Origin of the sequence: Exiguobacterium antarcticum DSM 14480 (assembly GCF_000685865.1) — a bacterium.
GTDB classification, from domain to species: Bacteria; Bacillota; Bacilli; order Exiguobacteriales; family Exiguobacteriaceae; genus Exiguobacterium_A; species Exiguobacterium_A antarcticum.
The window spans coordinates 576,714-634,384 of the sequence record NZ_JMKS01000005.1; the positions used below are offsets into that span (position 1 = coordinate 576,714).

Here is a 57,671-nt window from a genome sequence, read left to right on the forward strand (position 1 = left end):
GGCAATTGCGTCGGCGAAAGTAGCACAAGTGGAATGGGCGAAGGTTCCAGCCAATAAACGGGCGGAATTGCTGCATGCTTGGGCAACGGAGCTCGAGAAGCGTGCGGAAGAAATCGGCGAAGTCATCATGCGCGAAGTCGGTAAGGGACGTGCGGATGGGATTAAGGAAGTCAAACGGACGGCAGAAATCATTCGTTATACAGCGGAAGAGGGTCTTCGGTTTGACGGTCAGATGATGCAAGGGGATTCGTTCCCAGGCGGAAGTGCAAACAAGATTGCCATCATCAAAAAAGCACCACTCGGTGTCGTCCTTGCGATTTCACCGTTTAACTACCCAGTCAATTTAGCGGCAGCGAAACTCGCACCCGCCTTGATGACAGGGAACGCTGTTGTCTTCAAACCGGCGACACAAGGTTCGATCAGCGGCATCTTGATGGTCGAAGCGCTCGTCGCGGCAGGTCTTCCGGCCGGCCTCGTCAATCTTGTGACAGGACGCGGTTCTGTCATCGGGGATTATTTAACGGCACATGCGGGCATTGATATGATCACCTTTACAGGTGGTACAGGAACGGGACAACACTTATCACGTCAATCGGCGATGATTCCACTTGTTTTGGAACTGGGTGGCAAAGACCCGGCGCTCGTCTTAGAAGATGCGAATCTTTCCCTTGCAGCGGATCAGATCATCAGCGGTGCGTTTTCATACTCCGGTCAACGGTGTACGGCCATCAAACGTGTATTCGTTCTTGAACCTCAGGCAGATGCGCTCGTCGCAGAATTGTCTGCTCGAATCGCGAAATTGACAGTCGGTTCACCGGAAGATGAAAGTGTTGTTGTGCCTTTGATCGATGCGAAGTCAGCTGATTTCGTCGAAGGACTGATCACGGATGCGACGGAAAAAGGGGCAACACTCGTCACAGGCGGTAAACGAACAGCCAACTTGATTGAGCCAACGTTGTTTGATCATGTGACACGCGACATGCGGATTGCATGGGAAGAACCGTTCGGACCTGTCCTACCGGTCATTCGTGTCAGCTCGGTCGAAGAGATGATCGCCTATGCGAACGAATCGGAATACGGTCTTCAGGCGAGTGTCTTTACGGAAAACATCGACGCGGCGTTCCATGTCGCGGATGCGCTCGAAACCGGCTCGGTTCAAATCAACGGACGGACGGAACGTGGTCCTGACCACTTCCCATTCATCGGCGTGAAGTCTTCTGGTCTTGGGGTACAAGGTGTCGGACGAAGTCTTGCTTCGATGACTCGCGATAAATTAACAGTGCTCAATTTAAAATAATTTTTTTACGGAAGCGACCTTTCAATCTGCGGAAGGGTCGCTTTTTTTTGCATCCAACGGGCATCCACCGACGTATGCTTCTTATCTAATATAGGAGAGAGTCGTCCCACGTCCAGGCTTAGCGCAGGTGGGGGGGAATTCATTAATTTGTCTTGCGGACGTAGACAAAGTTTGCCGCTGTCGCTTCTTTCTCTCTATAATGAAGGAAACCATCTAGAGAAAAGAGGGGCTTATCGATGCAACGAGAAGATGAAATCTTCACCTTACCGATTCCGACACCATTTCCTGTCGGAGACGTCAACTGTTATGTGTTACGAACGGAAACAGAAACGATCTTGATTGATTGTGGTCCGGATACGGAAGAAGCATGGCAAGCGATGCAGCACGGACTTCTTAATATTGGGCTAACGGTCTCGATGCTCGATAAAGTAATCGTCACCCATCACCACGCGGACCATGCAGGGCTCGCCTACCGGTTTTCTGAGCAGGGCATCCCGGTTTATGGACACGCCCGGCTACGCCCTTACTTAGAACAAGATCAATCCTTTTTGAGTCAAGGCGATGCGTTTTTACAGCGGCTCGCCCTCTCGTTTGGTGTACCGGAAGAAATCCGAGCCCTTTTGCCGAGTTATATATCGGCGTTGAAGTGGCTTGGGAAAGGGCAACTCGACCATCTTTTACAAGAAGGCGATTCGATTTCCGCGTCCGGCCGGTATCGGGTAATCGAACTACCGGGGCATGCGAGCGACCAAATCGGAATTCTTAGCCAGTCGGGTGTTTTATTTGCGGCGGATCATCTGTTAGCGCGAGTCGAACCGAATCCGTTACTGGAACAACCGCAGCCGGGAGATACGTCGGATACGAAACGACCGGTCCTCGCCTATATGCGTTCCCTTCGTAAACTCCAAGGGGAACAGATCCAGATAGCGTATACAGGTCACGGAGAGGCCATTCGTGACGTCCCCTCTTTGATTGAAGAACGACTCTTACAACGAAAAGCACGGGGCGAACAATTATTGAAACACATCACGGGGGAGCAAACGTTGTTTGAACTCGCACAACTGACGTATGGCAACCGCTTAAAAAAATCCTTCCCGCTCGTCATGAGCGAGATGAAGGCACGACTCGATTATCTGGTCGCGAGTGGACAGATCACAGTCATCAAACGTGACAATGTCTTGCGCTATACGAGAAAAGGAGCGTTGACATGAATCTGATCAATAAAACGGTTGTTTTGACTGGTGCGTCAAGTGGTCTTGGAGAAGCGCTTGCCCGAGAATTAAATCGCCATGGTGCGCTCTTGATCTTAGTCGCACGACGGGAAGACCGGTTACGCCAAGTAGCGGAGCACTTACATGCTGAATACCTGGTCTACGACTTAGAACATTCACCGGAGCGTCTAGTAGACCAAATCGAAGAACAATATGGCATGATTGATGTATTAATCAACAATGCGGGGTTCGGAGAGTTTAGTTTTTTGGAAGACACGACGATTGAGACGATTGAATCGATGAACCGGGTTAACGTCCTCAGTCCAATCCGCTTGACGAAAGCCTGTTTACGTCTGCTTCGTCCGCAGGGGATGATCATCAACGTGGCCAGTCAAGCAGGAAAGTTACCGACACCGAAGTCGACAATCTATTGTATGACCAAAGCAGCCTTGTATCAATTTTCGAATGCGTTACGTCTCGAACTGAAGCCAAAAGGCATTCATGTGATGACCGTCAATCCGGGACCAATCGCAACGGAATTCTTCATTCGGGCTGATCTGAGTCGGAAATATGAAAAAAATGTCGCGAACATCGTCTTGTCAAAAGACAAGTTGGCACAAACGATCGTCCGCGCGATCATCAAGGAGAAACGGGAAGTCAATGCGCCGTTTTGGATGGAAGGTTCTGCTAAAGCCTATGCCGTATTTCCGAGAGTGATCGAATGGTTCGGCAAGTCAGGATTTGATAAAAAATAAAGGGGAATTTTACGGATGATGAAACCAATGATTGGACTCGCAGCAATGGGCATGCTCCTTGCAGGATGTGCTTCTCCGGCAGCGCCGGTACAGGAAAAAGTGCTGGGTTCTTCCTACACGTCGATTGAAAAAGAAGCGAACGCGACAACCGTTCGGATGTATATGTGGGGAGGCGACGAGGGCATCAACGCCTATATCGATGAGTATGTGACACCGAAGTTAAAAAAAGAACATCAGATTACGTTGGAACGTGTCCCGATCGAAACGGCGGACCTTATCCAAAAGCTCCGGGCTGAAAAAAAGGCAGGTAAAAAGACCGGTGTCATCGATGTCGTCTGGATCAACGGCGATAATTTCCGGAATGCTAAAAAAGATGGCTTGTTGTATGGCGAGATCACCAAAGTCTTACCGAACATGAAGTATGTGGACCCGCAAGCACAGGGGTCAGACAGCGGGACAGCGACAGACGAGCTGGAAGCCGCGTGGGGGAAAGTCCAGTATACGTTCCACTACGATCAGGGAAGTGTCGCGAATCCACCAAAAGATCTCCAGGCGTTAAAAAGCTGGGTCAAACAAAATCCGGGGAAATTCACTTATCCGGAAGTGACCGACTTCACGGGAAATGCGTTTGTCCGTCACGTCATGTATGGTGTCGAGTCGAAAGAAACGTTAAAGAACCCGAAAGCCGACTTTAAGAAAACATGGGCTTATCTGAATGAATTGAAGCCTTATTTATGGAAAGAAGGCAAGACGTATCCGAAGACATTGGCACAACTCGATCAGTTGTACGCAAAAGGGACCGTCTCGTTTACGATGGGTTTCAACGAGCGTCGGGCAGAACAAGAAGTGAAATCAGGAACGTTCCCGAAAGAGACACGCCCGTTGATTTTAGACGATGGTTCGATCGCATCGACTCATTTTTTATCGATTCCGTTTAATGCCCCGAATCCCAATGGGGCACTCGTCACGATCAATACGTTGTTATCAGCTGAGGCACAGCTGAAGAAATTTGATGCGACCTATTGGGGCGATGGAACAAGTCTCGATCTCGCGACCTTAGGTTCTGACGCGCAAATGGCGTTCGAAAATGTCCCGGCCGCGGATTCGACACCTAAACCAACCGAATTCAAAGGGAAAGTCCGGGCAGAACTCGATCCGGAACTGTTTGATGTCATTCGGAAGGAATGGCCGGAACGTGTGGCGAGGTAACGCCTGGCCCGCCACGTTGTTGATTGCTGGTATGGTCGGCTACGGTCTGTTCGTCAGTCTGTCGATGACGACATGGACCGATTATCGTCAGCTGCTGTCTGACTCCGTGTTTTTAGAAAGTGTCGGACTGAGCTTATATGTCGCCGTCAGCAGTACCGGATTATCGGTAATGATTGGTGCATTGTTGGCCGCATTTTTTGCCAAACAAACGGGTTGGACAGCGCAACTCCTGGCAATTCCTTTATTCATCCCGCACCTCGGTGCTGCCTACTTGTCGTTGCTCTATTTAAGTGACCTGCCCGTCATCGGTCCGCATGAAGGGAATCACTTCAGCATCATCTTGACGTATCTCTATAAAGAAATCCCGTTTGTCTTCTTTTATCTGTTGCCGGTTTACCGGCGTCTTGATCATCGGTATGAAGAACTTGGTTTGATGTTAGGTTTATCCCATCTGCGGCGTTTTTGGCATGGGAAAGGTGTTTTTTTACTGTTTCCCGTCCTGGAAGCGGCGTTCATCGTCTTTGCCTTTACGTTGTTTGCCTATGAGGTTCCTGCGCTACTCGGAGTGACGTATCCGAAGATGATCGGCGTCTACGCGTTTGATTTATATACGCAAGGTGATTTATCAAGCCAACCGACGGCTTTTGCGATCAGTGTCGTCTTGACCGGGATGTTGTTTGTCTTGTTACTGCTATTTACACGATTGATCCGACCGTTGACGGACCGAATCAGTAAGGGGCGATCAGAATGAAGCCGATATTCGTGAAAGGACTAGTAGGTCTTGTTGTCCTCCTTCCTTTGATCGGGCTCCTTCCGTCGACGTCCGCATTTAATCCGCGTCTGCTCGATACGTTGACGACGACGATCACGATGATTGTCGCGGCGACGTTCCTCAATCATCTGATTGGTTATGGAGCGGGTAAAGCGATTGCTTTTAAAACAGGACGAACGACTCGACTGATGGAATTACTGATCAGCTTACCGCTCTTTTTGCCGGTCTTGTTGCTGTCGTTTGGATTGTATCTGACGTGGATCCGGCTAGGACTCGCTGATCAATTCCTCGGCGTCTTGCTTGTGTTGTTATTGCCGACACTGCCGTATACGATCCGGATTTACACAAATGGATTTCAGACATTAGGCGAGCAGATGATGGAACAGATGGTCTTAATTGAGCCGAATCGCTTCAAACGGTTCTTTTTCTTGACGGGACCGATGATGCGTTCGTCTTTACAATCGGTCACGTTACTTGTGACGGTGATTGCCTTGAGCCAGTATGCACTCGTCACCTTGATTGGCGGGGGTGTCGTCCGGATGATCGCGCTCGAAGCGTTTCCGCTGTATAGCGGGAATTCGTTGGCAGCAGCAAAAGAAGCGACGCTCTGGCTGATTGCCTTACCTTTTTTGATTTATTTTGTTCAACTCATTCTTTTTTTTATATGGGTTCAACTAGTTCGGAGGCTGTTAGATGGACGTTACGATCCAGCACGTAAATAAAACATTTGGTCAAAAAAAAGTCTTACATGAGATTGATTTAACGATTCCATCGGGCCGTTGTGTAGCACTCGTCGGTCCTAGTGGGAGCGGGAAAACGACCTTATTACGACTGATTGCCGGATTGGAGAAGGTCTCGAGTGGGGCGATCCATTTCGGAGCGACAGAGATGACACGGGTCGCACCGAACCAGCGGGGGGTGACGATGCTGTTTCAGCGTCCGTTATTGTTTCCGCATCTGACGGTCGGACAAAACGTCCGGCTTGGAATGAAAGCTGGTCACAAGCAGGAGGTAGAGCAGTGGTTGGACCGGGTCGGGTTAAGCGGACGAGCGGACGCCTTTGTCCATGAATTGTCCGGTGGTGAACAGCAACGGGCGAGCTTGGCCCGTGCGTTGGCAAGCCGACCGAATTTTTTATTGCTCGACGAACCGTTCTCAAGTCTCGATTTACCACGGCGACGTGAACTGCGGACATTGATCCGACGTTTGACAGAGGCGCAAGGCGTGACGACCTTGCTCGTGACACATGACCGGGAAGAAGCGATGGCAATGGCGGATTATGTCTACGTCATGGAACAGGGGCATATCATCGATCAGGGAAATCCGGTTCAACTGGCAGAAAAAAGTCCGTTTTTTGGAGACGGTGTTCATTTGAGCGGCGAATGGTATCCCTTGTCGGGAGTAAAGTTAGCCTTAAGACCGACGAATGACTTACAAGAACGTGTTACGATTACGAAAGAGCTGATCCAGTATGGCGTTCGTTTTTATGAAGTCGAACGCGACACGGGAGAACGTCTTGTCGTGCAGACGATGGAGACGTTCCAGGAAACGACGACAGCTTATATCGTCAGGAAGGAGGGGTAGTATGTTAGATACACGGGCCAGAAAATTCGTCCAGCCCCTTTTTGAGCAAATTGCGACATTATTGAAGAAGATGGGACTTTCGGCGAATCAAGTGACCATCATTTCCGGAATCATTGGCGCCTCGACCGGTTTTTTTGTTTATAACGATATGATGGGAATTGCAATCTTACTATTATGGATTTCCGGGATGCTTGACGTCGTGGACGGAACAATGGCACGGCGTGAAAAGACGACACCGATCGGGACGATCCTTGATTTAGTCCTGGATCGTATCGTCGAATTGTCCGTTTTGATTGGGATTGCCCTTCGTTTTCCGGAGACACAGGTCGTCATCTTGTTTTTGATTGCTTCGTTTGTGATCGGTATGACGATGTTTCTTGCCATCGGTGCAGTCAGTGACAATTATGGATTTAAATCGTTCCAGTACCAACCGGGTCTTGTCGAACGGACGGAAGGTTTCCTTTTTCTAACCGCGATGTTATTGTTTCCGAGTGCCATCATTTGGATTGCGATCGTCTTCTTGATTGCTGAACTGTATACGGTCGGAGAACGGTTTTATCAAGCTTCGAAGGTATTACGATGAGTGAATCGGAACAACTGATGGTGGTCGATGTATCCGGTCGTCCGCTTTACCGGGCTACCCGACAAACGGTGCATACGAAAGGGCTGTGGCACGAGACGTTTCACTGTTTTGTCGTTGATCTTGAAAAGGGATATGTTCTTTTACAGCAACGGGCAAAACAGAAAAAAGATTTTCCCGAGTTACTCGATATCACGGCAGCAGGACATCTGCTGGCAGGCGAGACACCGGCAGAGGGGGTCCGAGAACTCGAAGAAGAGATCGGTCTCGTCCGGGCGTTCGAAGACTTGTATCCGATCGGCGTCTTTTTGGAAGAGTTGATTTTCCCTGATTTGCTGGATCGTGAACGGGTTCATTTGTTCATCACGGATTCATCGGAGCCGTTGCATCGTTATGTCTTGCAGTCGACGGAAGTCAGTCGATTGGTAGCTTTTTCTTTTTCTGAATTCGCCCGACTAACAGAAGACGGGACGGACGAATTGGTCACGGTCGGTCAAGAAATCATCCGCCGGGAACAATTTGTGCCCCACCCGGTGCGTTACTGGAGAAAAGTCAACGAAGGGATTCGCGCCTATCGTGCACGAAAAACTTAACATGAGGGCTGCGGCGCAAATCAATGCGGCAGTCCTTTTTTCTTTTTAGAGGCAAAGCTAGGCAGAAAGTAGCATATTGGTCTATTCTTTGAGATAATTAACAATATATATATGATGAAAGAAGGTGCAGCCAGTGGCGTTACGATTTGCATTGCTCGGACTGCTAACTCAAGGAGAAGCGACCGGATATGATTTAAGTACGACGTTCAAAAAACAGATGACTCATTTTTGGACGGCACATCATACACAAATTTACCGAGAATTACTGAAAATGGAAGAAGATCAACTCGTGACGAGTGTCTATATCGTGCAAGAAGACCTACCGGATAAAAAGGTATATTCCATCACAGAAGACGGACAAACGGCACTCGTCGCCTGGCTTCGCGCACCGAGTGAATTCAAACCGAAAATGAAAGATGAAAACTTGATGCGGGTGTCCTTGTTACACCTCTTACCACCGGATGAGGCGATTTTGTACCTAGCCGAGTCCAAACGGCACCATCAGTTTGCCGTCGATATGATGCAAATCTGGCGGAAAGACCATCTGGAAAACGGGGCGACCCTGGGTGAAACGTTGACGAGTGAATACGGGTTACGGATGATGTTGAATTATCTCGATTGGTGTGACTGGGCGATGGAAGAAATCAAAAAAAGTCAGACGAATGTCTAAGCAATGTATCGATTGGATCAATCCTTCTGTTAGAACAGGGGATTGATTTTTTTGCGTCGTCAACATCGCATTCGAAGGAGACGTTGTGGTACAGTAAATGAATTGTATTGGCATTAGAGGAGGCATACAGAACGTGAGTGTATTTACAGATTATGAAGAGTGGTTGGATGAAGTGACGGACGAGATGATTGAACATCAAGTGCATTATGCCGTCGCGGAATTAAAATTAGGTGGAGAAATCAGTGACTATTATGAAGAGTCCGGACTGATTGACCGGTTCGTCACGCAACAGATGGTCTGGTTATCGTTTGAAGAAATGGAGCAGATCTTAGACGAAGCAGGAGATCTTGATCTTGAGATCGTAGCGGACGAAGCGGAATCAGATGTGCAACGGTCACAAGTCAAACAAATTCTGAAGCAGTCGATCAAACAGCAGCTGGTGCTGAAGTCGCAACCGTTCGTCGCGATTCGTCTCGAACAATTGCGTCAGGAGCATCCGTCTGTCAAAGATCAGTTTGAAGAAGTCCAGGCGGCGTATGAGCAAGTCGACCATCTCTTGAAGTCGGGTCCGGAACCGACGATTATTCCGAAACGGTGGTACCGGCGGGAAAGGGTTGTTCCCCGTGCCTTTACCCCGGCAGAACAAACGAGTTTGGAGCAGCAACATCTCCACCTGACACCGCACTATGAAACACAAAAACAGAAGTTAGAGGAACTGAGTCGTGAAATCGCAGCGTATGAGCGGGTTTTGTCGTAAATCGGACCTTTCAGCATGACAACACAAAAATCCCCTTTTCGATGTGGACATCGGAAAGGGGATTTGGTTTCTGGTATTTGTTTAGACAGTTGCAAGTTTAGCAAGAACGAGTTTAGCGACAGCTTCGCTTGAAGCAGGGTTTTGACCCGTGATGACATTGCCGTCGATGACAGCAAATTCTTTTCCGGCATCTGACGTCAGGAAGGTTGCGCCTTCACCACGTAATGTCGTTTCAAGCAAGAACGGGACTTTGTCTTCAAGACCTGTTGATTTTTCTTCTTCGTCTGTGAAGCCGTTGATTTGGCGACCTGAGACGAATGGTTTGCCGTCAATCGTGACATGCGCAAAAGCAGCTGGCCCGTGACAAACTGAAGCCACGATGCCGTCTTTTTTGACCATCGCTTCGATTGCACCAGCGACAAGCGGATTGTTCGGGAAATCGACGACCGCTCCGTGACCACCTGGGAAGTAGACGGCATCAAACGACGCCGGATCAACTTCAGAAAGGGGTGTCGTATCATGAAGGGCACGGCGTGCATCTTGGAATTTCGGTAAGATTTCTTTGACCATCGAAGCTTTATCGATCGGCACGTCGCCACCTTTGACCGAAACGACCGTCACGTCATGACCTGCTTCGTGGAACAAGTTAAACGGGGCAGCAAACTCCTCGAACCATAATCCAGTTTTGTGACCATTCATTTCGTCAGCACTTGTTGAAACGATTAAAATTTTTGACATGATAAAAACTCCTCCTCTGTAATAACGTTACAAAGAAGAAGTTTCCCTTGTCTGAAAAAATTCAAACCTTAGCGATGGTCCGTGTAGGTGTGGACGGGAAGGAGAGACAGGACGTGAGTAATCTGTTCTGCGGTCAACGGTTCCCGCATGGCTTGAAGGTTGGATTGTAATTGGGACACGCTGGAGGCGCCGGGCAAGACGATTTCTGCTTGCTGATCAATTGCTTGAAGAGCCATCGCCGGAAGCGGATAATCCTGTAGTGTCGCGAGAATCTGTTCAAGCTGCTCCTTGTCATACTGTTCGAAACGTTCGACCGACTGCAGACGAGACATACTTTCCGTCGTCAAGAGACCTTTCGCGAGTGGTCCCCGGGCGACAAGTTTAATGTTGCGCTCTTGAAGACGAGGCAATAATTCTTCGATCCGGCGATCGAGTAAAGAGTAAGGTGTCATCAAATAACTAAAGTCACTGTTGTCGAGCCAGTAGTTGATGACGTTCGGACGAAGGGAGGATAATCCGTATTCCTTGATCCGTCCTTCCTGCTGAAGATCCTTCATCGCGCGGATCGAGGCATCGAGATCGTCGTCCATCGTTCCGCCGTGGACGTAATACAAATCGAGATACGGTGTCTCGAGTCGGTTCAGGCTTTCGAAACAAGCTTGCTTCAAGTAGTCGTAACTTGGATCCCATGTCCACCCGGTTCCCGTGTCATTCATCCGGTTACCGCCTTTTGAAGCGAGAAACAGCCGGCTTCGATCTTCAGGCGAAAACGTTTGCCCGATCAGTGATTCGACGGCACCATTCGCATAGACATCCGCCGTGTCGAAATGAATGATTCCTTCGTCGAGCGCAGTCCGGAGAATTTCAGTGGCTTCCTCTTGACCCCGCTTTAAAATCGTCATCGTACCTAATCCAAGTGTCATATCAATCCCTCTTTTCTTTCAACTAATGCTACTGTGTATCAGTTTAGCATATTTGTGTATGGATGTTCCGGAGTGGATTTGCACGAACCGGTCATCTTCTGGCAAAATGAAACAGACTTGCATCAAGAATCCGAAAACAGGCATACTGAGAAAAAGACGAAATTTGATTAGAAGAGGTGTCTATGATGGAAGAAAAAACAGTAGAGCGGGAAATCATTTACGAGGGAAAAGTATTTAACGTCGAAAAACATGTCGTCAGTTTACCAAACGGCAACACATCGATTCGGGAACTGGTCTATCATAACGGGGCCGTCGCCATCATCGCCTTTGATGAAAAAGGTGATTTGTTGGTTGTCGAGCAGTACCGGAAAGCTTTTGAACAATTATCGATTGAAATTCCGGCAGGGAAACTTGAAAAAGACGAAGATCCGATTGCTTGCGCAGGACGGGAATTAAAGGAAGAAACGGGTTATACAGCGAATGAATTGACACATGTCTTTGATTTTTATGGTGCCCCCGGCTTTTGCAGTGAACGGGTACATATTTATGAAGCAACCGGTTTGACGGCAGGACAACGTCAGCTGGATGCCGATGAGTTTTTAGAGAACCGGACATTGACGCTCGAACAAGCAATTGAATTAGTGGAGAATGGGACGATTGTCGATGCCAAAACCATCATGGCGATTCAGCATTGGCACATCCGTACATTAAAATCATTCTAAATTAAATGATTTTCAGTTGATAATCATTTTAATTTGAAAAAGGACTGATTATCAGCTATGATAAAATCATCAGTTTCGACCAAAGGGGGCGCTATGATGGAAAGTCGTGTGGAACGTATAAAAAAACAGCTGAGCGGTAAAGGATATAAGCTGACTCCCCAACGTGAAGCGACCGTGCGGATCTTACTTGAACATGAGTCGGACCACCTCAGTGCGGAGAATGTCTTTTTATTGGTCAAAGAAAAAAACTCAGACATTGGATTGGCGACGGTTTACCGGACGCTTGAGCTATTGACGGAGCTAGAAGTCGTTGATAAAGTCAATTTCGGAGATGGCGTATCTCGATTTGATTTACGGCAAGAGGGCGCGAGTCATTCGCATCACCATCTCGTCTGTATCGAATGCGGATCCGTCGAAGAGATCTTAGATGATATGTTAGAAGACGTGGAAAAAGAAATCGTCTCCCGTTTCCAGTTTAAGATCAAGGATCACCGGTTGACGTTTCATGGTGTGTGCCGGGTCTGCCAAGAGCGTCACGCACGGGAAGCACTAGAACAATCGCAAACGCAAACCGTCTGACTGTCCTCGAAAAATTGAGGACGGTTTTTCTTTTTGAAAAATATAGGTCAGACCTCTTCACAACGGTTTACACCTTTGATATGATGGGAAAGTAAGCGATTTCTTAATGATAGAGGATGAGTTCAGTGAGGGAACAACTGGAGACATTTATCGACTATTTAGTGATTGAACGGCAGATGTCGGCGAATACGGCAGCTGCGTATCGAAATGATTTGAACCAGTACTTGACGACATTGGAGCGGGAAGGGATTTCTTCTGCGGAAGACGTCACGCGACACCATATCGTCCTTCACATCGAATCTCTGTTAGACGCACAAAAGTCGCGCTCGACCGTTCGACGATCAACGAGTTCGATTCGGTCGTTTCATCAGTTTTTAGTGGAACGGCAAATCGTCCGCCACGATCCGTCGCGGCATTTAGATTTACCGAAACCGGATAAAAAACTGCCGGTCGTCTGGAGTCAAACGGATATCGTTCGTCTGCTCGATTCAGTCGTCGGAAATGATCCACTCGTCCGGCGCGATGCAGCGATGCTTGAGTTGTTGTACGGCACAGGCATGCGTGTCAGTGAACTGTTACAACTGACGCTGAATGACTTGCAGCTCGAACTGGGTTATTTATCTTGTCTTGGAAAAGGAAATAAAACACGGATTATCCCGATTAGTCAGACGGCAATTGACAGTGTCTCGACCTATCTCGAGTTAGCACGGAATAGTTTAGGGGGACAACAGACCGACTATGTCTTCCTGAACAGCCGGGGCAATCGTTTATCGCGGCAAGGCTTTTGGAAGATGATTAAACGTCGTGCCAAAGAAGCAGGGATTGAAAAAGAAATCACCCCCCATGTCTTGCGGCACTCGTTTGCGACCCACCTTCTTGAGAACGGAGCCGATTTACGGGTCGTCCAGGAAATGTTGGGTCACGCGGATTTGTCGACGACCCAAATGTATACGCATGTCAACAAGGCAAGACTTCACGATGTCTATAAGAACCATCATCCACGTGCGTGATGGTTCTGCATTAAAAAGGTCTGACTTCAGACAAATAGAGGGTTTGGTCTAGCCTGTTTGCGGGAAAAATCGTAACGGGATTTGTCTTGTATTTGTATTTAGTAAGAATTATGTATTTAGGAGGAATTTTAACATGGCTCAATCATTTAAACGGATTTTTTTAGTCGTCATGGATTCAGTGGGAATCGGCGAAGCGCCGGATGCAGAACAATTTGGTGATGTAGGTGCACATACGCTTGGTCACATCGCACAAGAGCGTAATGGACTCAATATGCCACATCTGGCAAAACTGGGCCTGTCGCATATCGAACCGGTTCAAGGTGTATCAGCAGAACTTGCACCGCTTGCTTCCTATGGAAAGATGGAGGAAGTGTCTGCCGGAAAAGATACGATGACGGGACACTGGGAAATCATGGGCTTACGGATTGATACGCCATTCCGCGTCTTCGAAAAATTCCCGGAAGATTTGATTGGTCGTCTTGAAACGTTTTCTGGTCGCAAAATCATTGGGAACAAACCGGCTTCTGGTACGGAGATTTTGGACGAGCTCGGTCAAGAACATGTTGAGACAGGCGCCTTGATCGTCTATACGTCTGCCGATTCCGTGCTTCAAATCGCGGCACACGAAGAAGTCGTACCGCTCGAAGAATTGTACCGGATTTGCGAATATGCGCGTGACATCACTCGTGATGATCCATACATGCTCGGTCGAATCATTGCCCGCCCGTTTCTCGGCGAACAAGGGGCTTGGGTCCGGACGTCGAATCGTCACGACTATGCCTTGAAGCCGTTTGACCGGACTGTCATGAACGAACTCGAAACAGCAGGACTCGACGTCATTTCGCTTGGGAAAATCGCGGATATCTTTGACGGTGAAGGCGTGACGGATGCCATCCGGACAAAGTCGAACATGGATGGAATGGATCAGCTCGTCAACCAACTGGATCGTGATTTTACAGGACTCTGCTTCTTGAACCTCGTCGATTTTGATGCCTTGTTCGGTCACCGTCGTGATCCACAAGGATACGGTCAGGCGCTCGAAGAATTTGATGCCCGTCTGCCGGAAGTTTTTGATCGTCTTCAGGAAGATGATTTGTTGATCATCACAGCCGATCATGGAAATGATCCGGTTCACCCGGGAACGGACCACACACGTGAGTATGTGCCACTCCTTGCCTACCGGAAAAATGGTGTCGCAAATGATTTAGGTATTCGTTCGACGTTCGCGGATCTTGGTGCGACGGTTGCTGATAACTTCAACGTGAAGATGCCGGCACACGGTAAGAGTTTCTTAACAGAACTTTAATTTTAAGGGAGCGATTCAGATGACAGTCAATTGGAATGAAACACGTTCGTATTTAGAAAGCAAGATGCAAGCGAAACCGGAAATCGGTTTGATTCTCGGGTCAGGACTCGGTGTCCTTGCGGATGACATCGAAAATCCGATTGCGATTCCTTACAGCGATATCCCGAACTTCCCGGTGTCGACGGTCGAAGGCCATGCCGGGCAACTCGTCTTCGGGACACTCGAAGGCAAACAAGTCGTCGCGATGCAAGGACGTTTCCACTTCTACGAAGGCTACTCGATGGAAATGGTCACATTCCCGGTCCGTGTCATGAAAGCGATTGGTGTCGAAACACTGATCGTCACGAATGCAGCCGGTGCCTGTAACGAAGCATTCGAACCGGGCGATTTGATGTTGATCACAGATCATATCAACTTCTTCGGCACAAACCCGTTGATCGGCAAAAACGTCGATGAGATGGGACCACGTTTCCCGGACATGTCAAAACCGTATGATGCAGAGTTGTTGCGTCTTGCGCAAGACACGGCAGATGAACTGGGCATTACAGTCCGTCAAGGTGTCTACTTCGGGAATACAGGACCGACATATGAAACACCGGCTGAAGTCAAACTCGCCCGGTTACTCGGCGGAGATGTCGTCGGGATGTCGACGGTTCCGGAAGTCATCGTCGCCCGTCACGCGGATATGCGTGTCCTTGGAATTTCATGTGTCTCGAACATGGCAGCAGGGATTCTCGATCAACCACTCCATCATGATGAAGTCATGGAAACAACAGAACGTGTCCGAGCCCATTTCTTGTCGCTCGTCCGTGGTTCAATTAAAAAAATGTAAGCACGAATTATTCTAGAGGAGGAACTTATTATGCGTATGGTAGATTTGATTGCAACAAAACGAGACGGCGGCGAGTTATCAACAGCCGATATTAAAGCGATGGTCGAAGGATTCACGAATGGTGACATTCCTGACTATCAAATGTCAGCGATGTCGATGGCGATTTTTTATCAAGGGATGTCGGATCGTGAAATCGCGGATTTGACGATGGCGATGGTCGAATCAGGTGACGTGATTGATTTATCACGGATCCACGGTAAAAAAGTCGACAAACACTCAACAGGCGGCGTTGGCGATAAAATCAGTCTGATCGTCGCACCACTTGTCGCGTCAATCGGGATTCCGGTTGCGAAGATGAGCGGACGTGGTCTTGGTCACACCGGCGGAACAATCGACAAACTCGAAGCATTCCCAGGATTTGATGTTGAATTGTCGGAAGAAGCATTCGTTTCGCAAGTCAACGACATCAAAATGGCGATCATCGGTCAAACCGGTAACCTGACACCGGCCGATAAAAAATTGTATGCCTTACGTGACGTGACGGCGACGGTCAACTCGATTCCATTGATCGCAAGCTCAATCATGTCGAAAAAAATCGCAGCTGGTGCCGACAGTATCGTCCTCGACGTCAAAACGGGTTCTGGTGCCTTCATGAAATCGTTAGACGATGCCAAAGCCCTCGCAACAGAGATGGTCTCGATCGGGAAAAGCGTCAACCGGAAGACGATTGCCGTCATCACGGACATGGATCAGCCGCTTGGAAACGAAATCGGAAATGCGAACGAAGTCAAGGAAGCGATCGAAGTCCTTCAAGGGAAAGATGTTCGTGATTTGAAAGTCATCGCCTTGACGATTGCTTCACATATGGCAGTTCTCGGTGAGTTCTACCCGACGTTTGACGAAGCGTATGCGGATCTCGAGACACGTCTTGCGAACGGAGCAGCGCTCGACGTCTTCAAGAAATTCATCGCAGCGCAAGGCGGCGACGCGTCGCTCGTCGACGATATGTCGAAAGCACTCGAAACGAAATTCGAAAAAGATTTCGTCGCGTCTAAAGCAGGATACGTCTCGGAAATCATCGCGGATGAAGTCGGTGTCGCAGCCATGATTCTTGGTGCCGGTCGTGCAACGAAGACTGATGTCATCGACCATGCAGCAAGCGTCACTTTGTTCAAGAAAGTCGGAGACTATGTTGAAGTCGGTGATGTCATCGCTACACTCCGTTCGAACAAAGAAACACTCGATCAAGCCATCGAAAAAATGGATCATGCGTACCATATCAGTGAGACGAAGCCAGAAGCACGTCCACTCGTTCACGCGGTCATCCAATAAGTCGTTTTTTGACAACCGTCTGGGTTTCTTTCCCAGTCGGTTGTTTTTTGTTATAGTAAAATGAATGACGTAAGGGGGAATACAGATGAAACCAAAAAAACTAACTGTCGGCGATACGATTGCAATCCTCTCACCGGCATCCGCGGTCGCAGCATACGTACCCCGTCGTCTGCAACGGGGAATCGAGACGCTCGAACGGATGGGCTTTCAAGTCCTCGTGATGCCAAATACGACGGCTGTCCACAGCCACACGGCAGGGACAATCGGCGAGCGGATCCAGGATTTACATATGGCATTTGCTGACCCATCGATCAAGGCGATCATTACGACGATTGGCGGCTTCAACTCGCATCAACTGCTCGATGAATTGGATTATGATCTGATTCGGAACAATCCAAAAATCTTCATGGGCTATAGCGACATCACGGCGCTTCATGCCGGTATCTATGCGAAGACCGGTTTGACGACGTTCATCGGACCGGCGATTTTACCGCAGTTCGGTCAGCTGCAAGGACTCGACGAGTATACGCAAAAGTGGTTTGAAAAAACGCTGATGCAGACCGGACCGATTGGTCAAATCGAAGCGTCAGACGAGTGGACGGATGAAGTCTTACGCTGGGACGTCGCGGACGACCGGAAACGGACACATGTCGTCAATGACGGATACATCGTCGCCCGGGAAGGAAAGGGAACGGGTCCGATCCTCGCGGGTAACCTCGGAACACTGTTATTGCTTGCTGGTACACCGTACATGCCGTCATTCGACGGTGTCGTCCTGATGCTTGAAGACGATGAAAGTGAGACGCCGGAAACGATCGACCGGTACTTCACACAACTGCGGCATCTCGGGGCCTATGACAAGATTTCGGCGCTCGTCGTCGGACGATTTTCCCGCAAAGTCGATTTTGATCCGGACTTCCCGCTGAAGGACATCATCTTACGGGCAACACGCGGCTATGACTTCCCGGTCGTGCTCGACGCAGACTTCGGGCACACCGATCCGGTCCTGACGTTACCGAACGGGATTCGGGCGACCGTCGAGGCAAATGAAACGGTTATACTCGAAATTCTTGAATCTGCGGTCGAGTGAGTAAAAAACCTGCGTTTTGAGTAAAGGTTTGATACACTAGATAACGGAGCCATGATAGATGTCGTGGCGAACACCATTAGCTGAAAAGCGCGAAAGGTTGGTATACGATGCAAAAAACTGGATATATCTTATTAGAAGACGGAAATAAAATTGAGTTTGAATTGTTTAATGACGACGCACCGATCACAACAGAAAACTTCGAGAACCTTGCAAACTCGAACTTCTACGATGGATTGAACTTCCACCGTGTCATCCCGGGCTTTGTCTCACAAGGCGGTTGCCCGATCGGAAACGGAACGGGTGGTTCTGGTAAGACGATTCCATGTGAAACGTCAACATCATACCCGCACAAACACAAAGCCGGTTCGCTTTCAATGGCGCACGCAGGCCGTAACACAGGATCAAGCCAATTCTTCGTCGTCCACGAGCCACAGCCGCATCTCGACGGCGTGCATACGGTCTTCGGACAAGTGACATCCGGTCTTGAACATGCTCAAAAAATGAAGCAAGGCGCCGGCATTAAAGAAATTCGCGTCGAAGCGTAAGTCATTCCTCTCCTTCTTTGATGAAAGAAGGGGAGTTTTTTTTCGGTTGATTACGGGAAGTGACAAAAAGAATCCAAAAATGAAGGAGCGATCCATGATGCGTTTAGCAGGAAAAAAAATCATCCAACTTGTCAGTAATGATTTTGAAGATTTAGAGCTGTGGTACCCGGTCCACCGATTACGGGAAGAAGGGGCCGTCGTTGAGATCGTCGGTGAAAAGGCCGATGAAAAATACATCGGAAAATACGGTGTCCCGATTGTGTCAGACAAAACGTTTGACGAGATCAATCCGGCAGATTACGATGCGATTTTAGTACCGGGCGGCTGGTCACCAGATTTATTACGCCGGTTTGATTCCGTCCTTGCCATGGTCCGCCACTTTGATCAAACGAAACAACCGATCGGTCAGATCTGTCATGCCGGTTGGGTCTTGATTTCAGCAGGTGTTTTAGACGGAGTCAACGTCACGAGTACACCGGGGATCAAGGATGATATGACGAATGCCGGGGCGATTTGGCACGATGAAGCCGTTGTCGTCGACGGACATATCGTTTCGAGCCGTCGTCCGCCCGATTTACCAGATTATATGCGTGAATTCATCACGGTGCTTGAGGCTTCGAAAAAAGCGTAAACAGCCGTCGAAGAATACGCAAAAATTGATCTTTAAGCGGAACGTGGGGGCGGATTTCCTAATCCAGCCCCTGTTCTTGTCTAGACACAATCACGCGCCGGCGGAAAAAAATATCTCCTGAGAAAAGCATGGCAAGCGAACGATGATCCACCGGATTTCAACTTGATTTTTGTGTGAATGGACAAAAAAGTGAGGTAATTTGAGTCGAGAAGGTGTAGAATAAACAAGTCTCAGTCGATCATACTCCTGAGAGTTGTTGAAACTAGGAAGGTGTAGAATCAGATGCTAGTAAAATATAAAAAGTTGAATGAACGGACCGCGATGGGGTTAATCGCTTTTTCGTGTGAAGTGAAGGATCCAAAGTATTTGCTTGAAACGGTTCAAACCTATGAACAAGATGAAAATCAACAGTTGTATCTCTATAAACAAGATGAAGACTTTATCGGAATCATCGGGTTTCAATTAGTGGATGGCCACGCTGAATTGAAACATATCGCCTTGTCCCCGTCATTCCGGGGAGAACGGATGTCTTACATGTTGCTTGATGCGGCAGAAAAGATGATCCGAATGGAGATTACGGGGGCAACGGAAGAAACCAGTCGGCTTGTTGAAAAGTGGAAAACCCAATAAAAACCGGTCCATGTATTTTCGGACCGGTTTTTTCATTTCCTTGCCCGTGCAGCTAGAGCAATCTGTCTCGCCGTGATGACATCTTGTCGATCACGCAACACATGTTTATGCAGTAAAAAGGACGGGTCGTGCCGATATTCAATCGGAAGTTGTTGGACACGTCGCGTCAAGTCTTCCGTTAACGGTAACGGCAAGTGCTGATAGTCGGGCTGAGTGAACAGCGGTTGTAACGCGAGTAGACGGTCGACGTCGATGCCGTGACCCGTCAACGAGCCTTTGTGACGTGTGATTTTTTGAAAGGCTTTCGGATAGGTCCGCATGGCACCGGGTAAGTTCCCCCGGCGATGATGGTACCGCGCGACCGCAAGCTGGATCAAGGCGACGAGGGCCTCATCTTGTCGATGACCTGCTTGCCACAGTTCTTCAAGCACTTCGTGGCACTCGAAATAGTCCTGTTGCACATTAAATTCGAAAGCGAATTGTTCGATTGGATGCATCGGTGCACCTCCTTTCCTTTTAATATAGCATAGTCGAAGTAGCGTGATGTGTGGTATACTAAGGCGCAAAAAACGTTGATGGGCAGGGAGAATCATGGAATCATACAGTGTGAAGATGGATGCGTTTGAAGGCCCGTTGGATTTGTTGTTACATTTGATTGGTAAACTAGAGATTGACCTGTATGATATTTCCGTATCGATCGTGACGGATCAATATGTGTCCTATATTCGAGCGATGCAACATCTGGAACTGGATGTTGCAAGTGAATATCTTGTCATGGCAGCAACGCTCTTGCAATTAAAAAGTAAACAACTGTTACCTGTCGAACAGACAGATTTCGAAGAAGTTCCTGATTTTGAGGAGGATCCGACACGAGAAGGGTTGATTCAGCAACTGATTGAATATAAAGCATACAAGGAAGCGGCACTTGTCCTGAAAGAAAAAGAAGAAGCCCGACTTGAACTTTTTTCAAAACAGCCGGAAGACTTGATGGCGTATCTCGATGCGGACTCACAGGATTATAGCGGTAACCTGTCCTTTAGTGACTTGTTGCGTGCTTATGAAAAGATGCGTCAACGTGTCGCCTGGAAGGTACGTCGTTCCAAAACCGTCAAACGGGAAGAACGGACGCTTGAGCAACAGATGGTTCATGTTTCGGAATATGTCTTCGCGAATGACGGGACGACCTTTTTTGGTTTCTTTACGGAGCAACCGACCGTCGAAGAGTTGGTCGTCAGTTTCTTGGCGGTGCTCGAACTCGTAAAACAACGTGTCGTCGCCTGCGAACAGATGAATGACGACATCTTGTTGCGTGCCTTAGTGAAGGAGGAGAATCAGATTGGCGTATGATCGTATCATTGAAAGTTTATTGTTTGTCGTCGGAGACGACGGCATTGATCCACGTGGTCTGAGTCAAGTCCTTGAAATCAGCGAGGCAGCCGCTCGAGAACAGTTGCATGCCCTTCAAGCGACGTTTGAAGCTGACGGACGAGTGTTACAAATCGTCGAATCGGGTGGAGTCTTTAAGATGGTCACTCGAAAAGAGATGTCACCGTATGTGCAGGCGTATGCCGGTTCGCTTGCGGAAGACAGTCTGTCCCGCGCTGCGATGGAGACCCTGGTCATCATCGCGTACAAACAGCCGGTCACACGGGCCGATATCGAAGTCATCCGTGGGGTCAAGACGGAACGTGTCATTCATACGTTGAGTGCAAAAGGATTAATTGATGAAGCCGGGCGGGCTAAAGGCGTCGGGCGTGCAAAATTGTATAAGACGACGGATCATTTTTTGGATCACTTCGGACTGAACAGTATCGAAGAGTTACCACCGCTTGAGTTTGAAGAAACACTGGAAGCGGATGGAGACCTATTTTTCCGGAATGAGTCGTCACTAGAGGAGAGAATAAATTAATGGAACGTCTACAAAAAATTATCGCCCAAGCTGGTGTCGCATCGCGACGTAAAGCAGAAGAACTGATTACAGAAGGTCGTGTCAAAGTCAACGGGAAAATCATTACCGAACTTGGGACGAAAGTCGGAGGCCGTGCGGAAGTAGAGGTCGACGGTGTCAAACTGGAACGTGAAGAACACGTCTACTACATGTTGTACAAACCAACAGGTGTCGTCTCGACGGTAGAAGATGACAAAGGACGTAAGACAGTCGTCGATTTGGTTCCGCCTGGGCACCGTGTGTTCCCGGTCGGTCGTCTCGATTACAATACAAGCGGTTTGTTACTGTTGACGAACGACGGTGAATTTTCAAACCTCTTGCTTCACCCGAAATACAAAGTTCCGAAACGGTATATCGTTAAGATCAAAGGGGTGCCGGATTATTATCATGTCAAAGGTCTTGAAAAAGGTGTCGTCTTACCGGACGGATTCAAGACAGGCAAGGCACGTGTCGAGATGCGTGACGTCGATAAGAAAAAGAACACAGCCATTTTAGAAATGGTCATCTATGAAGGTCATAACCGTCAAGTCCGTCAAATGGTTGAAACACTCGGTGCGGAAGTCATCAAGCTGAAACGTGAACAGTTTGGTTTCTTGACACTGGCTGGATTGACATCAGGCGACTGGCGTGAACTTTCGAAAAAAGAAGTCAATCAATTGCGTGAGCTGGCGGATCCGGTTGCTCCCCCTACGAAAAGACGTAAGAACACAAAAAAACGTTAATTTGTAAAGCGAGAAGCTCAGCCTGCGGGTTGAGTTTTCTTTGTTTGTGACAAAACGATTAACGTATTTCACATTCTGTCAACATTTAAGCGATTTCAAGTACAATATGGGTGGAGGCGGTGCAACATGAAAAAAACGAATCAAAACCCGGATGAGCGGCTAGCAGCCGCGAAGCAAAAGAAGAAAAAACGTTCATTTTGGCGGTTAATGATCATGACGATGGTATTATTCGCCGGTGCGGTCGTCATCATGCAATTTGTCGATCAAGCGACACGAGACAAGGACGGTCGAGTCCTTGCCGGTGATGATGCCCCAGGATTTGCACTTGTTGATCTGTATGGAGAAAAACAGCATACGATGGATGAGTACAAAGGAAAAGGACTGCTGCTTAATTTTTGGGGTACGTTCTGTGAACCATGTAAAAAAGAAATGCCATTGATTAATGACAACTATGACATGATGCAAAAAGCAGGCGTCAATTTCGCTGCGGTCAATGTCGGTGAAACACCGGTCCGTGTCTCAAGTTTCATCAAAGAGATTGGCGGGACGGAGTATCCAATTTTGATGGATACGAACAGCTCGGTCGAAAAAGCCTATGGGATCTACAATTTGCCGGTGACCTTCATCATCAATAAAGAAGGTAAAGTCGTCGAAAAGTATGAAGGTGAAATCGATCAGGCAAAACTGGAAGAAATGATTAAAAAAGCAAACGAGTAACGCATCGAGGGGGAATTTATGATGCAGCAGGAATATAAGCAACTGGATATGCGTTATGAGGAAGCCGAGCTTCGTTCGAAACGGAAAAATCAGTCATGGATTGACCGGACATGGACGTTCTTTTCATCCGTCAAGGTCGGGCTTTGGCTGATCGGCTTAATCATCATCGCAAGTGGGGTCGGAACGATCTTCCCGCAAGAGATGTACATTCCACAAGCGATCCCACCGGAAGAGTTTTACGGTAAAGAATATGGTACGGCCGGCGATATGTATTATGCGTTAGGATTCCACAACCTATTCGAATCATGGTGGTACATCGGACTGATTACACTATTGTTACTTTCGATCATCATCGTGTCGATCGACCGTTTCTTCCCGCTTTATCGCGCGTTGAAGAAACAACCGGTCATCCAGTCCGACCGTTTTATGGGCGGTCAGCGATTTGGCGCTGAAGCGACTGGAACGGTAAACCAGATTGATGCCATCGAACCGTTATTAAAGAAAAAAGGCTACAAGATCCGTCGGCAAGACGGTGCCCTCTTGGCAGAAAAACAACGATTCGGTCGTTGGGGTCCGTATATCAACCATATCGGATTAGTCCTATTTTTTGGTGGCGCGATGTTACGAATCGTTCCTGGCATGCATGAAGATGAACTGTTGTGGATTCGTGAAGGGGAGACGTTACCGGTCGAGGCGACAGATAACGAGTACTACCTCGAGAACAACGCCTTTAACATCGAATTCTACGATCCGGCAAAAGAGGATGAGAAATTCAGTGAGGCTTTAAAACGAGCCGGCGGAAGTGTTCCGAAAAACTATGATACGCAAATGACCCTTTACAAAAAAGACGGGATGACGGATGACTTTAAGCCGAAACTCGAAAAAATCAAGACAGGTGAAACGGCCGTCAACCAACCGTTTGAATTCGGAAATTATCAAGTCTTCCAAGAACAATATGCGGCAGACCCGGAATTCAAGACGATGTCCTTTAACATCGAAAATCAAAAAACGGGCAAAGTTGTCGATACGATCAAAGTCGATTTACGCAACCCACAAGAAACATATCCATTAAAAGATGGGTATGAAGTGGAACTAAAAGACTTCTTACCGGACTTTGTCGTCAAAGACGGAAAACCGACGACGAACTCATCCCGTCCAGTCAATCCAGCATTTGTCTTTACGATTAAATCACCAGAACATCCAGAAGGTGAACGAAGCCTGATCGGCATCAAACTCAATGTCGGGGGTGATGAGAATCAGTACAAGATGGGCTTCGCGGGAACGGAACTCTCGAATATCTCAGGTGTCCGGATCAAAAAAGATTTGACGTTGCCCTTCTTGTTTGCGGGCGGAATGATCTTCATGTTTGGTCTGTTGCTTGGTATGTACTGGCCACACCGGAGATTATGGTTAAAAGAAACGAACGGGCAAATCAACATCGCTGGTTTTACGAACAAAAACGCACTTGGGCTTCAAAAAGAGGCCAATCTCGCACTGACTGAAGTGGGACTTCCATCATTAGAAGACCGGCAGAAGTTGCGAGAAGAGGGGGAATCGAAATGAATCTGCTTAGCTTGAGTAGCAACTTATTGCTCGCATCTTTTATCTTATATCTGATCAGTACCGGTTTCTTTGCCGTTGCGACGAGCGGTAAGAAGGGACCAACACGTTCCGGAAAAATCGCTTTTTCACTCGCGATTCTTGGGTTTGCTGCCCAACTGGGTTACTTCTTTACACGCTGGGCGGGGGCGGGTCACGTTCCGGTCTCGAACTTATATGAATATACGACATTCTTCGGCATGATGATGGTCCTTGGTTTCCTGATCGTGTACGGGATTTATCGCAACAACGTCCTTGGACTTGTCGCGATGCCGGTAGCCTTACTCGTCATCGCCTACGCGTCGATGTTCCCGGATGAAGTGCAACCGTTGATTCCAGCCTTACAAAGTGTTTGGCTGAAAATTCACGTCACGACAGCAGCACTCGGAGAAGGAATTCTTGCCGTCAGTTTTGCGACGGGCTTGTTGTATCTGATCCACGCGACGGACTTTAGTAAAGAATCGAAAACACGGACGTGGCTCGAAGTCGTCATGTTTTCACTTGCATGTGTCGTCGGTTATATCGTCGTTGGTCTATTGTTCAACGCACTTGGCACAAACTCAACGATTGAATATGTCGCGAAAAATGGTGCGACGATGCAACATGAGTACACGATGCCGGTCTTAACGGGTCCTGAAAACGGGAAAATCATCTCCGGTTCAGGTGCTGTCGCTGAATTACCGAACTTCCTCAATGCCAATAAAGTCAATACGGTCTTATGGTCATTGATTGGTGGGGTAGTCTTGTACGCCTTACTCCGGTTCGTCATTTTACGGAAACGTCTCGCAGAGAGCTTAAAGCCGATTGCGCGCAAAATCGATCTTGAGACAGCGGATGAAATCAGTTACCGCGCGATTGCAATCGGATTACCAATCTTCATTCTTGGTGGTTTGATCTTCGCGATGATTTGGGCACAGATGGCATGGAGCCGTTACTGGGGCTGGGATCCAAAAGAAGTATGGGCACTGATTACGATGCTCTTCTACGTCTTTTATCTGCACATGCGCATACAGCGTGGTTGGATTGGCAAAAAATCAGCCTGGTTATGTGTCGGCGGATTCGCGGTCATCATGTTTAACCTCGTCTTCGTCAATCTGGTGGTAGCCGGTCTTCACTCGTACGCTTAATGAGTGAGGAAGAAATAGCAGCATCATCCAGGATGGGTGACGGAAGAACATTTCCGTTTCTCATCCTTTTTGGTGAGGTCAATTGGAATTCCAAGGTCGAAGACGCTATTTCTTTTTGTTTCATAGTATACTAGAAGAGTAGTAGGATAGAGCTAGATAGATTAGTTTATGGGAGGAATCAACTGATGTCAGAAGAAGCGCGTATTTTAGTCGTCGATGACGAGGAACGGATTCGACGTTTATTAAAAATGTATCTCGAACGTGAGAATTTTACGATTGAAGAAGCGGATAACGGAGAAACAGCTCTCGAGATGGCGCTTGAGACAGAATATGATGTGATTCTACTTGATTTGATGATGCCGAAGCTTGATGGGATGCAGGTCTGTGAAGAACTACGGAAGACAAAAGCGACACCAATCGTCATGCTGACGGCAAAAGGGGAAGAGACGAACCGCGTCCACGGCTTTGAGATGGGGGCGGACGATTATATCGTCAAACCGTTCAGTCCACGCGAAGTCGTCTTACGGGTCAAGGCCATCTTGCGTCGTGCGAGTGCGACGAAGTTTTTACACACGGACGCGAAAACAAAAGATGTCATCGTCTTCCCGCATTTGACGATCGACAATGATGCTCACCGTGTCACGGTCGAGTCACAGGAAGTCAACTTGACACCAAAAGAATACGAATTGCTATATTTCCTTGCGAAACAGACGGACAAAGTCTTTTCACGTGAGCAATTGTTAAAAGAAGTTTGGAATTACGAGTTTTTCGGCGACTTACGGACAGTCGATACCCATGTCAAACGGTTACGTGAAAAATTGAACCGCCTGTCACCAAGTGCGGCTCAGATGATTACGACAGTTTGGGGTGTCGGCTATAAGTTCGAGAACCATCCTGCTTGACGATGAAATGGCTACAGAGTGTCGTCATCAAACTATGGGGAACGATTTTATTACTTGTTTCCGTCGTCTTGATTGCCTTGACGATTTTGTTACTCGAATTCTTTAATTCGTTTCATATCGAACAAGAACGGGGTCATCTGGCGAAACTCGGTCAGCAGGTCGAAACCGTTATTCAAGCCCACAGTGGTCTGGAGGAAGGTTCGGCGACCGCAATCGAAATTACCGATATCTATGGCGCGACATTGATTGCGACAACGAAGGAAGATACGGTCGAAACGAACATCTCGGAAGAGAAGGCAACGCGAATCATCAAGGAACTGGAACGGCAAAACTGGAAAGCCGTTGATGGTGAAGAAGGGGAGACGGCGATCGGGAACTATGAGACGTTTGACGGAAAAGCAGCACTGGCTTACCGGGCGCCCTTCATCACCGAAAGTGGCAGCGGAACGATGTATCTGATTGAACAGTTGACGAACATCGAACAGGCAAACGAAGGGGCGCGTCAGATCATTCAACTCTGTGTGTTGCTTGCCATCATCGGCACGACGGTGTTTGCCTTTTTCCTTTCCACCCGCATTACAGCGCCGCTCCGAACGATTCGGCAAGCGGTCGTCGAAGCCGGCGAAGGGAAATTCGATCAGAGTCTGACGCAACGATCCCGTGATGAGATCGGTGATTTGGCGTTAGCCTTCAATGAAATGAGCAGTCAGCTCAATCAATATGTCACGGATCTCGACAAAGAGCGGCATTTGTTATCGTCGATCTTAAAATGTATGGCGGACGGTGTCCTGACCTTCTCTGACTCGGGCGAGTTGCTCGCGACCAACCCACCAGCAGAGGCATTCCTCGCGGGAGCACCGGTTCCGGATGAATTGATTGAACTGTTTCAGACGGTCATGCGTAAAGAAACGGAGATGACGGTTTCTTTCGAACGCGAAGGTCGGTACTACATCATCATCGTCAGTCCGTTGCTTGAGCAGGAAGAACAGATCGGTGCCGTCGCCGTCTTACGGGACATGACGGAAGCGCAGCAACTTGAGAAGATGCGCGCCGATTTTGTCGCCAACGTCAGTCATGAGTTACGGACACCTCTCGTCATGTTACAGGGCTACTCGGAAGCAATCGTCGATGGAATGACAGAAAGTGACGAGGCCACAAAAGAGTTCGCCTCGATCATCTATGACGAATCGCAACGGCTGTCGCGTCTCGTCAACGACCTGCTTGACCTTGCCCGGATGGAAGCCGGATATCAGGAACAACGGGTGGAATTAATCGAAGCTGTTCCATTTGCCAAACGAATGATTAAAAAATTCAAGCAGATGGGTCTGGAAAAACGGGTGTCCTTTGAAGTCGTCGGACCGAATGTCCAATTTGAAGCCGATCCGGATCAAATGGATCAGGTGATGACGAATTTACTTGGAAATGCGTTACGTTATACGGAAGATGGTCAAATCAAGATTGAAATCGTGGAAGATAGGGAAACTATATCTTTATCTGTAATTGATTCGGGAGACGGGATTCCGGAAGAAGATGTCCCGTTTGTGTTTGACCGTTTTTATAAAGCGGATAAAGCACGGACACGTGGCAAAACAGGGACGGGGATTGGTCTTGCGATCGTCGCTAACGTCGTTCGGTCACACGATGGTGAAGTCCAAGTCGAAAGTGAACTTGGAAAAGGCTCTGTGTTCCGAATTCAATTACCAAAAAAACAAAGGAAGCGAACTTTATGATTCGCTTCCTTTCGCTATAGGAGTGAGTCGTTTGAAAATTTATACTAAATCAGGTGATGATGGGGATACATCGCTCGTCGGCGGACGGGTCAAAAAAAATGACGTCCGGATCACATTGATGGGAGAGCTCGACGAATTAAATAGTTTTGTCGGTCTAGCCCGGACGAAAGCAACTTCGATTGAAGTGAAGGAACAACTGACGGTCATTCAGCACGTCTTATTTGATTGTGGCAGTGACCTGATGTACGTCGAACAAAAACCATCTCGTCTCAGCGCAACGGCAACGGATGATCTTGAAAGTTGGATTGACAGCTTGACCGTCTTGTCCCCCCCGCTCGATAAGTTCATTTTACCCGGAGGAACTGAAGCAGCAGCTTGTCTCCATGTCGCACGGACGGTTTGTCGACGGGTCGAGCGAGCGATGATTGACGTCGAACAGGCGCATCATCTGTTACCGTTCATCAATCGGTTAAGTGATTTCTTCTTTACGGCAGCGCGGTATGAAAATGCCGTCAATCAAAAAGCAGACATCGAATACTTGCGAAGCGCACATGTATTCAAACGAAAGGGTGGAGAAGCATGAGTCAGTCATTTCAAACCTGGAAAAAACAAGGAACGACGTTTCATCTCGTTCCGACCGAAAAATTCAAGACGACGACGGTCCTCGTCACGTTTTCCGCACCACTTGAAGAACAGACCTTGACGAGCCGGGCATTGCTGCCTTATATCATGGAGAAATCGACAGCGGCCTATCCGTCGATGAAAGCCTTACGCGAACCGCTCGAAACATTGTATGATGCCGGGTTATACGCGGATGCCTCGAAGTTTGGAGAAGAACATGTCATCTCCTTCCAACTCGATATCGTACGCGGCGACCTTGTCCGTCATGAGACACTTCTCGAAGAAGCCCTTGATCTACTTGAACAGATGATCTTTTATCCCGACTTGACGGAAGGCGGTTTCCGCGAACAGTTCGTCAAACAGGAAAAACGGTTGCATGCGTTACGGATCAGTTCGTTGTATGACGATAAGATGCGTTTTGCGCAACAGCGTCTACTCGAATTGATGGCACCAGGAGAAGCCGTGTCCCTGCCGTCACTCGGGACGTTAGAAGCACTTGAACAGATCACACCGGCTTCGTTACGCGATACATACCGCTCGATGGTCGAAGAAGACCGAATCGACGTTTTTGTCGTCGGTCATGTCACGCAAGACGAGATGGAAGATGCCTTGTCGTTCTTACCATCACATGCTGAAAAGGTCAGCCATTACATTCCGGCTCAAAAACAAGTCGCGGGTGTCAAACGATCGTCTGAGACCCAACCGATCAAACAGGGGAAATTACACTTAGGCTACCGGGTAGCGGTTGATCCGACGTCAGTTGATTCGATTCGGATGCAAATCGTCAACGGTTTATTTGGTGGATTCCCCCACTCGAAGCTGTTTATGAATGTCCGTGAAAAAGAGAGTTTGGCCTATTATGCGGCGTCGCGGTATGCGGCTCTGAATGGTGCCTTATATGTGTATGCTGGTGTCGAGACGAAACAGGCGGAGCGAGCAGAAACGATCATCGCTGAACAGTTGACGGATTTGAAAGCCGGAGTGTTCACGGATGAAGAGTTGACGCAAACAAAAGCGATGCTGATCAATGCACGTCGTCAGATTCTCGATCAGCCCGGTCAATTGATCGGGTGGTTAAATGGATCAAAAATGCGTGGACTGACACTGGAAGACGAGATTCATATCATTGAGACGGCGACCCGGGAAGATGTCGTCCGGTTGGCAGCGACAATCGAACTGGAAGCCGTTTATCTATTGCGAGGTGAAGAATAATGGAACAGGTAACGTATCACGATACAGACGAAACCGTTTTTTTTGAACAGCTCGATAACGGACTAACCGTTTATCTTCTTCAGAAAAAAGGTTATGAAAAAACATATGCGACGTTCACGACCCGGTACGGATCGATTGATAATCGCTTTAAAAAAGATGGCGATTGGGTCAATGTACCGGACGGGATTGCTCATTTCCTCGAGCACAAGATGTTTGAGTCGGAGCAAGGTGACGTCTTCCAACAGTTTGGCCGGCTCGGTGCTTCGGCCAATGCCTTTACGTCGTTTTCCCGGACCGCCTATCTGTTCTCGGCGACTTCATTGATTGAGCAAAATCTCGAAACGTTGATTGATTTCGTCCAAGATCCGTACTTTACGGCAGAAAGTGTGGAAAAGGAAAAAGGAATCATCACCCAAGAAATTCAGATGTATCAAGATAATCCGGGATGGCGTCTGTTCTTTGGTCTGATTGAATCGATGTACGCCAAACATCCGGTCCGGATCGACATCGCGGGAACACCGGAATCAATCAATCAAATCACGGCGGAAGACCTCTACACGTGTTACCAGACGTTTTACCACCCGTCGAACATGGTTCTGTTCGTCGTCGGAAATATCGACCCGGCAGAAACATTAGATCTGATCAAAGCAAATCAGGCGAAAAAGAATTATGCGGATCGTCCGGCAATCGAACGGGATTACGGCGTTGAACCCAAAGCCGTTGCCCGGAAACGAGTGGAGCTGGAACTCGACGTCAAGACACCTAAAGTGTTGATTGGTTATAAAGATACGTCACTTGGTGGCGAAGAGCAGCTGCGTCGTGAACTGACGAGCGAACTGTTGTTACATCTGTTGTTCGATCAGACGTCTTCGACGTACCTTGCGTTGTACGAAGATGGTTTGATTGACGATACATTCAGCTTCGATTACTCGAGTGAAGAAGAATTCGCCTTTGCGACATTCGGGATGGAAACGGAAGATCCGGATCGTTTCATTACAGCGTATGAAAAATTATTAGCGGCCCGTCCAGCGTTCGAAGAGACGGAAGTCGTTCGCAAACGAAACATGATGCAAGGAAAATTCCTCCGGGCACTTAATTCACCGGAATTCATTGCGAATCAGTTTTCGCGTCATGCGTTAGCCGGGACGAACTTGTTTACGTTACCGACGTTGATCGCATCCATTACAAAAGAAGAAATCGAAGCCCGTTTTGACGAATTGTTTGCGCTTGAAAATCGTGCGATTTCAATCGTCAAACCGTATGCTTGACCGATGCGGATTTTAATTACGGGAGCGAGTGGCGCAATTGGTTGGGCGACCGTCTTACGTTTGGCGGCAGACGGGCATGAGCTGGTCTTGCACACCCACCAACGGCGACACGAACTCGAACAGATGGTAAAGCAATTGCCTGTGACGACAAAAATCGTCGCAGGCGATCTGTCTGACCGGGAAAAATTGACAGCGTTTTGTGAAGCGTTGCCTGCAGTCGACGGATTCGTTCATATCGCCGGGACTAGTTTCAGTGGTCTGCTTGTCGATCAAGCGACACGCTCAATCGAAGCGATGATGACATTACACGTCGAGTCACTGATTCGTATTTCTCAGGCATTGACGAAAAAAAAAGCTTTTTCCGTACCGTTGTCCATCGTCGTCGTCAGCAGTGTGTTAGGTGAGTTTGGTGCTGCCGGAGAAGTCGTCTATTCGACATGTAAGGCGGCACAACTTGGTTTCGTCAAGTCGTATAGTAAAGAGCTTGGCGCGATGAACGGACGTGTGAACGGCGTCACACCAGGGTGGATCGAGACACCGATGAACGCTGTTTTTTCAGAAGAAGACCGTCAACAGGCGATCGCAGAAATCCCGGCCGGTCGTTTCGGACAGGTCGAGGAAGTTGCATCAGCGATTACATATTTAATCCGTCAAGAGTCCGCCTATATGAATGGTGCCGTCCTCAAAATTGACGGTGGTTGGATGTAATCCGCTGAAATTTGGCAGGGGAATGCTTTTCATTTTTCAAAAAATCATTTAACATGAGGGATGGATAACCGATTTTAAAGGGAGGCTTTGCGCGTGAGTGAATTCGAACAGTGGTATCTAGAGTACGAACTGAACGTCAATCGTCCCGGTATTTTAGGGGACATCGCGTCACTCATGGGGATGCTACATATCTCGATTGTCACGATCAATGGTGTCGATCACCAGCGGCGCGGCATGTTGTTGCAAACGAAGCAACCGGATCAGATCCCGCGACTCGCAGCCATCTTGAAGACGATGTCGACCATCGATGTGATCAAATTGCGTAAACCAAAATTACGCGACCGGATTGCGATTCGTCATGGACGTTATATCGATCACAGTAGCGGCGAAATCAAAACGTTCCGATTCGTCCGGGAAGATTTGGGGATTCTCGTCGATTTCATGGCAGAGTTATGCAAACAGGATGGGCATCTGTTGATTGGAGTCCGAGGCATGCCACGGGTAGGGAAAACGGAATCGATTGTTGCCGCCAGTGTCAGTGCCAACAAAAAGTGGTTGTTCCTCTCGTCGACGTTGATCAAACAGACCGTTCGGACGTCACTGTTTGATGATGAACGGACAGGTGATTATGTTTATATCATCGATGCCCTCGTCTCCCAACGACACTTTGATGAACGACATTGGCAAATCTTACGTGAAGTCATGCGGTTACCCGCCACGAAAATCGTCGAACACCCGGACGCTTTTGTTAAATCAAGCGAATATACGTGGGATGATTTTGATTACATCATTGAACTACGCAACACGACCGAAGAAATCATTGTCACCGAACCACCGCGGGCCCATGGAGGGAACGATTGGTTCAATTTCGAATAAGTATTGAAAATGGAAGGTGTGTTACCGATGACCGAGCTCGGAACCTACTTAAAGGAGCAGCGGGAGACATTAGGTATCTCTCTCGAACAAATCCAAAGTACAACTAAAATTCAAAAACGTTACATCACTGCGATTGAAGAAGGCGATTATAAACAATTGCCAGGTGCCTTTTATGCACGGGCATTCATCAAAACGTATGCAGAAGCACTTGGGCTGGATGTCGATGAAGTGTTTGCCACGTATAAACGTGATTTACCGGAACCAGAAACACAGCCGGTCGTCGAATTGTCTCGCCGAGCGACCTATTCGAAATCGACGGCGCCGAAGAAAAGTGTCGCCAAACGCTGGATTCCGAATATCATCATCATTGCCTTGATTTTTGCGATCGGAGTCGCCCTGTACTACGGATTCCAGGCATTCCGTGATGGCGATGATACGACGACGTCTACACCTCCACAAAGTGAAGTCACGATTGATGAAGGGGACGCACCAAGCGAGGAAGCCAACACCCCGGTAGCGGAGGAGCCGAAGGAAGAACCGGCGAAAGAAGAAACCGTGCCTGTCAAAAAAGAAGAGAAAAAACCATTGCCTGTCAAAACGACGGTTGGTCAAGATATCACCTATGAAGTGCCGGCGGATGATACAATGAGTGTAACGATCCGCATCAAAAAAGATGCCTCACCGTCTCCGTTTGTCGGTGTTCGTGATACGTCGCTAGAAGGGGAGGCACTTGCCCCAGACCACATCAATGCGTCCGATCCGAACCCGATTGTCGTCAAAAACGCCAAAACGGATGTGATTCGGATTCGGGTTGGTTCCATCAAAGGGATTGATCGGATTCTCGTTAATGATCAGGAGCTTAAGCTTAACCGCTCCCTCCTCGTTCAGAACATTTATTTAAAGAAAGTAGCCACGCCGTAAGGCGTGTCTTCTTCATGTCAGCAGGATGCTGGCATACATAACTCGAAAAGGAGGGATACGAGAATGAACTTACCCAATCAATTGACGGTCTTACGCGTCTTATTAATTCCCGTGTTCGTAGCTGTCTTAGCAATCAACCCAGACTGGGGACAGTGGGATGTATTAGGGGCGGAACTCCCTGTTGCTCACTTCGTCGCCGCGATGATTTTCTCAGTCGCCGCCATTACCGATTGGCTTGACGGGTATCTGGCACGAAAAAACAAATTGGTCACAAACTTCGGCAAATTCATGGATCCTCTCGCCGACAAGATGCTTGTCGCAGCGGCACTGGTCTACCTCGTCGAGCTGGACTTCGTCGCCGCCTGGGTCGTCGTCATCATCTTATGCCGTGAATTTGCCGTGACAGGTCTACGTCTCGTCGCATCCGATGAAGGAATCGTGCTTGCTGCCGGAAACTCAGGTAAAGCAAAAACGTGGGTTCAGCTCACGTCGATCATCGCCTTTTTATTACACGACATCGGATTTGCTTTACTCAACATCCCGTTTGCGGAAATTACGATGTGGCTTGCGTTAGTCTTGACGATTTATTCAGGTCTTGAGTATTTTTCGAAAAACATCAAGTTAATTACGAAATCGATGTAAGTTATCTCAAACAAGGCTGTTCGCCAAACCGAACAGTCTTTTCTTATAGTTAGGAAAGCGGGGAATCAGGATGAAAGCAGAAATCATTGCCGTTGGAAGTGAGTTATTGTTAGGGGAAATTGCCAACACGAACGCTCAGTATCTATCGGAGTGGCTGGCGACGTGTGGCATTGACGTGTATTACCATACGGTCGTCGGTGATAATCGGGAACGGATGACCGACGTCATCAGACGAGCGCAGGGGCGGGTCGACCTTTTGGTGATCACCGGTGGACTCGGACCAACGGAAGACGATTTGACGAAAGAAGTCGTGGCGGAATTATTAGAACGCTCGTTACAGATCGACCAACCGGCGTATGATCGAATCGAAGCGTTCTTGAAAACACGGGGACGAACGATGACGAACAACGAGAAAAAACAAGCGCTTATCATCGAAGGGGCCGATGTGTTGACGAACAATGCGGGACTTGCACCCGGTATGTCCGTTCATACGTCGGACCATCAGTACATCTTGTTACCGGGTGTACCAAGGGAAATGAAACGGATCATCGCAGATCATTTCGATCATTTGTTAGGTAAAGAAACCATCAAATCAAGAACACTCCGTTTTTTTGGAATCGGAGAATCTGCCTTAAATGACCGGTTGGCGGATTTGATTCGGACGGCGCGTAATCCGTCCGTTGCGCCCTATGCGGAACTGGCGGAAGTCCGTTTACGTTTGACGGCGAAGGCACTTGACGAACAAACAGCCCTCGAGATGCTTGATCGACTCGAACGTCAAATACGTGATGAAGTCGGTACTTATTTTTATGGATATGGTGAGACAAGTTTACCGGAAGTCGTGCTTGATGACTGCCGGAAAGCCGGTTTGACCTTGTCCGCAGCGGAGTCCTTGACAGGTGGTGCTTTTGCGAGCGGGTTGACCGACATCAAGGGGGCGAGTGACGTCTTCCGCGGGAGTGCCGTCGTCTACTCAGACGTCGCAAAAGTCAACGTCTTAGGAGTCGCACAAACGTTACTCGATCAACAAACGGCAGTCAGCCGGGAGGTCGCCATTGCGATGGCGGAAGGAGCGCGAGCACTCTATCAGACGGATCTTGCGATTGCCTTGACAGGGGAAGCTGGACCAACGAGCAATAGTGGTCAAACCGTTGGCACGGTCTATTGTGCCTTGGCGCAAGCGAGTGGGACGGAAGTGCTTGAACTGACATATCCGGCCTTCGACCGTGGTATGATTAGGTTGCGATCGGTTAAGGATGCGTACTTCATGCTGATTAAAAATATCAACCACTCAGACAAACGTATTCAAAAATGAATTTTTTCAAGTATACGAATAAATGTTCGTGAAATGCTTGTTATTCGGTCTCAAAAGAAGTACAATAATCTCAGTAAGATAAATAAAAGGAGGCCTGCTACGTGAGTGATCGTAAAGCAGCACTTGAGATGGCGTTACGTCAGATTGAGAAACAATTTGGTAAAGGTTCAATCATGAGACTTGGTGAGAATGCAGATCAGAGAGTATCCGTTATCTCGTCTGGATCAATCACATTAGATATCGCACTTGGTGCAGGTGGATACCCACGTGGACGGGTAATTGAAGTCTATGGTCCAGAGTCTTCTGGTAAAACGACTGTAGCGCTTCACGCGATTGCAGAAGTACAAAAACAAGGTGGTCAGGCCGCCTTCATCGATGCCGAGCATGCACTCGATCCAGCATATGCAAGTAAACTTGGTGTCAATATTGACGAGTTATTATTATCACAACCAGATACAGGAGAACAGGCACTTGAAATCGCTGAAGCGCTTGTCCGTTCAGGTGCTGTTGATATCTTAGTCGTCGACTCCGTTGCTGCACTTGTACCAAAAGCTGAGATTGAAGGCGAAATGGGTGACTCACATATGGGGCTACAAGCTCGTTTAATGAGTCAAGCTTTACGTAAACTTTCTGGTGCGACAAATAAATCCAAAACGATCGTCATCTTCATCAACCAGATTCGTGAAAAAATTGGTGTCATGTTCGGTAACCCGGAAACGACTCCAGGTGGACGTGCCTTGAAATTCTACTCGTCTGTTCGTCTAGAAGTTCGTCGTGCGGAAGCTCTTAAAAACGGAACAGACATCGTCGGAAACCGGACGAAACTGAAAGTCGTTAAAAATAAGATTGCACCACCATTCAAACAAGCCGAAGTCGATATCATGTATGGTCAAGGTATCTCGAAATTCGGTGAGTTGATTGATCTTGGGACGGATCTTGATATCGTTCAAAAAAGCGGAGCCTGGTATTCATACAATTCGGAACGTCTCGGTCAAGGACGTGAGAATGCGAAACAATATATGATCGAACATCCGGAAGTCGCGGATGAAGTTGAACGGTTGATTCGTGAGCATCACGGTTTGGTTGATCGGAAAGATCCAGTCGATTTCGAAGAAGGTCAAGCGGAAGATATGTTCGCGGAATAAGTTGAAAAAGAGTGGAATCGATTCAGATTCTGCTCTTTTTTAATGGAAAAGAGGAAAAGATAGGAATTCTTTCCCGCCCGTTCGTTGACAATGAACGAGTGCTATCCTTACAATATAGATGTACGTTTTTTAGACAGCTTCGATGAATAACCGAAATGAACTAAGAAACACCTTGCAAAGGGGAGGTGAACCCATGGATACAACAACTTGGATTGTCATACTTCTCCTCACATTACTGATCGCATTCATCGTAGGCTACTTCTTGCGGAAATCGATTGCAGAAGCGAAGATTCAAGGTGCGGAAACAGAGGCGACGAAAATCGTGGAACGTGCACAAGTATCAGCGGAAGCAACGAAAAAAGAAGCATTACTCGAAGCGAAAGATGAAGCTTTCAAACTTCGGACAGAAGTGGAAAAAGAACTTCGTGAACGTCGTCAAGAGCTAACGAAACAAGAAGGACGATTGCTCCAGAAAGAAGAGACACTCGATCGCCGTGTTGATTCCATCGACCGTAAGGAAGAGCAGATCAATACACGTGATGCAGAGATCACGAAACGGAAGCATCAAGCTGAAGAGTTAGAACGAAAAGTAGAGGACCTGTATGAACAGGGACGCCAAGAGCTCGTACGTGTTGCGAATCTTTCGCAGGACGATGCTAGAGCTATCATCATGGATGAGACAAAACAAGCTGCCATGCACGACGCAGCAATTCTTCAAAAAGAAATCGAACAAAAAGCAAAAGAAGAAGCAGACAAAAAAGCACGAAACATTCTTTCACTTGCGATTCAACGGTTCGCCGCTGAACATATCGCAGAGACGACGGTTTCCGTCGTCAACTTACCGAATGACGAGATGAAGGGCCGGATCATCGGTCGTGAAGGGCGAAACATTCGGACGCTTGAAACATTGACGGGTATCGATTTAATCATCGATGATACACCAGAAGCCGTCATTTTATCCGGATTCGATCCGATTCGCCGTGAAGTGGCGAAGATGGCACTTGAAAAGCTTGTTCAAGACGGTCGGATTCACCCGGCTCGGATTGAAGAGATGGTCGACAAGTCACGCCGGGAAGTCGATGAACGAATCCGTGAAATCGGTGAAGAAGCGACGTATGACGTTGGCATTCACGGGATTCATCCGGATCTCGTTAAAATCCTCGGTCGCTTGAAGTACCGGACGAGTTATGGGCAGAACGTTCTTTTCCACTCACTTGAGGTGGCTCACCTTGCCGGCATGATGGCAGCTGAGCTTGGAGAAGATGTGACGCTTGCGAAACGGGCAGGTCTCCTGCACGATATCGGAAAAGCCGTTGACCATGAGGTCGAAGGAAGTCACGTGGAGATCGGGGTTGAACTTGGTACGAAGTACAAAGAACATCCGACCGTCATCAACGCGATTGCTTCTCACCACGGGGACACGGAAGCGACATCTGTCATTTCTGTTCTGGTCGCAGCAGCCGATGCTTTATCTGCAGCACGCCCAGGAGCACGTCAAGAAACACTCGAAAGTTATATCCGACGTCTTGAACGTCTGGAAGAAATCTCAGAATCATTTGACGGTGTCGAGAAGTCCTTCGCGATCCAAGCAGGTCGTGAAGTACGAATCATCGTTCGTCCTGATGTCGTCGACGATGTTCTTGCGCATAAAATGGCAAGTGATATCCGGAAAAAAATCGAAGAAGAACTCGATTATCCGGGTCATATCAAAGTCACGGTCATTCGGGAAACACGGGCAGTCGAATACGCAAAATAAGCAGAGTGGCGGGCGACCGCCACTTTTTTTAATGATTGGAGGAAATTTTTTTGAAAATCTTATTTATTGGTGACGTTGTCGGGGCACCGGGTCGGCATATCCTGCAACAGTTCACAGCACGAATCAAATCGAGGTACAACCCGACGGTCATGCTGGTGAATGGAGAAAACGCGGCACATGGTCGTGGGATCACAAAGGCAATTTATCATCAGTTGCTCGAGCTTGGTTTCCATGGCGTGACGATGGGCAATCATACGTTTGACAATCGAGATATCTTTGATTGGATTGATGATGCGGACCGGATCGTCCGTCCGGCGAACTATCCGGAAGGTACACCGGGACGCGGCATGATGGTCTTAAAAGTCGGCAACAAAAAGATTGCTGTCATCAACGTCCAGGGAACAGTCTTCTTGCCAGCACTCGGTGATCCATTCCGGACCGTCGATCAGTTGATTGCGGAAGTCGAAGGGGAAGTCGATGCGATTTTCGTTGACGTCCATGCAGAAGCAACAAGTGAAAAAATCGCGATGGGCTATCATTTAGCAGGGCGTGTCCAAGCAGTCGTCGGAACACATACCCACGTCCAGACAGCGGATGAACGGATTTTGGAAGGCGGAACGGCTTACATCACGGATGTTGGCATGACGGGTCCTCTTGATGGTGTGCTCGGTATGCGAAAAGAAGATGTTTTACGGAAATTTAAAACACAGCTCCCAACCCGGTTTGAAGTTGCGGAAGGACGGGAACAGTTAAATGGAGTCTTGATTCATATTGATGATGTATCGAAAAAAGCAACGAAGATTGAACGGATTCATTTGACGGATCAATCGATTTTCTTTGATTAAGTGTTGATTTTTGATTGGGAGGTACATGCATGGACGTCCTGAAAGTATCAGCTAAATCGAATCCGAACGCGGTCGCAGGAGCGCTCGCAGGTGTACTTCGAGAGAAAGGTTCTGTCGAAATTCAGGCAATCGGTGCAGGTGCACTCAATCAATCCGTCAAAGCGGTTGCGATCGCGAGAGGATTTGTCGCACCGGCAGGGATGGATCTGATCTGTATTCCGGCATTTACCGACATCATGATTGATGGTGAGGAACGGACGGCAATCAAACTAATCATTGAACCACGATGATGCATCATTGGACATAGGTCCTACGTTAAGCTAGACCATTTACTCGCTGGAGTAGATGGTCTTATTTGTGTACTATCCAGGATATTTTCAATCGATTCGTTTGAGGAGGATTGTACAACTATCCGGAAATCGGTATCATGAGGGAGGACAGTGAAGCAGACAGCTTCAATCATTTCAGGGGATAGAAGGAGCGAACGTCGATGTACAATCAATTGTCATGGAAAGTAGGCGGTCAGCAGGGGGAAGGGATCGAATCAACAGGTGAGATCTTTGCCATTGCCCTGAACCGCTTAGGTTATTACTTATATGGATACCGCCATTTTTCTTCACGGATCAAAGGGGGTCACACGAACAATAAGATTCGTGTCGCAACACACGAAGTCCGGACCGTTGCCGACGATCTGGATATTTTAGTCGCCTTTGACCAAGAAACGATCGACGTCAATTTCCATGAATTGCGTCAAGGGGCGATCATCATCGCCGATGCGAAATTTAATCCGACCAATCCCGATCAGACGCGGGCCGTGCTCTATCCGATTCCCTTTACGGAAATTGCGGCAGGACTTGGGACGTCACTGATGAAGAACATGGTCGCAATCGGAGCATCGAGTGCGATTCTCGGCATCGATCCGGAACGTTTCCAAGCGGTCGTCGAACAGATTTTTGGTCGGAAAGGACCCGAGATGGTCGAAAAGAACTTATCCGCGATCCGAGAAGGCGCAGCTGCGTTTGAAGCGATGGCAGCGACGTCCGAACGCTTTATTTTAGATCCGGCCGATGGACAGCAACGGATGTTCATGATTGGCAACGATGCGATTGCGCTTGGTGCGGTTGCAGGCGGGGCTCGTCTGATGGCAGCGTATCCGATTACCCCATCGTCTGAAATCATGGAGTACTTAATCAAAAAATTACCACAATTCGGCGGGACCGTCGTTCAGACGGAAGACGAACTCGCAGCTGTCACGATGGCGATCGGGGCCAACTATGCCGGCGTCCGTGCCTTGACGGCGTCGGCTGGACCAGGACTGTCCTTGATGGCAGAAGCAATCGGATTGTCCGGGATGACGGAGACACCACTCGTCATCATCGACACACAACGCGGAGGACCATCGACAGGACTACCGACGAAACAGGAACAATCGGATTTGATGGCGATGATTTATAGTACGCACGGGGAGATTCCGAAAGTCGTCCTGGCGCCGTCGACGGTCGAGGAGGCATTTTATGATGCGGCGGAAGCCTTCAACATCGCGGAAGAGTATCAATGCCCGGTCATTCTCTTGACGGACTTGATGTTGTCGCTCGGTAAACAATCCGTCGAACCGCTTGATGTCAATCGGGTCGAAATCCGGCGCGGGAAGTTGATTTCAGGCGAGCTGCCGGAACTTGAAGGCAAAGCCTATTTCAAACGGTATGAAGTGACGGAAGACGGAATCAGTCCGCGCGTCGTACCGGGAACGAAACACGGGATTCATCACGTGACCGGTGTCGAACATAACGAAGAAGGTCGTCCGTCGGAAGCGACGAAAAACCGAGTCGATCAGATGACGAAACGTCTTCGGAAGTTGAATCAGTTCCGCCTGAAGGATGCGGTACTCGTGACCGAGCAACATGCGAAGCCGGATATCCTGTTCGTCGGCTTCAACTCGACACGTGGAACGATCGAGGAAGTGATGCCGCGTCTGGAAGAACAAGGTGTTCATGTCGATCATCTGCATATCCGTCAGATGCATCCGTTCCCAAGTGAACTGGTCCGTCCGCATCTTGAACGGGCCAAACAAGTCGTCGTCGTCGAATATAATGCGACGGGACAACTCGCGAAATTAATCCAGATGAACTGTGGGTTTGCAGAAAAGATCGAACATATTTTAAAATTCAACGGCGATCCGTTCTATCCGGCAGAAGTGGTCGAACAAGTCGTCGCAGGAGGGATTTTCCATGGCAACATTTAAAGACTTCAGAAACGATGTCAAACCAAACTGGTGTCCCGGTTGTGGCGACTTTTCAATTCAGGCGGCGATTCAGCGGGCTGTCGCGAACGTCGGGCTCGAACCGGAGGAACTGGCCTTGATTTCCGGAATCGGCTGTTCTGGACGGATTTCCGGCTACATCAACACATATGGTTTTCATGGTGTTCACGGTCGGTCGTTACCAATCGCCCAAGGAGTCAAGATGGCCAACCGTGAATTGACGGTGATTGCTTCCGGTGGAGATGGAGATGGTTTTGCGATCGGGATGGGACATACGATCCATGCCTTTAAACGAAATGTCGATATGACGTATATCGTGATGGACAACCAAATCTACGGTTTGACGAAGGGGCAGACGTCACCAACGTCTGCACTGGGATTCAAGACGAAATCGACACCAAAAGGATCGATTGAAAAAAGTGTCTCACCGGTCGAGCTTGCTTTGACGGCAGGCGCGACGTTTGTCGCCCAAAGTTTTTCAAATGACTTAAAAGGGCTGACGAGCTTGATCGAACAGGCGACGCAACATAAAGGATTTGCTTTCATCAACGTGTTTAGTCCGTGTGTCACGTTTAATAAAGTCAATACGTACGACTGGTTCAAACAGAATTTGACGAAACTGGATGATCTTGAAAACTATGACGCAACTGATCTCGATCTCGCGAAACGGGTTGTCCATGAGCACAATGGTCTTGTCATGGGACTGATTTACCAGGATGATTCACGTCCAGATTATCAGTCGCAAATCGATGGATACGCGGATCAGGGGCTGACATTTGCCGATCTTGACATGAATGAAGAAACATTTGGTAAACTTGCCGCCGAATTCATGTAAACTAGAGTGGAATGATTGTTTGGTTATTTGGGGATGCTCAATACTTGGTCATTACCGATCAGAGAAACAGGTAAGGCCTACGAAGGAGTCGGGGAATGATGACAAAATTAGTGACAGCTGTAGAGGATACGACGAAGGTGAAAACGATGCGGGCGCTTGTGAAGGAAGAACGTGGGTTTGGCGCCGTCTTAAAAGAAGTCGCCGTCCCAACACCGAACCGGGGCGAAGTGTTGATCCGGGTCGAAGCGACATCAATCTGCGGGACGGATGTCCACATCTACGAATGGGATGCTTGGGCGGCGTCACGCGTCAATCCGCCCTATGTCTTCGGACATGAGTTTTCAGGCGAAGTCGTGGAGCTGGGGGAAGGGACAAAACGTCTGAAACTCGGTGACCGGGTCTCGGCTGAGACGCATATCGTCTGTCATCAATGTAAACAATGTTTACGCGGGCAATACCATATTTGTAAAAACACAAAAATTATCGGCGTCGATACGCAAGGCTGTTTCGCCGAGTACGTCGTCATGCCGGAAGAAAACCTCTGGGTCAATCCGGAAGATATGCCAGCCGGCATCGCGTCGATTCAAGAGCCGATGGGCAATGCCGTCCATACGGTGCTCGCCAGTGACGTCAGTGCCAAGACGGTGGCAATCGTTGGTTGCGGTCCAATCGGGTTGATGGCAGTATCCGTCGCAAAAGCGGCAGGGGCGGCAGAAGTCGTGGCGATTGATGTCAATCCATACCGACTCGAACTTGCGAAGACGATGGGGGCAGATGTCGTCATCGACTCACGTCATGAAGATGTTCTTGAACGCGTCCGGATGATGACCGACGGCGACGGCATTGATGTCGTCTGCGAAATGAGCGGTCATCCGGTCGCCATCGGTCAAGCATTCGAGATGGTGACGGCAGGCGGAGATGTCAATATCTTGAGTCTGCCGGTCAAACCGGTCGAAATCGATTTGACGAACCATGTCGTTTTCAAAGGAGTCCGCGTTCAGGGGATTACCGGACGGAAGATGTATGAGACATGGAGTCAGGTGTCTGCCTTCTTGTCGAGCGGAAAAGTCGATGTGAAGCCGTTGATCACTCATACGTTACCACTCGAACGGTTTGAAGAAGGATTCGAATTGATGCGACAAGGGAAATGTGGAAAGGTCGTACTACAACCAAGGGGGACGAATTGATGGGTTTTGAGCATTTACGGACAGAATTAGAAGAAATGAAACAAGCGGGGACGTTCCGCGAACTCGTGGCGCTTGAAAGTGCCCAGCATAACCGGGTGACGGTAAACGGGAAAGAATTGATTCAATTGTCGTCAAATAACTATCTCGGACTGGCAGCGCATCCGCGTCTCGCTAAGCGGGCTGCCGACGCAGCACTGGAATTTGGTGCCGGTACGGGATCGGTCCGGACGATTGCCGGAACACTCGAGATGCACCAAGCGTTCGAACGGGAGCTTGCGACGTTCAAACATACGGAAGCAGCGCTCGTCTTCCAATCGGGATTCGCGACGAATCTCGGTGTGTTGTCTGCCTTGCTCGGACCGGAGGATGTCGTCATTTCCGACGCCTTGAATCATGCCTCAATCATCGACGGAATCCGTCTGACGAAAGCGAAACGCCGTATCTATAATCATGTGGATCTTGCGGACTTGGAAGCGGCTCTGCAGGAAACACAGGACGCGCGGACACGTCTCGTCGTAACGGACGGTGTCTTCTCGATGGACGGTAACATTGCACCACTCCCGGAAATCGTTGAACTGGCTGAAAAATATGATGCCCTCGTCATGGTCGATGATGCCCATGCATCTGGCGTTCTCGGAAAAAGTGGTCGCGGAACCGTCAATCACTTCGGACTCGACGGACGGGTCGCGTTGCAAGTCGGGACGCTTTCAAAAGCGATTGGTGTTCTCGGCGGATATGTCGCGTGCGAACAGCATGTCAAAGACTATCTGATCCATAAAGGCCGTCCGTTCCTCTTCTCGACGTCCCATCCACCGGCTGTCGTCGAAGCGAACCGCGAAGCACTCCGCGTCATGGAAGAAGAAACGGAACTGTTTGACCGTCTCTGGGAAAACACGGAATTCTTCAAGCACGGATTACGGGAACTCGGTTTTAATATCGGCACATCCACGACGCCGATCACACCGGTCATCGTCGGTGACGAAGCATTATGCCATCAGCTGTCAGACCGTCTGCGTCAACACGGTGTCTTTGCGCAAGGGATTGCCTTCCCGACGGTCGCAAAAGGAAAAGCACGTGTCCGGACAATCGTCACGGCGGAACACACACGCGAGGACTTGGAACAAGCGCTTGAAGCCTTTAAGCAAGTGGGCCAAGAGTTGAAGTTGATTTAACAAAAACGAATCAGGTTTTTACATGTAACGGTACACGAAGAAGGGGCTGACTCAAAAAGGAATCACTCGTTCTTTCACGCACTTTCCTCAGGCGAGACACAAGCCAGCTTTCCTGCCTCATTGAGGCAGAAAAGCGGGTCTTGTCTGTCTCTGACAGCGCAAAAAATGGCGCTTTTTCCTGTAGGAGTTGCGTGAAGTGAACTGCTCCCCGTCAAGTAGACAGTGTAAATAATTAAAACTCACTCAAGCGGCTTTTGTCCTGAATTCAATAGGACTCAAGCCGTTTAATCGTTTTTGGAAACGCTCGTTGTTATAGAAATATATATAAGCTTCGATGTACGATTTCAGCTCTTCGTAGGCTTGAAAATCACGCAAATAATACATCTCTGACTTCAACGTACCCCAAAAACTCTCGATTGGGGCATTGTCGAGACAACGTCCCACTCGGGACATGCTATGTGTCAGATTTGCGTCTTCAATCATTGTCTTAAATCCTCGTGATGTATATTGATTGCCACGATCGCTATGAATCATTGGAATTGCCCCTGGCGGGAGTTGGGTGATCGCTGGAATCAACGTCTGAAAGACGAGTATACTGTTGTTGGACTTTCCAATCCGATAGGAGACAATGGAACCGTCATACAAATCGATAATGGCACTCAAATAGGCCTTTTTTCCAACTCCATATTTGAACTCGGTGATATCCGTACACCATTTTTCATCTCGCCTAGAAGCACTAAAATCACGATTCATCAAGTTCTCTGCTGTATGTTGTGGTGTAGATTTCTTATGACCCTTTCGCTTCTGTCGGATGATCGACTTGATGTCATGAATACGCATCAAACGATGGATCCGTTTTTCGTTGTAGACAGGAAGATTATCTTCTCGGCGGCGGCGATTGATTGTCATCGTGATCCGACGGTATCCGTAGATCCCTCTCACTTGATCGTACAGTACTCGGATATCCTCTAGGAGGGTCTGGTTCTCTCGGTCACGCACCGACACGGTGCGGTTCAACCATTTATAATAAGCGGCACGTGAGACCTGTGCGATTTCACAGAGTAACACGATGGATGATGCTTCTTCTATCGCTAGTTCGTAGATGGCGACATATCGTCGTTGTAGCCGAATCTGACTGATTAATTCCTCCTCTCGATCTCCTTCAACTTTTTTAGGAACAGATTTTCAATACGAAGACGTTCGATCTCCCGTTCCATCTGCTGGAGACGACGCGTTAATCGTTCCGCCTCAGTCAGCTCTTCCTCCTGCTTCGTCCGCCCGCGTCGATCTTCGAGCCCCTCCATACCGTCGACATCATATTTTTTCATCCATCCATAGACTTGATGATAGGCGACATCAAATATCACGGATGTCTGTTTGTAGTTTCGTCCGTTTTGGAGACAATATTCGATTATTTCAATCCGTTCCTCTAAAGTTGTCTGTCTGCCTTTTGTCATAGCTTTAACCGCCTCTTTTCTAGAGTCTTTTAATTCGCTATGACTAGTATACTTTTTGATCCATCCATAAAAAACAGATGTGCTACTAATTTGATATTTTGAGAGGACTTCAAGCGCTGTAAACCCGTGTTCGAGATAATCACGGACAGCTGCTTGCTTTAGCTCTTTCGTATAGATTTTCAATGAAGAAGATTCCTCGAAAGAAGCCACTCCACCTGAATGCAACCGTGCCTTCCAACGCTCTAACGTACTCCTAGAGACCCGATGGGTCTTACACACTTCCTGGACCGTATACTTATTGGATGCAAGCATTCGGAGTGCCTCTAATTTTTGTTCAACGGAATGCTTAGTTCTTGTCATAAAAAAGACCCCCCTAATAGAAAAACAGATTGTTTATTTCATCTGTCTACCTATTGGGGAGCATATCAAAGGGAGTGATTCTTTTTTAAATCAAACAAGGGTGGCAGATTTATAATCTGCTACCCTTGTCTTTGTAGAGACTAACTTTTGAGTCAGCCCCTTCTTTTGATTGTTGTTTTTAAAGCAATTTCGGTTTAATAGACAGCAATCGGGCCATACGGTCCGTCGATGATCTCAAGGTTTGTCTCAAAGATGTCCGAAAGTGTTTCGGCAACCATGATTTCCTTGACGGTTCCAAATGCAGCGACTTGTCCATGTTTCATGGCGCAGATATGGTCCGAATATTTAGCAGCGAAATTAATATCATGTAATACGGTAACGATGGTCCGTCCCAGTTCATCTGCGACATGGCGAAGGTACCCCATCATCTGAACGGATCGTGCGATGTCAAGGTTGTTGAGCGGTTCATCCAGTAGGACATAGTCCGTCTCTTGGCAAAGGACCATCGCCACGTAGGCACGTTGACGCTGTCCACCCGAGAGTTCGTCAAGATATCGATTCTCAAGCTGTGTCAAATCGAGAAAATCGATATATTTGGAAATGATGGCTTCATCTTCTGGGGTCAATCGTCCTTGCGAGTAGGGAAAACGGCCAAATCCGACCAATTGACGAACGGTCAGTCGGGTCACGAAATGATTTTCCTGACGAAGAATCGTGATGATTTTCGCCAAATCCTTTGATTTTGTACTCGAGACATCCATTCCCGCGACTTGGATGTGTCCTTCGTCGAGGTTCAACAGGCGGCCGATCATCATCAGCGTCGTGGACTTACCTGCTCCATTCGGTCCGATGAGCGCAGTAAGACCGGCTTTTGGGATCTCGAGCTCGATAGGACCGATTTGGACATGATCTGTATACGATTTTTTGACGTGTTCTAATTTAATCATAGGGACCTCTTTCTTAATAACACCGCTAAGAAAATCATACCGCCGAATAGCTCGATTATGACGGAGACCACGCTCGGTGCATTGAAAATATGATACATGAAAAAATAGGCGCTCGTCAGAACGAGGAAGCCGATTGAAAATGCCATCGGCAAGACATACTTATGATCGTACGTGGATGCGACCTGATAACTAAGCGTGGCCACTAAAAAACCGAAAAACGTCAAAGGACCGATCAGCGCTGTCGACATCGACATAAGCAAGGAAATTAGAACCAGTATATAGATGATGCTTCTGCGGTGATTCACCCCAAACGATGTCGCGACGTCTTTCCCGAGGGCGATGACATTAAGCCGATTGGCCGACAGCAACAACAATACGCTGACGACGATGACGACCGGAATCACGATTGGAAAATAAGCAGCATCGGCATTCGTCACCGAACCGAACAGTCGGGCTTGAAGGATATCGAACTCAGATGGCGCGAGCATCCGTCTCATGAAGGTCGAGAGCGAATTGAGCCCGGTGCCGAGGATGATTCCGATCAGGAGCATGAGCTGCAAATTCGCGTATTTTCCGGATAAGAGCCAGCCGTACAACAGTAAGCTCATGACCAGCATGATGGCGACTTGCGTCAAGAAGGCTCCCGTCCCTGTGAAACCAATCAAAGCTCCGGCACCGAAGAAAAAGATCATCGACGTTTGAATCGTCGAATAGAGTGCATCGAACCCGAGAAGTGACGGGGTGATGATGCGGTTGTTGGTGACCGAATGGAATGCGACGGTCGCAAGACTTTGACAGAGCGCCGCGATTGCCATCGTCACGATGGCGGTGATCCGCCGTTCGACGACCGGCCAGAAGGAGGGCGACTGGAACGGAACCGGATTGTTGTAGACGAGGAGACCAAACGAACAAAGGAGTCCACCGAAGAGAAAGAGGCAAAGCAACATCCAGTAGCGTCGCTCCAATCGCTTCGATTGGAATGCCGAAGCGTTCCGATCGGTTGTATGAGACGTCGTACGTTCACGTTCATAGATCGCTGGTTTTGGTTCCGTGATCAAACTCATCGAACTCCTCCTCTTGTTCGTTGTCGTAATAAAATGATAATGAAGACAGCCGCTCCGACCGTCCCGAGAATAAGTGAAACGGGTAATTCAAACGGTTTAATGAGCGTGCGTGAAATCAGATCACTGACGAGGATCGTTCCCATCCCGATGACGCATACCCATGGCAGGTTACTTCGGAGATCGTCCCCGCGCATCATGGAGACGAGATTCGGTACGATCAGACCCAAAAACGGTAAGTTCCCGATCACCGTTGCGACGATTCCGACCGACAAGGCAATCAATCCTGTTGCTAGCATCATCAGACGGTTGTAGTTGATTCCGAGGCTGGTGGCGATATCTTCACCGAGACCAACTAACGTCAGCCGGTTGGCAAGAAAAAAGATACAGATCGTGACACCGATGATGATCCACAGGTATTCGTAACGCCCCACTTGAATCGAGGCAAACGATCCGACGAACCATCCTTCCAGTGCTTGACTCGCCCGAAAAAACAACCCGAGGAATGTGGAGATGGCGGAGATGACAGCACCGAGCATGAGTCCGATGATGGGAACAATCAGCGAAGAACGTAGTTTAACCGATCGCAGGAACCAAAAGAAGACCATCGTTCCGATAAACGCGAAGACGATGGCACCCGTCATGCGCATCATGAGCGTCGGTGCGGGCACAAGCAGATAAACGGTCAAAAGACCAAGTCCTGCCCATTCAATGGTTCCTGTTGTCGTCGGTTCTACGAGGCGGTTCTGGGTGATCAGTTGCATGACGAGCCCGGCCATTGCCATGGCTGCACCCGTCAGCATGAGCGCCAGGGTCCTTGGAACACGTGTAATCCAAAACATATCAAAGTCGTTCGCTTTTCCGCTCAATTCATAGACTCCGGTAAACAAGGAAGCGACGGCAAGGAGGAGGATGATCAGCACCGCTATGACAAACGACGGGGTCCAAACGACAGAAAAGGAAGGTCGAGCGTTCTGCTCAACGCTTCCATTTACTTGTCGTAGCTTAAACTGCTCCATTTACTTCACGAGCGCTTCCGACACGTCTTGGAAAAACTCTGAATAGGTCTGAATCGATTCATTTAAATACATGTCTTTTGGTGTGTAAACAATACGATCCTCTTTAACAGCCGTTGTTTTTTGAAGAGCAGGTGCACGATCGATGACGTCTTCCGCTGGAACAGCACCTTCCGCATCACCAAGCGGCGCGTCGCGATCCAAGACGAGCAGCCAGTCCGGATTGCTTTGCGCGATGGCTTCCACGGAAACTTCATCTCCTTGATCGTTCCCTGAGTTCTGTTTGACCTCAAGTGCCGGTTTCCATCCGAATATGTCATACATCGGTCCGAAGACACGGCCACTCATCGGAGCCGAGAAACCGATATCTCCACCTGAGACGATGACGGACATGATGCTGTCGTTTCCGTTATATGATTTTTTTACATCCGTGATGGATTGTTCGAATGTCGTTACGAGTTGTTCTGCCTCTTTTTCCTTGGCAAAGATTTGCCCAAGCGTTTGCGTCGTATCTTCGAGACCCTTGACCAACAGTTCACCTGGAGTACCCGAATTTTCAGGTAGCTTGACATCCAAATCGATGACAGCGGCTTCCGGGACTAATTTTTTAATGTCGTCGTAGTAGTCAGCGAAGCGTTGTCCGACGATGACCACATCCGGGTCAACACCAGCAATGGCTTCTAAGTTTGGTTCAAAATGCATCCCGACGTCGACGATATCTTTGTCTTTGGCATAAGGCGATTCAGCCGGTAATAAGCCAACCGGGGCTGCAGCGAGCTCGACATCCCAGGCGGCCAGTGTCTCGAACGTTCGGTTATCGAGTGCCACCACTTTCTCCGGGTTGACCGGTACCTTGATCGTACCGTGCGCGTCAGTAATTTCTACCATCTTAGACGTGTTGGCTTCTCCGTCCTTTGTTGTGTTTGCTTCGTTCGCAGTCCCACATGCCGCAAGTAAAACGGCGAGCGAACTCATGATAACGGATGTCTTCAATTTTCCCACTATGTTTCATCTCCTTTTTCGTGTAGCAATGCATCTCAGTGGATCAACCATGTTACGTCTCGAGATTATGTATAAGTCTCTAACAAGATTCGTAAACATTATTGATAATGATTATCATTGTCATCTTCAAGGGAAATGATAACAAACAAAATCTGAATGTGCAATGACAATTTTAGTGCAATATGCCTGTTCATTTTTTTATTTGACGAATTGTAATATTAAGTGCAACACCTGACGGAAAACACAAAAAGCCCATAACGGCCTCGTGTAGAATGGAGTTACCACACCACATTCAACGGAGGATTTGTTATGAGCTATATTCATCTTACCACATCAGAAAGAGTCAAAATAGAAACGTATCTCGATTTAGGTTTATCCGTCCGAAAGATTGCGGGACGCCTGGGGCGTCAACCTTCTACGATTTCACGAGAATTAAAACGAAACCCTTACTATGATGCTTCTTGTGCTGACCAGCGTTATGTTGAGCGCAAAAAGAAGTGCGGTGCACGGACGAAGTTCACGCTAGAAAAAGGAGTTCGTATCCTCGAAAAGTTACGCGAGACATGGTCGCCTGAACAGATTGCCGGACGTTTATTCCAAGAAGAAGGACTATCCTTCAAGACAATTTATCGCTGGATCTATACGGGCCTCGTCGAGACCAATTCTAGTTTTCTTCGCCAAAAGGGAAAGCGTCAGAAACCACGTGAGACGCGTGGACGCTTCAATGTCGGATTACCAATCAGTAAACGTCCAGCCGACGTCAAAGGGCGCCAAACGTTTGGACATTGGGAGCTGGATACTGTCGTCTCAGCCAGAGGGAAATCCAAGGCATGTGTCGCAACGTTCGTCGAGCGAAAGAGCCGTTTCTATCTCGCTGTGCCGATGGAGGATCGGTCCGCTGCCTCGATGGAGTCAGCGATTAAAGCATTGCATCTCTACTTCCCGTCGGGAACGTTTCAAACCGCGACGACAGATCGTGGAAAAGAGTTTAGCTGTCATGAACGAATTCGTGAAACGTTAGGCGTACCGATGTATTTTGCGGATCCGTATTCTTCTTGGCAACGTGGAAGTAACGAGAACGCCAATGGTCTTCTCCGTGAATTTTTCCCGAAGGGGACGGATTTCGGAAAGGTCAGTCGTTCTGAACTCGCTCAAGCGCTCGCCTGGATCAATGGGAGACCACGGAAATGTCTCAACTGGAAAACTGCATACGAGGTCTTCTCGGAAGAAGTGTTGCACTTAATTTGACAAACCGTCATTTCTATAAAATATATAAAAATAACAATAGACAATTTATTTTTTAAGAAACTATTTTGATGAACAATGGACATACAGGTCATCTTGGACAATTTGGTGTGTGGGTTAGTAAATTTTGAGAAAAAGATTAGATTCCAGGTAAACTGTTACATTTTTTTAGACAATTTGATTCACCCGCGTAATCAATTGTAAGATAGGGAAAAGAGGACAAGATAAAGAGAAAGGGCGTGTGACGGTTTGAGCAGTATCAGAAAAAAACTAATTGTTCTGTCGTTCGTCTTGATGGCAACCTTACTCGGAGGATGTATTCGGATTCAATATGACGCTACGGTTCACACGGATCAAAGTGTGACGTTAAAAACGACGTACGCGGCAAAAGAACATCCTGTCGCACGATTACTCAATTTAAATCCGGACTGGAAGACGTATGTCAAACAGGCGGAGGAAAATGGCTACGCGGCAGAGACCTTCAAGACGCAGGATGATTATGAAGGAATTCGGATGGAAAAGAAGTTTGCCAAATTCGAGGATTTAGCGACGATCAAAGATGAATGGAAAACGGGGATCGGGGGGATTTTGATTCCACCTGATACGACATACGAGGTTAAGACGGAAGAGGGTTTTTGGTTTAATACGTACCGGTTAGATACGAACATCGATCTCAGTATTGATCGTCTGAATATCAAAGGCTATCAACCGACAGGACAAGTCAAGAAACTAGCGGATCGTTATATCCGTCAGGCCGATGTCGAAATCAATTTACATGGACCTAAAGTGATCGGGTTACAAAATGGAGAGAACATCGACTGGTCGAACTATAACAATGTCTCCTGGAAATTGTACGGGACAAAAGCCAATCAGTTGCAACTGATTGCCTATGTGCCAAATCCGACCGGCTGGATCATTACTGGTGTCGTCCTGTTGATTGGATTCGGGTTATTGATGTTCTGGGTCATTCACCATGTCCGGAAATTACGGCGGAAACAATTGCAGACAATCGGGATTTCACTCCTCGTCTGCCTGATTGTCGGAGGAGGAGCTTGGTGGATTTTTGCCGATGAGACATCAAGTGCACCACCACCGACAAAACAAATCGTCACGAAGCAGGCCGGTGAAATTACGCCTACGTTCATGGTCCACGGCTTGTTTGGGACGGAGCGGACGTTTTTACCGATGATTGAAAACTTCACAAAAAACAAGTTGGCGGACGACGGTGGGCGTTGTGATGTCTCGCGAGCGGGGAAGGTGACATGCAGTGTCAAACCGTCGACGACGGGATATCCGCTCGTTCGGATTATCTTTGCAGACGATGAAGCAAGTCTGCTCAATCAACAGAAGTGGCTTAGTGCGGCAATCGATCAATATGACCGTCAGCAAAAAGCCACCTTTACCGATGTTCAGCTTGTCGGTCACAGTATGGGAGGCGTTGATGTCGTCGCCTATACGTTAAAAGAAGACCTTCCGTACCAGGTCCGAAAACTCGTCACGCTCGATGCGCCGATCAGTGGATCGGATTATGCGACGCTTGGATTGACACTCGCACCGTTCGGGACGAATACAAACAGTCCGGCGATTCAAGATTTGGCTGAAAACTCAGCGACGATGAAAAATTTGAAGGAGCGATTGGAGACATGGCCCCGCGATGTCCTCGTCTATTCGTTTGGTGCAAAAGGAGGGGACTTCAACTTGATTCCGCTGAAAAGTTCATTTGCGCTGGAAGCCTATACCGATAACATCCAGACAAAATCCTATAAGTATGATCACTTTACGATTCATCGCCGGGAACCGGTCTTTCGCGAAGTCCGTAATTTCTTGTTCAAAGAAAACTTAGTCCTGGAGGAGGAACCATCATGAAACAGATTGCGATTATCGGTGGGGGAATCGCCGGGGTCACGGCTGCCGCTTTGCTCGCGCGTGAAGGGTATAATGTGACACTTTGTGAAGGAAGCCGTGAATGGGGAGGCTCAGCTGGTAAGTTCACCCGTCAATCCTTTACGTACCCCGTCGGTGCGACACTTGGGATGGGGTTTGAACCAGGGGGGATTCATGAGCGTGTGCTCCGACACTTGCAGCTGAAGATTCCGGTCGAAATACTCGATGTCGTCATGACGATTAAGCTCGACGGGCGAGACATCATGTATTACCGGGACCGAACCCAGTTCATTCAGCATCTAAAAGACCAATTCACAGAGCAAGCGACTGCGATCGAAGCCTTTTTTGAGGAAATTGACCGGATCCAGCATCATGTCCATCCGTTGATGCAGGCGTTGCCGGCGTTACCGTTACGAACGATGACGGATGCGCAAATGATTTTAAAAGAAGTCCGTTCGAGTCTTCCGTTAGTGCCTTATCTGACACAGACGATTGGTCATCTTTTACGTAAACATCGACTGGACGGAACGACGTTTGCGCAATTAATCGATGGGATTCTCCTGGATAGTATGCAGACCGGAACGGAAGCCTCGGCGTTACTTGGAGCGGTCGCCTTATCGATTTATCATGACGGCGCCTACTATGTGCCGGGTGGATTGTACAAAGTCGCCGAACAACTGAAAGCATCAGCGGAACGTGACGGGGCAACGGTTTTACTCGGACGAAAGATCGTCTCCATCCGACAAACAGGGGACGGGTTTTTACTCGAAGATCGTCGGGGACGTTTGATTCTTGCCGACGAAGTGATCGGGGCCTTACCGATCGAAGCGATGCACCAGCTCGTCGGATCGTCCTTGCAACCGGCGTTACGTCGCACATATAAACGGCAAGCGGTTCTCTCACAGTGGGCGACGTTTACGTATTATGCCGCGATTCCGGAGACGATCGTCGAGGACGGTACCGCCTTTCGACAAGTCCATGATCCGATCTTACCGTCCGGACATGCCTTCATCTCGTTATCGCAAGCAGGCGACTTGGACCGGGCACCGGATGGATACCGGACGTTGACGATGTCGTGTCATGTACCGATTGACCGGTTTGCCCGGGACGATCAAGGGCAATACGACGACCAAGTCGAGACGATGCAGGGGAAATTCGAGGTCATACTGGAGCAGGAGTTCCCCGGATTTCAAGAACACGCCATTGCACGTTACCCAGGTGGACCAGGAGCATGGGTCCGGTATACGTCACGTCCAAACGGCGGCGTTGGTGGATATCCGCAGTTGCCGTCGACGAGTCTGTTCCGTGCCGCCTCATTTCGAACAGGCATCCCGGGACTGTACATCATTGGGGATACCGTTTTTCCGGGAGCCGGGACAATCGGAGCAACGACATCGGCGATTCATGTCGCGCGTGCACTTGGTGTGAAGATTTAACTGAAAAAATTTGGGGAATGATGAAAGAAGCGGCCGATTGGTCGCTTTTTTTGAAGAACAGGATTATCATTAGGGCGAGACGGGAAGTACATAAGCATGAGCAAAAAAAGAGAGAGAAGGAGTGGACAAGATTGAATCAGTTTGAGGACAAGTGCCAAAGCTTTATTCAAGAACGGCGGCCGGAAGTCGGGCCGATTATTTTCACGACTGCCCGCACGTTCATCAATGCCCGTGGATTGAGTGTCTATGAACGTGTTTATCAAGGAAAAGAAGAAGTCCGGTTAGCTTTTGTCGAACAGACGGCAGGACATCAAGTCGTTTCGTTAATGGAAAATACATTCGGAAACGGGCTCGTCTACTTTGTTTCGACAGCGACAGCAACATGGGACGGCGAACAGTTTGGGGAATTTACGTTCTAACTACATAACAAGTCCCAGTCCGGATGTGACTGGGACTCTTTTCTGCCGAAACTTGTATCCGTTTCTCGACGTATACGAGATATGAGGAAATCAGCTCGCGAGAAGGAGGAACCATCTTGCAACAACCTGCATCTACACCCAAGTCATCGACCCGGCGTCTAGCGACCGTGTCCTTGATTTTTATGGCAGTCGGCTTCATCGCCTCGTTGCCTTTTAAAGAAAACAACTGGATCTTTTGGTTGCAAAGCGGATTTGAGGCAGGCCTTGTCGGGGGGATTGCCGACTGGTTTGCGATCACCGCACTGTTTCGTCATCCACTGGGTCTAAAGATTCCCCATACGAATTTATTACCGAAGAACCGGGAACGGGTCATCGAATCGATCGTCCAGATGTTAGAAAAAGATTTACTGAATAAAGAAAGTATCGTCGAGAAGCTTCGTCATATGACGCTTGCTGATCGGTTCATCAAGTTGCTCCGGTCAATTGTTTTGTTGCCTGCCTTTCGGGCGACGGTGACAGAACTATTGCTTGGTATTTTGCATAAACTTCCGCGAGAAGCGATTCTTAAGGTCGTCGATGACCGGATTTCCGGGACGATCAAAGCGTACCCGTCAAAACGATTAGCAGAACGCTTGGTCGAGTTGAACGAAGAACGACGGCTTGATGAACTGGCAATTGATCAGCTGCTCGGTTACGGGCAACGGTTGCTTGAAGATCCGGTCATCCGGGATCAGATCGGCCGTTTGGCGTATCACGCGATGATTGATCAGGAAAAAAATACGTTTTTACGGGTCACGGCGAAAACCGTTCAAAAAGTCTATTCCGAAGAACGACTGAGTCTTGTCATTCAGTCAGTCCTACTCAGTGTGATTCAGGATATGAAGCAAGTGCATCACCCGAATCGTCTGGCCATTCTCGATCATCTGCGTCGAAATTTAATTCAGTTGACGCAAGACGAGGACCGTTTAGCAAAAATTGACCAATGGAAAGAAACGGAAGTCGATCGTTTCGATTTCAATCCTGTCTTACACCGGGCCTATACGGCAGGCATCACTGAATTGAAGACATATCTCGTCTCGGACGCGTTTTGGGAAGGTCGAGCCTTACCGCTGATGAACCAAGCGTTAGACGAATGGGATCAGCATCCGACGTTCAAAGAAGAAAGTGATCGTTGGATGAAAAATCAGCTTGTCCGGTTTGTCGATCAAAACCACCAAAAAATCGGAGGATTGGTCCGAGAAAACCTAAACCGTTTTGATACGGAAACGTTAATTCATATGATTGAAGATAAAGTGGGCAATGATTTGCAATGGATTCGGGTCAACGGTGCGATTTGTGGATTTTTCATCGGTTTGATTCTGGGAGGAATCAAATTATTCATCGGTTGAAGGAGGTGTGATCTGATGTGGCAGGAAAAAATCGTCATGCAGGACGCGTATGATTTTGACGGGATCCGAAGACGCCTTCGTGGTGATCGGCTTCAAGTCGAGCGTGAGGACCGTCTGCTTGTTCCGGTCCTGGTACCGGAAGGGAAGTTCATCGGCCAGATGGAAGCACTTGATTCACATAC

Annotated in this window: 59 protein-coding genes (2 of these 59 cut by a window edge); 51 read left to right on the plus strand and 8 right to left on the minus strand. The window is 48.4% G+C overall.

All coding sequences use genetic code 11. The annotated features are described in order from the left end of the window. The 11 genes from P404_RS0114240 to P404_RS0114290 all read left to right on the plus strand — a co-directional run. On the plus strand, window positions 1-1,297 hold the 3' portion of the coding sequence (locus P404_RS0114240) for an NADP-dependent glyceraldehyde-3-phosphate dehydrogenase (protein ID WP_026831100.1). 143 nt of this gene lie to the left of the window's left edge; 1,297 of the gene's 1,440 nt are visible here — the last part of the coding sequence; its start codon lies off the left edge, out of view; the stop codon is at window positions 1,295-1,297. A 236-nt stretch (window positions 1,298-1,533) separates the two neighbouring features. Beyond that, window positions 1,534-2,508 carry an MBL fold metallo-hydrolase gene (locus P404_RS0114245; protein WP_014969964.1) on the plus strand — a complete coding sequence of 325 codons (975 nt, stop codon included), beginning with the start codon at window positions 1,534-1,536 and terminating at the stop codon, window positions 2,506-2,508. Continuing rightward, entirely contained in the window at window positions 2,505-3,263 is a 759-nt protein-coding gene (locus P404_RS0114250; RefSeq protein WP_014969965.1) for an SDR family NAD(P)-dependent oxidoreductase, read from the plus strand. Before P404_RS0114245 ends, P404_RS0114250 begins: the two co-directional genes overlap by 4 nt. Window positions 3,264-3,278: 15 nt before the next feature. After that, window positions 3,279-4,472: an ABC transporter substrate-binding protein gene (locus P404_RS0114255; protein WP_014969966.1), complete on the plus strand. Its 1,194-nt coding sequence runs from the start codon at window positions 3,279-3,281 to the stop codon at window positions 4,470-4,472. Continuing rightward, window positions 4,459-5,223, plus strand: a complete 765-nt coding sequence (locus P404_RS0114260) for an ABC transporter permease family protein (RefSeq protein ID WP_026831101.1) — start codon at window positions 4,459-4,461, stop codon at window positions 5,221-5,223. Before P404_RS0114255 ends, P404_RS0114260 begins: the two co-directional genes overlap by 14 nt. Further along, on the plus strand, window positions 5,220-5,966 hold the full coding sequence (locus P404_RS0114265; protein WP_026831102.1) for an ABC transporter permease subunit: 747 nt from the start codon (window positions 5,220-5,222) through the stop codon (window positions 5,964-5,966). Before P404_RS0114260 ends, P404_RS0114265 begins: the two co-directional genes overlap by 4 nt. After that, a complete protein-coding gene (locus P404_RS0114270; protein ID WP_026831103.1) occupies window positions 5,938-6,828 on the plus strand; it encodes an ABC transporter ATP-binding protein in 891 nt (296 codons plus the stop codon). The genes P404_RS0114265 and P404_RS0114270 overlap by 29 nt, the downstream gene beginning before the upstream one ends. 1 nt (window position 6,829) lies before the next feature. After that, entirely contained in the window at window positions 6,830-7,411 is a 582-nt protein-coding gene (locus tag P404_RS0114275; protein WP_014969970.1) for a CDP-alcohol phosphatidyltransferase family protein, read from the plus strand. Next, window positions 7,408-8,001, plus strand: coding sequence for an NUDIX hydrolase (locus tag P404_RS0114280; RefSeq protein ID WP_026831104.1), 594 nt, complete (start codon window positions 7,408-7,410; stop codon window positions 7,999-8,001). Before P404_RS0114275 ends, P404_RS0114280 begins: the two co-directional genes overlap by 4 nt. Before the next feature lie 133 nt (window positions 8,002-8,134). Further along, complete coding sequence (locus P404_RS0114285; protein ID WP_014969972.1) at window positions 8,135-8,671, plus strand: PadR family transcriptional regulator; 537 nt, start codon at window positions 8,135-8,137, stop codon at window positions 8,669-8,671. 133 nt (window positions 8,672-8,804) lie between these two features. Then, window positions 8,805-9,428: a hypothetical protein gene (locus P404_RS0114290; RefSeq protein WP_014969973.1), complete on the plus strand. Its 624-nt coding sequence runs from the start codon at window positions 8,805-8,807 to the stop codon at window positions 9,426-9,428. A gap of 81 nt (window positions 9,429-9,509) precedes the next feature. On the opposite strand, the gene P404_RS0114295 is transcribed toward P404_RS0114290, so the two are convergent. Both P404_RS0114295 and P404_RS0114300 read right to left on the minus strand, forming a co-directional pair. After that, the gene (locus P404_RS0114295; protein WP_026831105.1) at window positions 9,510-10,166 is read right to left on the minus strand and encodes a type 1 glutamine amidotransferase domain-containing protein; all 657 of its coding nucleotides are present in this window, start codon (window positions 10,164-10,166) and stop codon (window positions 9,510-9,512) included. Window positions 10,167-10,234: 68 nt separating this feature from the next. Continuing rightward, window positions 10,235-11,089, minus strand: a complete 855-nt coding sequence (locus P404_RS0114300; protein WP_051590522.1) for an aldo/keto reductase — start codon at window positions 11,087-11,089, stop codon at window positions 10,235-10,237. A 185-nt stretch (window positions 11,090-11,274) separates the two neighbouring features. On the opposite strand from P404_RS0114300, the gene P404_RS0114310 reads away from it, so the two are divergent. From P404_RS0114310 to P404_RS0114355, 10 genes are all read left to right on the plus strand, one after another. Next, on the plus strand, window positions 11,275-11,811 hold the full coding sequence (locus P404_RS0114310) for an NUDIX hydrolase (protein WP_026831107.1): 537 nt from the start codon (window positions 11,275-11,277) through the stop codon (window positions 11,809-11,811). 96 nt (window positions 11,812-11,907) lie between these two features. Next, window positions 11,908-12,390, plus strand: coding sequence for a ferric iron uptake transcriptional regulator (fur, locus tag P404_RS0114315; protein ID WP_014969978.1), 483 nt, complete (start codon window positions 11,908-11,910; stop codon window positions 12,388-12,390). Window positions 12,391-12,515: 125 nt separating this feature from the next. Continuing rightward, window positions 12,516-13,400, plus strand: a complete 885-nt coding sequence (gene xerD / locus P404_RS0114320) for a site-specific tyrosine recombinase XerD (protein ID WP_014969979.1) — start codon at window positions 12,516-12,518, stop codon at window positions 13,398-13,400. A gap of 133 nt (window positions 13,401-13,533) precedes the next feature. After that, a complete protein-coding gene (gene deoB / locus P404_RS0114325; protein ID WP_014969980.1) occupies window positions 13,534-14,706 on the plus strand; it encodes a phosphopentomutase in 1,173 nt (390 codons plus the stop codon). Between the two features lie 19 nt (window positions 14,707-14,725). Beyond that, on the plus strand, window positions 14,726-15,538 hold the full coding sequence (locus P404_RS0114330) for a purine-nucleoside phosphorylase (protein ID WP_026831108.1): 813 nt from the start codon (window positions 14,726-14,728) through the stop codon (window positions 15,536-15,538). A gap of 30 nt (window positions 15,539-15,568) precedes the next feature. Further along, window positions 15,569-16,870 (plus strand): pyrimidine-nucleoside phosphorylase, encoded by a 1,302-nt coding sequence (locus P404_RS0114335; protein WP_026831109.1) that lies wholly within the window; start codon window positions 15,569-15,571, stop codon window positions 16,868-16,870. 85 nt (window positions 16,871-16,955) lie between these two features. Further along, complete coding sequence (locus P404_RS0114340; protein ID WP_014969983.1) at window positions 16,956-17,960, plus strand: S66 family peptidase; 1,005 nt, start codon at window positions 16,956-16,958, stop codon at window positions 17,958-17,960. Window positions 17,961-18,067: 107 nt separating this feature from the next. Beyond that, window positions 18,068-18,505: a peptidylprolyl isomerase gene (locus tag P404_RS0114345; RefSeq protein WP_014969984.1), complete on the plus strand. Its 438-nt coding sequence runs from the start codon at window positions 18,068-18,070 to the stop codon at window positions 18,503-18,505. A gap of 97 nt (window positions 18,506-18,602) precedes the next feature. Next, window positions 18,603-19,136, plus strand: a complete 534-nt coding sequence (locus tag P404_RS0114350; RefSeq protein ID WP_026831110.1) for a type 1 glutamine amidotransferase domain-containing protein — start codon at window positions 18,603-18,605, stop codon at window positions 19,134-19,136. 282 nt (window positions 19,137-19,418) lie between these two features. Then, a complete protein-coding gene (locus tag P404_RS0114355; protein ID WP_014969986.1) occupies window positions 19,419-19,766 on the plus strand; it encodes a GNAT family N-acetyltransferase in 348 nt (115 codons plus the stop codon). Between the two features lie 32 nt (window positions 19,767-19,798). On the opposite strand, the gene P404_RS0114360 is transcribed toward P404_RS0114355, so the two are convergent. Then, the gene (locus P404_RS0114360; RefSeq protein ID WP_014969987.1) at window positions 19,799-20,263 is read right to left on the minus strand and encodes a DUF309 domain-containing protein; all 465 of its coding nucleotides are present in this window, start codon (window positions 20,261-20,263) and stop codon (window positions 19,799-19,801) included. Window positions 20,264-20,357: 94 nt separating this feature from the next. On the opposite strand from P404_RS0114360, the gene P404_RS0114365 reads away from it, so the two are divergent. The 24 genes from P404_RS0114365 to P404_RS0114480 all read left to right on the plus strand — a co-directional run bounded on the left by P404_RS0114365 (window position 20,358) and on the right by P404_RS0114480 (window position 45,274). After that, on the plus strand, window positions 20,358-21,113 hold the full coding sequence (locus P404_RS0114365; RefSeq protein WP_014969988.1) for a segregation/condensation protein A: 756 nt from the start codon (window positions 20,358-20,360) through the stop codon (window positions 21,111-21,113). Further along, window positions 21,103-21,675, plus strand: coding sequence for an SMC-Scp complex subunit ScpB (gene scpB, locus P404_RS0114370; RefSeq protein ID WP_014969989.1), 573 nt, complete (start codon window positions 21,103-21,105; stop codon window positions 21,673-21,675). Before P404_RS0114365 ends, scpB begins: the two co-directional genes overlap by 11 nt. After that, window positions 21,675-22,436: a pseudouridine synthase gene (locus P404_RS0114375; RefSeq protein WP_026831111.1), complete on the plus strand. Its 762-nt coding sequence runs from the start codon at window positions 21,675-21,677 to the stop codon at window positions 22,434-22,436. Before scpB ends, P404_RS0114375 begins: the two co-directional genes overlap by 1 nt. Window positions 22,437-22,562: 126 nt before the next feature. Then, window positions 22,563-23,153, plus strand: a complete 591-nt coding sequence (locus P404_RS0114380; RefSeq protein WP_014969991.1) for a redoxin domain-containing protein — start codon at window positions 22,563-22,565, stop codon at window positions 23,151-23,153. 21 nt (window positions 23,154-23,174) lie between these two features. After that, window positions 23,175-24,716: a cytochrome c biogenesis protein ResB gene (gene resB / locus P404_RS0114385; RefSeq protein WP_236624418.1), complete on the plus strand. Its 1,542-nt coding sequence runs from the start codon at window positions 23,175-23,177 to the stop codon at window positions 24,714-24,716. Then, window positions 24,713-25,879, plus strand: coding sequence for a c-type cytochrome biogenesis protein CcsB (gene ccsB, locus P404_RS0114390; RefSeq protein ID WP_026831112.1), 1,167 nt, complete (start codon window positions 24,713-24,715; stop codon window positions 25,877-25,879). Before resB ends, ccsB begins: the two co-directional genes overlap by 4 nt. A 185-nt stretch (window positions 25,880-26,064) precedes the next feature. Continuing rightward, window positions 26,065-26,781: a response regulator transcription factor gene (locus P404_RS0114395; protein ID WP_014969994.1), complete on the plus strand. Its 717-nt coding sequence runs from the start codon at window positions 26,065-26,067 to the stop codon at window positions 26,779-26,781. A gap of 2 nt (window positions 26,782-26,783) precedes the next feature. Then, window positions 26,784-28,511 carry a sensor histidine kinase gene (locus P404_RS0114400; protein WP_014969995.1) on the plus strand — a complete coding sequence of 576 codons (1,728 nt, stop codon included), beginning with the start codon at window positions 26,784-26,786 and terminating at the stop codon, window positions 28,509-28,511. Window positions 28,512-28,542: 31 nt separating this feature from the next. Continuing rightward, window positions 28,543-29,094 carry a cob(I)yrinic acid a,c-diamide adenosyltransferase gene (locus P404_RS0114405; RefSeq protein ID WP_014969996.1) on the plus strand — a complete coding sequence of 184 codons (552 nt, stop codon included), beginning with the start codon at window positions 28,543-28,545 and terminating at the stop codon, window positions 29,092-29,094. Continuing rightward, a complete protein-coding gene (gene yfmF, locus P404_RS0114410; RefSeq protein ID WP_014969997.1) occupies window positions 29,091-30,344 on the plus strand; it encodes an EF-P 5-aminopentanol modification-associated protein YfmF in 1,254 nt (417 codons plus the stop codon). The genes P404_RS0114405 and yfmF overlap by 4 nt, the downstream gene beginning before the upstream one ends. Further along, the gene (yfmH, locus tag P404_RS0114415; protein ID WP_014969998.1) at window positions 30,344-31,612 is read left to right on the plus strand and encodes an EF-P 5-aminopentanol modification-associated protein YfmH; all 1,269 of its coding nucleotides are present in this window, start codon (window positions 30,344-30,346) and stop codon (window positions 31,610-31,612) included. The genes yfmF and yfmH overlap by 1 nt, the downstream gene beginning before the upstream one ends. A gap of 3 nt (window positions 31,613-31,615) precedes the next feature. After that, window positions 31,616-32,320, plus strand: a complete 705-nt coding sequence (gene ymfI / locus P404_RS0114420; RefSeq protein WP_026831113.1) for an elongation factor P 5-aminopentanone reductase — start codon at window positions 31,616-31,618, stop codon at window positions 32,318-32,320. A 93-nt stretch (window positions 32,321-32,413) separates the two neighbouring features. Further along, the gene (locus tag P404_RS0114425) at window positions 32,414-33,196 is read left to right on the plus strand and encodes a DUF3388 domain-containing protein (protein WP_014970000.1); all 783 of its coding nucleotides are present in this window, start codon (window positions 32,414-32,416) and stop codon (window positions 33,194-33,196) included. Window positions 33,197-33,223: 27 nt separating this feature from the next. Then, a complete protein-coding gene (locus tag P404_RS0114430) occupies window positions 33,224-34,117 on the plus strand; it encodes a helix-turn-helix domain-containing protein (RefSeq protein WP_014970001.1) in 894 nt (297 codons plus the stop codon). 63 nt (window positions 34,118-34,180) lie between these two features. Further along, a complete protein-coding gene (gene pgsA / locus P404_RS0114435; RefSeq protein WP_014970002.1) occupies window positions 34,181-34,759 on the plus strand; it encodes a CDP-diacylglycerol--glycerol-3-phosphate 3-phosphatidyltransferase in 579 nt (192 codons plus the stop codon). Window positions 34,760-34,829: 70 nt separating this feature from the next. Further along, window positions 34,830-36,074, plus strand: a complete 1,245-nt coding sequence (locus tag P404_RS0114440; RefSeq protein ID WP_026831114.1) for a competence/damage-inducible protein A — start codon at window positions 34,830-34,832, stop codon at window positions 36,072-36,074. Between the two features lie 101 nt (window positions 36,075-36,175). Beyond that, window positions 36,176-37,219, plus strand: coding sequence for a recombinase RecA (recA, locus tag P404_RS0114445; protein ID WP_014970004.1), 1,044 nt, complete (start codon window positions 36,176-36,178; stop codon window positions 37,217-37,219). 193 nt (window positions 37,220-37,412) lie between these two features. Next, a complete protein-coding gene (gene rny / locus P404_RS0114450; RefSeq protein ID WP_014970005.1) occupies window positions 37,413-38,975 on the plus strand; it encodes a ribonuclease Y in 1,563 nt (520 codons plus the stop codon). A gap of 50 nt (window positions 38,976-39,025) precedes the next feature. Then, window positions 39,026-39,820: a TIGR00282 family metallophosphoesterase gene (locus P404_RS0114455; RefSeq protein ID WP_014970006.1), complete on the plus strand. Its 795-nt coding sequence runs from the start codon at window positions 39,026-39,028 to the stop codon at window positions 39,818-39,820. Between the two features lie 29 nt (window positions 39,821-39,849). Next, window positions 39,850-40,110: a stage V sporulation protein S gene (locus P404_RS0114460; RefSeq protein WP_012369932.1), complete on the plus strand. Its 261-nt coding sequence runs from the start codon at window positions 39,850-39,852 to the stop codon at window positions 40,108-40,110. Between the two features lie 200 nt (window positions 40,111-40,310). Further along, window positions 40,311-42,062, plus strand: coding sequence for a 2-oxoacid:acceptor oxidoreductase subunit alpha (locus P404_RS0114465; RefSeq protein ID WP_014970007.1), 1,752 nt, complete (start codon window positions 40,311-40,313; stop codon window positions 42,060-42,062). After that, window positions 42,049-42,915, plus strand: a complete 867-nt coding sequence (locus tag P404_RS0114470) for a 2-oxoacid:ferredoxin oxidoreductase subunit beta (RefSeq protein ID WP_014970008.1) — start codon at window positions 42,049-42,051, stop codon at window positions 42,913-42,915. Before P404_RS0114465 ends, P404_RS0114470 begins: the two co-directional genes overlap by 14 nt. Window positions 42,916-43,010: 95 nt before the next feature. Next, the gene (gene tdh, locus P404_RS0114475; protein WP_014970009.1) at window positions 43,011-44,102 is read left to right on the plus strand and encodes an L-threonine 3-dehydrogenase; all 1,092 of its coding nucleotides are present in this window, start codon (window positions 43,011-43,013) and stop codon (window positions 44,100-44,102) included. Beyond that, the gene (locus tag P404_RS0114480) at window positions 44,102-45,274 is read left to right on the plus strand and encodes a glycine C-acetyltransferase (RefSeq protein ID WP_014970010.1); all 1,173 of its coding nucleotides are present in this window, start codon (window positions 44,102-44,104) and stop codon (window positions 45,272-45,274) included. Before tdh ends, P404_RS0114480 begins: the two co-directional genes overlap by 1 nt. Window positions 45,275-45,517: 243 nt before the next feature. Here the strand turns inward: P404_RS0114480 and P404_RS18290 are convergent. The 5 genes from P404_RS18290 to P404_RS0114510 all read right to left on the minus strand — a co-directional run bounded on the left by P404_RS18290 (window position 45,518) and on the right by P404_RS0114510 (window position 51,090). After that, window positions 45,518-47,091, minus strand: a protein-coding gene (locus tag P404_RS18290; RefSeq protein WP_150111988.1) for an IS3 family transposase whose coding sequence is annotated in 2 segments (ribosomal slippage) — window positions 45,518-46,437 and window positions 46,437-47,091 — 1,575 coding nt in all. Because the reading frame shifts where the segments join, the coding sequence is not laid out codon by codon here. Window positions 47,092-47,285: 194 nt separating this feature from the next. Then, window positions 47,286-48,038 (minus strand): iron ABC transporter ATP-binding protein, encoded by a 753-nt coding sequence (locus P404_RS0114495; RefSeq protein WP_014970011.1) that lies wholly within the window; start codon window positions 48,036-48,038, stop codon window positions 47,286-47,288. Next, window positions 48,035-49,102, minus strand: coding sequence for an iron chelate uptake ABC transporter family permease subunit (locus P404_RS0114500; RefSeq protein WP_014970012.1), 1,068 nt, complete (start codon window positions 49,100-49,102; stop codon window positions 48,035-48,037). The genes P404_RS0114495 and P404_RS0114500 overlap by 4 nt, the downstream gene beginning before the upstream one ends. Continuing rightward, on the minus strand, window positions 49,099-50,118 hold the full coding sequence (locus P404_RS0114505; protein WP_014970013.1) for an ABC transporter permease: 1,020 nt from the start codon (window positions 50,116-50,118) through the stop codon (window positions 49,099-49,101). The genes P404_RS0114500 and P404_RS0114505 overlap by 4 nt, the downstream gene beginning before the upstream one ends. Next, the gene (locus P404_RS0114510) at window positions 50,119-51,090 is read right to left on the minus strand and encodes a siderophore ABC transporter substrate-binding protein (protein ID WP_148275207.1); all 972 of its coding nucleotides are present in this window, start codon (window positions 51,088-51,090) and stop codon (window positions 50,119-50,121) included. A 336-nt stretch (window positions 51,091-51,426) separates the two neighbouring features. Here P404_RS0114510 and P404_RS0114515 point away from each other — a divergent pair, with 336 nt between their 5' ends. The 6 genes from P404_RS0114515 to P404_RS0114540 all read left to right on the plus strand — a co-directional run. Then, window positions 51,427-52,365, plus strand: a complete 939-nt coding sequence (locus P404_RS0114515) for an IS30 family transposase (protein WP_026830089.1) — start codon at window positions 51,427-51,429, stop codon at window positions 52,363-52,365. A 246-nt stretch (window positions 52,366-52,611) separates the two neighbouring features. Further along, window positions 52,612-54,228, plus strand: coding sequence for a DUF3153 domain-containing protein (locus P404_RS0114520; protein WP_026831118.1), 1,617 nt, complete (start codon window positions 52,612-52,614; stop codon window positions 54,226-54,228). Next, complete coding sequence (locus P404_RS0114525; RefSeq protein WP_051590523.1) at window positions 54,225-55,682, plus strand: phytoene desaturase family protein; 1,458 nt, start codon at window positions 54,225-54,227, stop codon at window positions 55,680-55,682. The genes P404_RS0114520 and P404_RS0114525 overlap by 4 nt, the downstream gene beginning before the upstream one ends. A gap of 131 nt (window positions 55,683-55,813) precedes the next feature. Continuing rightward, window positions 55,814-56,101 carry a hypothetical protein gene (locus P404_RS0114530; RefSeq protein ID WP_041255995.1) on the plus strand — a complete coding sequence of 96 codons (288 nt, stop codon included), beginning with the start codon at window positions 55,814-55,816 and terminating at the stop codon, window positions 56,099-56,101. 116 nt (window positions 56,102-56,217) lie between these two features. Then, window positions 56,218-57,489, plus strand: a complete 1,272-nt coding sequence (locus P404_RS0114535; RefSeq protein ID WP_026831121.1) for a DUF445 domain-containing protein — start codon at window positions 56,218-56,220, stop codon at window positions 57,487-57,489. 15 nt (window positions 57,490-57,504) lie between these two features. After that, a protein-coding gene (locus P404_RS0114540) for a DNA-3-methyladenine glycosylase family protein (protein WP_026831122.1) crosses the window boundary here: on the plus strand, window positions 57,505-57,671 show its beginning. Its footprint extends 655 nt past the window's final position; only the first 167 of its 822 coding nucleotides appear in the window; its start codon is at window positions 57,505-57,507; its stop codon lies off the right edge, out of view.

Coding starts and splice junctions, on each gene's coding strand:
- P404_RS0114330 (WP_026831108.1), top strand. CDS start 14,726: ATGACAGTCAATTGGAATGAAACACGTTCGTATTTAGAAAGCAAGATG.
- P404_RS0114505 (WP_014970013.1), bottom strand. CDS start 50,118: ATGGAGCAGTTTAAGCTACGACAAGTAAATGGAAGCGTTGAGCAGAAC.
- P404_RS0114335 (WP_026831109.1), top strand. CDS start 15,569: ATGCGTATGGTAGATTTGATTGCAACAAAACGAGACGGCGGCGAGTTA.
- P404_RS0114525 (WP_051590523.1), top strand. CDS start 54,225: ATGAAACAGATTGCGATTATCGGTGGGGGAATCGCCGGGGTCACGGCT.
- P404_RS0114245 (WP_014969964.1), top strand. CDS start 1,534: ATGCAACGAGAAGATGAAATCTTCACCTTACCGATTCCGACACCATTT.
- P404_RS0114340 (WP_014969983.1), top strand. CDS start 16,956: ATGAAACCAAAAAAACTAACTGTCGGCGATACGATTGCAATCCTCTCA.
- P404_RS0114270 (WP_026831103.1), top strand. CDS start 5,938: ATGGACGTTACGATCCAGCACGTAAATAAAACATTTGGTCAAAAAAAA.
- P404_RS0114255 (WP_014969966.1), top strand. CDS start 3,279: ATGATGAAACCAATGATTGGACTCGCAGCAATGGGCATGCTCCTTGCA.
- P404_RS0114345 (WP_014969984.1), top strand. CDS start 18,068: ATGCAAAAAACTGGATATATCTTATTAGAAGACGGAAATAAAATTGAG.
- P404_RS0114430 (WP_014970001.1), top strand. CDS start 33,224: ATGACCGAGCTCGGAACCTACTTAAAGGAGCAGCGGGAGACATTAGGT.
- yfmH (WP_014969998.1), top strand. CDS start 30,344: ATGGAACAGGTAACGTATCACGATACAGACGAAACCGTTTTTTTTGAA.
- pgsA (WP_014970002.1), top strand. CDS start 34,181: ATGAACTTACCCAATCAATTGACGGTCTTACGCGTCTTATTAATTCCC.
- tdh (WP_014970009.1), top strand. CDS start 43,011: ATGATGACAAAATTAGTGACAGCTGTAGAGGATACGACGAAGGTGAAA.
- P404_RS0114250 (WP_014969965.1), top strand. CDS start 2,505: ATGAATCTGATCAATAAAACGGTTGTTTTGACTGGTGCGTCAAGTGGT.
- resB (WP_236624418.1), top strand. CDS start 23,175: ATGCAGCAGGAATATAAGCAACTGGATATGCGTTATGAGGAAGCCGAG.
- P404_RS0114500 (WP_014970012.1), bottom strand. CDS start 49,102: ATGAGTTTGATCACGGAACCAAAACCAGCGATCTATGAACGTGAACGT.
- P404_RS0114310 (WP_026831107.1), top strand. CDS start 11,275: ATGGAAGAAAAAACAGTAGAGCGGGAAATCATTTACGAGGGAAAAGTA.
- P404_RS0114350 (WP_026831110.1), top strand. CDS start 18,603: ATGCGTTTAGCAGGAAAAAAAATCATCCAACTTGTCAGTAATGATTTT.
- P404_RS0114395 (WP_014969994.1), top strand. CDS start 26,065: ATGTCAGAAGAAGCGCGTATTTTAGTCGTCGATGACGAGGAACGGATT.
- P404_RS0114460 (WP_012369932.1), top strand. CDS start 39,850: ATGGACGTCCTGAAAGTATCAGCTAAATCGAATCCGAACGCGGTCGCA.
- P404_RS0114275 (WP_014969970.1), top strand. CDS start 6,830: ATGTTAGATACACGGGCCAGAAAATTCGTCCAGCCCCTTTTTGAGCAA.
- P404_RS0114375 (WP_026831111.1), top strand. CDS start 21,675: ATGGAACGTCTACAAAAAATTATCGCCCAAGCTGGTGTCGCATCGCGA.
- P404_RS0114465 (WP_014970007.1), top strand. CDS start 40,311: ATGTACAATCAATTGTCATGGAAAGTAGGCGGTCAGCAGGGGGAAGGG.
- yfmF (WP_014969997.1), top strand. CDS start 29,091: ATGAGTCAGTCATTTCAAACCTGGAAAAAACAAGGAACGACGTTTCAT.
- P404_RS0114380 (WP_014969991.1), top strand. CDS start 22,563: ATGAAAAAAACGAATCAAAACCCGGATGAGCGGCTAGCAGCCGCGAAG.
- deoB (WP_014969980.1), top strand. CDS start 13,534: ATGGCTCAATCATTTAAACGGATTTTTTTAGTCGTCATGGATTCAGTG.
- P404_RS0114265 (WP_026831102.1), top strand. CDS start 5,220: ATGAAGCCGATATTCGTGAAAGGACTAGTAGGTCTTGTTGTCCTCCTT.
- P404_RS0114300 (WP_051590522.1), bottom strand. CDS start 11,089: ATGACACTTGGATTAGGTACGATGACGATTTTAAAGCGGGGTCAAGAG.
- P404_RS0114295 (WP_026831105.1), bottom strand. CDS start 10,166: ATGTCAAAAATTTTAATCGTTTCAACAAGTGCTGACGAAATGAATGGT.
- P404_RS0114470 (WP_014970008.1), top strand. CDS start 42,049: ATGGCAACATTTAAAGACTTCAGAAACGATGTCAAACCAAACTGGTGT.
- P404_RS0114360 (WP_014969987.1), bottom strand. CDS start 20,263: ATGCATCCAATCGAACAATTCGCTTTCGAATTTAATGTGCAACAGGAC.
- P404_RS0114495 (WP_014970011.1), bottom strand. CDS start 48,038: ATGATTAAATTAGAACACGTCAAAAAATCGTATACAGATCATGTCCAA.
- ccsB (WP_026831112.1), top strand. CDS start 24,713: ATGAATCTGCTTAGCTTGAGTAGCAACTTATTGCTCGCATCTTTTATC.
- fur (WP_014969978.1), top strand. CDS start 11,908: ATGGAAAGTCGTGTGGAACGTATAAAAAAACAGCTGAGCGGTAAAGGA.
- P404_RS0114365 (WP_014969988.1), top strand. CDS start 20,358: ATGGAATCATACAGTGTGAAGATGGATGCGTTTGAAGGCCCGTTGGAT.
- P404_RS0114480 (WP_014970010.1), top strand. CDS start 44,102: ATGGGTTTTGAGCATTTACGGACAGAATTAGAAGAAATGAAACAAGCG.
- ymfI (WP_026831113.1), top strand. CDS start 31,616: ATGCGGATTTTAATTACGGGAGCGAGTGGCGCAATTGGTTGGGCGACC.
- rny (WP_014970005.1), top strand. CDS start 37,413: ATGGATACAACAACTTGGATTGTCATACTTCTCCTCACATTACTGATC.
- P404_RS0114280 (WP_026831104.1), top strand. CDS start 7,408: ATGAGTGAATCGGAACAACTGATGGTGGTCGATGTATCCGGTCGTCCG.
- P404_RS0114510 (WP_148275207.1), bottom strand. CDS start 51,090: ATGAGTTCGCTCGCCGTTTTACTTGCGGCATGTGGGACTGCGAACGAA.
- P404_RS0114355 (WP_014969986.1), top strand. CDS start 19,419: ATGCTAGTAAAATATAAAAAGTTGAATGAACGGACCGCGATGGGGTTA.
- P404_RS0114440 (WP_026831114.1), top strand. CDS start 34,830: ATGAAAGCAGAAATCATTGCCGTTGGAAGTGAGTTATTGTTAGGGGAA.
- P404_RS0114515 (WP_026830089.1), top strand. CDS start 51,427: ATGAGCTATATTCATCTTACCACATCAGAAAGAGTCAAAATAGAAACG.
- P404_RS0114400 (WP_014969995.1), top strand. CDS start 26,784: ATGAAATGGCTACAGAGTGTCGTCATCAAACTATGGGGAACGATTTTA.